The organism is Deltaproteobacteria bacterium, assembly GCA_005879795.1.
GTDB lineage: Bacteria > Desulfobacterota > Binatia > DP-6 > DP-6 > DP-6.
In genome coordinates, this window is the sequence record VBKJ01000135.1 from 1 (window position 1) to 56,459 (window position 56,459).

At 73.0% G+C, this 56,459-nt stretch carries 52 protein-coding genes, 1 tRNA gene and 1 pseudogene (1 of these 54 running past the window's edge); 26 read left to right on the top strand and 28 right to left on the bottom strand.

What is annotated here, in order from left to right:
* From E6J59_09265 to E6J59_09275, 3 genes are all read right to left on the bottom strand, one after another.
* A partial coding sequence (locus E6J59_09265; protein TMB20159.1) for a response regulator occupies window positions 1–445 on the bottom strand: 445 nt, incomplete at its 3' end.
* On the bottom strand, window positions 442–2,487 hold the full coding sequence (locus E6J59_09270) for a hypothetical protein (protein ID TMB20160.1): 2,046 nt from the start codon (window positions 2,485–2,487) through the stop codon (window positions 442–444). The genes E6J59_09265 and E6J59_09270, both read right to left, overlap by 4 nt.
* Window positions 2,484–4,574 (bottom strand): hypothetical protein, encoded by a 2,091-nt coding sequence (locus E6J59_09275; protein ID TMB20161.1) that lies wholly within the window; start codon window positions 4,572–4,574, stop codon window positions 2,484–2,486. Before E6J59_09275 ends, E6J59_09270 begins: the two co-directional genes overlap by 4 nt.
* Window positions 4,575–4,879: 305 nt before the next feature.
* Here E6J59_09275 and E6J59_09280 point away from each other — a divergent pair, with 305 nt between their 5' ends.
* The 3 genes from E6J59_09280 (at window position 4,880) to E6J59_09290 (ending at window position 8,299) form a co-directional block, all read left to right on the top strand.
* Window positions 4,880–5,848, top strand: a complete 969-nt coding sequence (locus E6J59_09280; protein TMB20162.1) for a diiron oxygenase — start codon at window positions 4,880–4,882, stop codon at window positions 5,846–5,848.
* A gap of 4 nt (window positions 5,849–5,852) precedes the next feature.
* Window positions 5,853–7,265, top strand: a complete 1,413-nt coding sequence (locus E6J59_09285; protein TMB20163.1) for a cytochrome P450 — start codon at window positions 5,853–5,855, stop codon at window positions 7,263–7,265.
* A 131-nt stretch (window positions 7,266–7,396) separates the two neighbouring features.
* Window positions 7,397–8,299 (top strand): SDR family NAD(P)-dependent oxidoreductase, encoded by a 903-nt coding sequence (locus E6J59_09290; GenBank protein ID TMB20164.1) that lies wholly within the window; start codon window positions 7,397–7,399, stop codon window positions 8,297–8,299.
* Here E6J59_09290 and bioD read toward each other — a convergent pair.
* Genes bioD through bioF form a run of 3 tightly spaced genes read right to left on the bottom strand, consistent with a single transcriptional unit; the run spans window position 8,296 to window position 11,547 of the window.
* Entirely contained in the window at window positions 8,296–8,952 is a 657-nt protein-coding gene (bioD, locus tag E6J59_09295; GenBank protein TMB20165.1) for a dethiobiotin synthase, read from the bottom strand. The genes E6J59_09290 and bioD overlap by 4 nt on opposite strands.
* 25 nt (window positions 8,953–8,977) lie before the next feature.
* The gene (gene bioA, locus E6J59_09300; GenBank protein TMB20166.1) at window positions 8,978–10,333 is read right to left on the bottom strand and encodes an adenosylmethionine--8-amino-7-oxononanoate transaminase; all 1,356 of its coding nucleotides are present in this window, start codon (window positions 10,331–10,333) and stop codon (window positions 8,978–8,980) included.
* Window positions 10,330–11,547, bottom strand: coding sequence for an 8-amino-7-oxononanoate synthase (gene bioF, locus E6J59_09305; GenBank protein ID TMB20167.1), 1,218 nt, complete (start codon window positions 11,545–11,547; stop codon window positions 10,330–10,332). Before bioF ends, bioA begins: the two co-directional genes overlap by 4 nt.
* On the opposite strand from bioF, the gene radA reads away from it, so the two are divergent.
* Together radA and E6J59_09315 are read left to right on the top strand one after the other, a co-directional pair.
* Window positions 11,546–12,916, top strand: coding sequence for a DNA repair protein RadA (gene radA, locus E6J59_09310; protein ID TMB20168.1), 1,371 nt, complete (start codon window positions 11,546–11,548; stop codon window positions 12,914–12,916). The genes bioF and radA overlap by 2 nt on opposite strands.
* Window positions 12,913–14,790 carry an amino acid permease gene (locus tag E6J59_09315; GenBank protein TMB20169.1) on the top strand — a complete coding sequence of 626 codons (1,878 nt, stop codon included), beginning with the start codon at window positions 12,913–12,915 and terminating at the stop codon, window positions 14,788–14,790. The genes radA and E6J59_09315 overlap by 4 nt, the downstream gene beginning before the upstream one ends.
* A 5-nt stretch (window positions 14,791–14,795) precedes the next feature.
* Here E6J59_09315 and E6J59_09320 read toward each other — a convergent pair whose 3' ends face one another.
* From E6J59_09320 to E6J59_09350, 7 genes are all read right to left on the bottom strand, one after another.
* Window positions 14,796–15,404, bottom strand: coding sequence for an ABC transporter substrate-binding protein (locus E6J59_09320; GenBank protein TMB20170.1), 609 nt, complete (start codon window positions 15,402–15,404; stop codon window positions 14,796–14,798).
* Window positions 15,401–16,150 (bottom strand): VacJ family lipoprotein, encoded by a 750-nt coding sequence (locus tag E6J59_09325; protein ID TMB20171.1) that lies wholly within the window; start codon window positions 16,148–16,150, stop codon window positions 15,401–15,403. Before E6J59_09325 ends, E6J59_09320 begins: the two co-directional genes overlap by 4 nt.
* A gap of 11 nt (window positions 16,151–16,161) precedes the next feature.
* Window positions 16,162–16,623 (bottom strand): outer membrane lipid asymmetry maintenance protein MlaD, encoded by a 462-nt coding sequence (mlaD, locus tag E6J59_09330; GenBank protein TMB20172.1) that lies wholly within the window; start codon window positions 16,621–16,623, stop codon window positions 16,162–16,164.
* A 4-nt stretch (window positions 16,624–16,627) separates the two neighbouring features.
* Window positions 16,628–17,401, bottom strand: coding sequence for an ABC transporter permease (locus E6J59_09335; protein ID TMB20173.1), 774 nt, complete (start codon window positions 17,399–17,401; stop codon window positions 16,628–16,630).
* Window positions 17,398–18,159, bottom strand: coding sequence for an ATP-binding cassette domain-containing protein (locus E6J59_09340; GenBank protein ID TMB20174.1), 762 nt, complete (start codon window positions 18,157–18,159; stop codon window positions 17,398–17,400). Before E6J59_09340 ends, E6J59_09335 begins: the two co-directional genes overlap by 4 nt.
* 491 nt (window positions 18,160–18,650) lie before the next feature.
* Complete coding sequence (locus E6J59_09345) at window positions 18,651–19,604, bottom strand: DUF1624 domain-containing protein (GenBank protein TMB20175.1); 954 nt, start codon at window positions 19,602–19,604, stop codon at window positions 18,651–18,653.
* Window position 19,605: 1 nt separating this feature from the next.
* Entirely contained in the window at window positions 19,606–20,679 is a 1,074-nt protein-coding gene (locus E6J59_09350) for a PIG-L family deacetylase (GenBank protein ID TMB20176.1), read from the bottom strand.
* On the opposite strand from E6J59_09350, the gene E6J59_09355 reads away from it, so the two are divergent.
* The 6 genes from E6J59_09355 to E6J59_09380 all read left to right on the top strand — a co-directional run bounded on the left by E6J59_09355 (window position 20,676) and on the right by E6J59_09380 (window position 27,061).
* A complete protein-coding gene (locus E6J59_09355; protein TMB20177.1) occupies window positions 20,676–21,152 on the top strand; it encodes a MarR family transcriptional regulator in 477 nt (158 codons plus the stop codon). The genes E6J59_09350 and E6J59_09355 overlap by 4 nt on opposite strands.
* The gene (locus tag E6J59_09360) at window positions 21,136–22,962 is read left to right on the top strand and encodes a chloride channel protein (protein TMB20178.1); all 1,827 of its coding nucleotides are present in this window, start codon (window positions 21,136–21,138) and stop codon (window positions 22,960–22,962) included. The genes E6J59_09355 and E6J59_09360 overlap by 17 nt, the downstream gene beginning before the upstream one ends.
* A 167-nt stretch (window positions 22,963–23,129) precedes the next feature.
* Window positions 23,130–23,504, top strand: a complete 375-nt coding sequence (locus tag E6J59_09365; protein ID TMB20219.1) for a response regulator — start codon at window positions 23,130–23,132, stop codon at window positions 23,502–23,504.
* Between the two features lie 64 nt (window positions 23,505–23,568).
* Window positions 23,569–24,126: a hypothetical protein gene (locus tag E6J59_09370; protein ID TMB20179.1), complete on the top strand. Its 558-nt coding sequence runs from the start codon at window positions 23,569–23,571 to the stop codon at window positions 24,124–24,126.
* A gap of 59 nt (window positions 24,127–24,185) precedes the next feature.
* Window positions 24,186–25,709 (top strand): HAMP domain-containing protein, encoded by a 1,524-nt coding sequence (locus tag E6J59_09375; protein ID TMB20180.1) that lies wholly within the window; start codon window positions 24,186–24,188, stop codon window positions 25,707–25,709.
* Window positions 25,709–27,061 (top strand): sigma-54-dependent Fis family transcriptional regulator, encoded by a 1,353-nt coding sequence (locus tag E6J59_09380; protein ID TMB20181.1) that lies wholly within the window; start codon window positions 25,709–25,711, stop codon window positions 27,059–27,061. Before E6J59_09375 ends, E6J59_09380 begins: the two co-directional genes overlap by 1 nt.
* A gap of 458 nt (window positions 27,062–27,519) precedes the next feature.
* On the opposite strand, the gene E6J59_09385 is transcribed toward E6J59_09380, so the two are convergent.
* Window positions 27,520–28,350, bottom strand: a complete 831-nt coding sequence (locus E6J59_09385; GenBank protein TMB20182.1) for an alpha/beta fold hydrolase — start codon at window positions 28,348–28,350, stop codon at window positions 27,520–27,522.
* Window positions 28,319–30,223 carry a hypothetical protein gene (locus tag E6J59_09390; GenBank protein TMB20183.1) on the bottom strand — a complete coding sequence of 635 codons (1,905 nt, stop codon included), beginning with the start codon at window positions 30,221–30,223 and terminating at the stop codon, window positions 28,319–28,321. Before E6J59_09390 ends, E6J59_09385 begins: the two co-directional genes overlap by 32 nt.
* A 158-nt stretch (window positions 30,224–30,381) precedes the next feature.
* Here E6J59_09390 and E6J59_09395 point away from each other — a divergent pair, with 158 nt between their 5' ends.
* The 5 genes from E6J59_09395 (at window position 30,382) to rodA (ending at window position 35,904) form a co-directional block, all read left to right on the top strand.
* The gene (locus E6J59_09395; GenBank protein ID TMB20184.1) at window positions 30,382–31,416 is read left to right on the top strand and encodes a rod shape-determining protein; all 1,035 of its coding nucleotides are present in this window, start codon (window positions 30,382–30,384) and stop codon (window positions 31,414–31,416) included.
* 96 nt (window positions 31,417–31,512) lie between these two features.
* Window positions 31,513–32,445: a rod shape-determining protein MreC gene (gene mreC / locus E6J59_09400; protein ID TMB20185.1), complete on the top strand. Its 933-nt coding sequence runs from the start codon at window positions 31,513–31,515 to the stop codon at window positions 32,443–32,445.
* Window position 32,446: 1 nt separating this feature from the next.
* On the top strand, window positions 32,447–32,938 hold the full coding sequence (gene mreD / locus E6J59_09405; protein TMB20186.1) for a rod shape-determining protein MreD: 492 nt from the start codon (window positions 32,447–32,449) through the stop codon (window positions 32,936–32,938).
* Window positions 32,835–34,838, top strand: a complete 2,004-nt coding sequence (mrdA, locus tag E6J59_09410; protein TMB20187.1) for a penicillin-binding protein 2 — start codon at window positions 32,835–32,837, stop codon at window positions 34,836–34,838. The genes mreD and mrdA overlap by 104 nt, the downstream gene beginning before the upstream one ends.
* Window positions 34,804–35,904, top strand: coding sequence for a rod shape-determining protein RodA (rodA, locus tag E6J59_09415; protein ID TMB20188.1), 1,101 nt, complete (start codon window positions 34,804–34,806; stop codon window positions 35,902–35,904). Before mrdA ends, rodA begins: the two co-directional genes overlap by 35 nt.
* Window positions 35,905–35,973: 69 nt before the next feature.
* Here rodA and trxA read toward each other — a convergent pair whose 3' ends face one another.
* From trxA to E6J59_09460, 9 genes and pseudogenes are all read right to left on the bottom strand, one after another.
* Window positions 35,974–36,300, bottom strand: a complete 327-nt coding sequence (trxA, locus tag E6J59_09420) for a thioredoxin (GenBank protein TMB20189.1) — start codon at window positions 36,298–36,300, stop codon at window positions 35,974–35,976.
* Between the two features lie 55 nt (window positions 36,301–36,355).
* A complete protein-coding gene (locus tag E6J59_09425) occupies window positions 36,356–36,931 on the bottom strand; it encodes a carboxypeptidase regulatory-like domain-containing protein (GenBank protein TMB20190.1) in 576 nt (191 codons plus the stop codon).
* A gap of 200 nt (window positions 36,932–37,131) precedes the next feature.
* Window positions 37,132–37,230, bottom strand: a pseudogene (locus tag E6J59_09430) (RNA-binding protein).
* A gap of 85 nt (window positions 37,231–37,315) precedes the next feature.
* Window positions 37,316–37,600 carry a hypothetical protein gene (locus tag E6J59_09435; GenBank protein TMB20191.1) on the bottom strand — a complete coding sequence of 95 codons (285 nt, stop codon included), beginning with the start codon at window positions 37,598–37,600 and terminating at the stop codon, window positions 37,316–37,318.
* Window positions 37,601–37,951: 351 nt separating this feature from the next.
* Window positions 37,952–38,209, bottom strand: a complete 258-nt coding sequence (locus E6J59_09440) for a hypothetical protein (protein TMB20192.1) — start codon at window positions 38,207–38,209, stop codon at window positions 37,952–37,954.
* 26 nt (window positions 38,210–38,235) lie between these two features.
* Window positions 38,236–40,110 carry a hypothetical protein gene (locus E6J59_09445; GenBank protein ID TMB20193.1) on the bottom strand — a complete coding sequence of 625 codons (1,875 nt, stop codon included), beginning with the start codon at window positions 40,108–40,110 and terminating at the stop codon, window positions 38,236–38,238.
* A 347-nt stretch (window positions 40,111–40,457) separates the two neighbouring features.
* Window positions 40,458–43,226, bottom strand: coding sequence for a glycosyl hydrolase (locus E6J59_09450; GenBank protein TMB20194.1), 2,769 nt, complete (start codon window positions 43,224–43,226; stop codon window positions 40,458–40,460).
* A 744-nt stretch (window positions 43,227–43,970) separates the two neighbouring features.
* Window positions 43,971–44,054, bottom strand: a tRNA-Leu gene (locus E6J59_09455).
* Window positions 44,055–44,143: 89 nt separating this feature from the next.
* The gene (locus E6J59_09460) at window positions 44,144–44,848 is read right to left on the bottom strand and encodes a HEAT repeat domain-containing protein (protein ID TMB20195.1); all 705 of its coding nucleotides are present in this window, start codon (window positions 44,846–44,848) and stop codon (window positions 44,144–44,146) included.
* A gap of 120 nt (window positions 44,849–44,968) precedes the next feature.
* Between E6J59_09460 and E6J59_09465 the strand changes: the two genes are divergently transcribed.
* Entirely contained in the window at window positions 44,969–45,751 is a 783-nt protein-coding gene (locus tag E6J59_09465; GenBank protein ID TMB20196.1) for a J domain-containing protein, read from the top strand.
* A gap of 40 nt (window positions 45,752–45,791) precedes the next feature.
* On the opposite strand, the gene E6J59_09470 is transcribed toward E6J59_09465, so the two are convergent.
* Entirely contained in the window at window positions 45,792–46,427 is a 636-nt protein-coding gene (locus tag E6J59_09470; GenBank protein TMB20197.1) for a DUF309 domain-containing protein, read from the bottom strand.
* Between E6J59_09470 and E6J59_09475 the strand changes: the two genes are divergently transcribed.
* Window positions 46,009–47,340 (top strand): acyl-CoA thioesterase, encoded by a 1,332-nt coding sequence (locus E6J59_09475; protein ID TMB20198.1) that lies wholly within the window; start codon window positions 46,009–46,011, stop codon window positions 47,338–47,340. The two genes, E6J59_09470 and E6J59_09475, sit on opposite strands and share 419 nt — an antisense overlap.
* A 3-nt stretch (window positions 47,341–47,343) precedes the next feature.
* Window positions 47,344–48,111, top strand: coding sequence for an SDR family oxidoreductase (locus E6J59_09480; GenBank protein TMB20199.1), 768 nt, complete (start codon window positions 47,344–47,346; stop codon window positions 48,109–48,111).
* Between the two features lie 36 nt (window positions 48,112–48,147).
* Here E6J59_09480 and E6J59_09485 read toward each other — a convergent pair whose 3' ends face one another.
* Both E6J59_09485 and E6J59_09490 read right to left on the bottom strand, forming a co-directional pair.
* On the bottom strand, window positions 48,148–48,678 hold the full coding sequence (locus tag E6J59_09485; GenBank protein ID TMB20200.1) for a PadR family transcriptional regulator: 531 nt from the start codon (window positions 48,676–48,678) through the stop codon (window positions 48,148–48,150).
* 200 nt (window positions 48,679–48,878) lie between these two features.
* A complete protein-coding gene (locus E6J59_09490; GenBank protein ID TMB20201.1) occupies window positions 48,879–49,112 on the bottom strand; it encodes a hypothetical protein in 234 nt (77 codons plus the stop codon).
* A gap of 78 nt (window positions 49,113–49,190) precedes the next feature.
* On the opposite strand from E6J59_09490, the gene E6J59_09495 reads away from it, so the two are divergent.
* The 7 genes from E6J59_09495 (at window position 49,191) to E6J59_09525 (ending at window position 56,203) form a co-directional block, all read left to right on the top strand.
* Window positions 49,191–49,982, top strand: a complete 792-nt coding sequence (locus tag E6J59_09495) for a GNAT family N-acetyltransferase (GenBank protein ID TMB20202.1) — start codon at window positions 49,191–49,193, stop codon at window positions 49,980–49,982.
* A complete protein-coding gene (locus E6J59_09500; protein ID TMB20203.1) occupies window positions 49,979–51,262 on the top strand; it encodes an MFS transporter in 1,284 nt (427 codons plus the stop codon). Before E6J59_09495 ends, E6J59_09500 begins: the two co-directional genes overlap by 4 nt.
* A 2-nt stretch (window positions 51,263–51,264) precedes the next feature.
* Entirely contained in the window at window positions 51,265–51,651 is a 387-nt protein-coding gene (locus E6J59_09505; protein ID TMB20204.1) for a phage holin family protein, read from the top strand.
* A complete protein-coding gene (locus tag E6J59_09510; protein ID TMB20205.1) occupies window positions 51,651–52,823 on the top strand; it encodes an acyl-CoA dehydrogenase in 1,173 nt (390 codons plus the stop codon). The genes E6J59_09505 and E6J59_09510 overlap by 1 nt, the downstream gene beginning before the upstream one ends.
* Window positions 52,824–52,825: 2 nt before the next feature.
* The gene (locus E6J59_09515; GenBank protein TMB20206.1) at window positions 52,826–53,962 is read left to right on the top strand and encodes an acyl-CoA dehydrogenase; all 1,137 of its coding nucleotides are present in this window, start codon (window positions 52,826–52,828) and stop codon (window positions 53,960–53,962) included.
* 15 nt (window positions 53,963–53,977) lie between these two features.
* On the top strand, window positions 53,978–54,913 hold the full coding sequence (locus E6J59_09520) for an LLM class flavin-dependent oxidoreductase (protein ID TMB20207.1): 936 nt from the start codon (window positions 53,978–53,980) through the stop codon (window positions 54,911–54,913).
* A 90-nt stretch (window positions 54,914–55,003) separates the two neighbouring features.
* A complete protein-coding gene (locus E6J59_09525; GenBank protein TMB20208.1) occupies window positions 55,004–56,203 on the top strand; it encodes a hypothetical protein in 1,200 nt (399 codons plus the stop codon).
* Window positions 56,204–56,228: 25 nt separating this feature from the next.
* Here the strand turns inward: E6J59_09525 and E6J59_09530 are convergent, their stop codons facing one another.
* Window positions 56,229–56,459 carry the final stretch of a hypothetical protein gene (locus tag E6J59_09530; GenBank protein TMB20209.1) on the bottom strand. It continues 675 nt past the right edge of the window, so 231 of the gene's 906 nt are visible here — the last part of the coding sequence; its start codon lies off the right edge, out of view — the gene reads right to left on this strand; its stop codon occupies window positions 56,229–56,231.

Below are 56,459 nucleotides of genomic sequence, written 5' to 3' on the forward strand. Positions count from 1 at the left end.
CCGGGCTCTTGCCGATCAGGCTCCCGAAGCGATACGCGCCCGCGACCTGCTCCTGCAGGAGCCGGAGAGAGCGCCGCACCTCCATGCCGTCGAGCAGGCGCTCGACGACCAGCTCGAGCTCGTCGTTGTCGAAGGGCTTGGGGATGTAGTCGGCGGCGCCCAGCTTCATCGCCTCGACGGCGATCTTCTCCGAGCCGAAGGCGGTGATCATGATGACCGCCGTCTCCGGCGCGTGCTCGCGCACCCAGCGCAGCACGTCCATGCCGCTCACGCCCTGCAGGCTGAGGTCGGTGATGACGAGGTGGTAGCCCGGCTCCGCGAGCCGCCGGAGGGCCTCCTCGCCCGAGAGCACGGCATCGACCTCGTGCCCGCGCGCGCCGAGCAGGCGCTGGATGGCGATGCCGATCGCGCGCTCGTCGTCCACGACCAGGATGCGGCCCCTCATGGCGCCTCCGCGAGCGGCAGGGTGACGCGGACGGTCAGACCCGCGCCCGCCGCGGGGCTGGCGACGATCGTCCCGCCGTGGGCCTCGACCGCATGGCGCGCGATCGCGAGACCGAGGCCCGTCCCGCTCTGCTTGGTGGAGAAGAAGGGCTCGAAGAGGCGCGGCAGCGCGTCGGCGGGGACGCCGGGGCCGTTGTCCGTGACCAAGAGGCTCGCGCCCCCCTCCCCGTTGCGGACGGCGACCGTGACCCGTCGCGGCGAGGGGGACGTCGCCAGCGCATCGCGCGCGTTCTCGAGCAGGTTGACGAGCACCTCGCGGAGCTTGTCCCGGTCGGCGCGCGCGACCACGCCGGGCGGCGCCTCCAGGGCGGCGGCGATCCCGGCGGCCTCGAGCCGGGGGCGGAGCGCGCCGAGCGTGGCGCGGGCCAGCTCGCCCAGATCGACCGGCTCGAGGCGGAGCTCGTCGCGGCGCGCGAAGCGGAGCAGCTGCCCCATCTGCCGCTCGACGCGCTCGAGCTCCTCGAGGATGAGGCGGTGCTCGGCGACCCACGGTAGCCCGGGCTCCCGCGCGAGCTGCTGCGCCAGGCTGCGCGCGGCGGCGACGGGGTTGCGGATCTCGTGCGCGATGCGCGCCGCCAGCTCGCCGATGGCGGCGAGCTTCTCGGCGTGGGCGAGCGCGCGCTCCACCGCGACCGTGCGCGCGAGCAGGTCCGCGCCGTCGAGCAGGAGGGCGAGCTGCGCCACGAAGGCGCAGAACCCCTCCACGTCCTCCTCGTGGAAGAGGCCGCCGAGCATGCCGGTGTTCATGAAGAGCCACCCCCAGCGGCGGCGCGGGCTCAGGATCGGCGCGGCGCCCAGCGTGACGTGGGCCCGCACGAGCGCCTCGCGCAGGGCGAGCGGGAGCGCGCGCAGCTCGATGCTGCCGAAGCTGCGCGCGGGGAGCGCGTCGGCGGCGGCGCCGCGCGGCCAGACGCGGACCAGCGGCGCCAGCTCGAAATCGCCGTGGGCGATCGCTTCGCCGTCGTCCAGGATGATGGCGGTACCGGCCACGCGCCGCACGCGCACCAGCTCGGCGAGCGCACGCCGGCAGCACTCGCGCGTCCCGAGCTCGGGCGACAGCGTGTGGAGGAAGCTCTGGAGCGCCGCCTGCTGCTGGCGGCTGCGGTGCAGGACGAGGCGGTTGGTCGCGGCCCGCAGCCAGGCCTGCCCCGGCATGAACACCAGGGCGAGGGCCAGGGCGGCCGCGCAGTGAAGGAGGGGCAGGTCACGCGCGTCGAGGTGCGCCGCGAGCGCCGTGTGCGCGACGAGCACGCCGCCGGCCGCCGCGAGCAGCGTGGCCGTGACGAGCACGTCGGGGATGACGACGCCGAGCAGGCGCAGCGCGACGGGCGCCGCGATGGCGAGCGCGATGCCCGCGTCGAGCAGGACGAGCCCGAACGGCATCTGGCCCGCCGCCGCCAGCGCGAGGAACGCCGCCACCGTGCCGAGGAGGCCCCACCCGACCAGCGCGACGTCGGGCTGGCGCATCTCGATCGCACCCTCGGGCCCCCAGGCGCCCGGCCGCGCGGTTCTCCATCCCTCCCACAGGCAGAGCAGGCCGAGCGGGAGCGCGCAGAACCGGGCGAGCGTTTCGGTAGGGGAAACGGCCGGCTCCGGGAGCGCGTGCGCGAGCGTGAGCGCGAGGCCTGCGCTCGCCGCAAAGCCGTAATTGGCGGCGAGCCAGGCCCGCCCCGGCGGACGCTCCGGGACCGGCATGAGCCGGATGGCATGCCGGCCGAGCGCGAGGCTCCCGACCAGGGAGAGATCGCGCGCCAGCCCGAGGCCGAGGGCGAGGGTGGACGGGCCGCCGGCGGGAAGGAGCGCCACCGCCACGTGGCTCGCGAGGTGGAGCGCGATGGCGCTGGTCGCGAGCCGAAAGACGTCGAACGTGGGGCTGTGCGGCCGCCCCGTTCGGAGATAGGCCCACAGCTGGCGCGCGATGATCGCCCACACCAGCGCGGGCACGAGATAGAGGGTCGCGGGGAGGAGCCCCGACGCCGTCACCGGGCGCCCTCCTCGGCGAGCGGCAGCTCGACGCTCACGACGAGCCCGCGCTCGCCCCCCGCGCGCACCGCGATCCGGCCTCCGTGGGCCTCGACCGTGCGCCGCGCGATCGCGAGCCCGAGGCCGGTGCCGCTCGGCTTCGTCGAGAAGAACGGCTCGAAGAGATGCGGCAGCGCGTCCGCCGGCACGCCCGGGCCGCTGTCGCGCACCTCGAGCGCGGCGGCGCCGTGCCCGTTGGCGACCGCGACCGAGAGCGTGCGGGGCCCGCCCGCCTCGGCGGTCATGGCGTCGAGCGCGTTCTCCAGCAGGTTGACCAGCACCTGGCGGAGCTTCTCGCGGTCGGCGCGCGCGGTGACGCCGTCCGCCAGCTCCAGCTCGAGCGCTACGCCGCTCCCCTCGAGGCGGGGGCGGAACGCCTCCAGCGTCGCCCGGGCCAGCTCGCCCAGATCGACCGCCTCGAGGCGGAGGTCCTCGCGGCGCGCGAAGCGGAGGAGCGCGGCGACCTGCCGCTCGACGCGCTCGAGCTCGCCCAGGATGAGGCGGTGCTCGGTGGCGAAGGGGGAGGCGGGCTCACGCGCGAGCTGCTGGGCGAGGCTCCGGGCGGCGGTCACGGGGTTGCGGATCTCGTGCGCGATGCGCGCCGCCAGCTCGCCGATCGCCGCGAGCTTCTCGGCGTGGGCGAGCGACCGCTCGACCGCGACGGTGCGCGCGAGCAGCTCGGCCGCGTCGAGCACCAGGCCGAGCTGATCGGCGACCGCGTCGATCGCCTGGTCGTCCTCGTCGCTGAAGCTGGCGCGCAGCAGATCGGTGCGGACCAGCACGTGGCCCCAGAGACGGCGCGGGCTCGCCACCGGGACGATCGCAATCACGTTCGCCTCGAAGAGTGCCTCGAGGAGCGGCAGGGGCAGGTCGCGAAAGCGGCTCTTCCCGATCGCGTGCTGTGGGAGCGCGTCCGCCCAGCGCCGCCACGCCGCCGCGAGCGGCTCGAGCGCTAAGGCGCCGTGGGTGACGGCTTCGCCGCTCGGGAGCAGGAAGGCGGCTCCCCGGAGCTGCAGGGCCCGCGCCACCTCCGCCAGCGTCCGCCGGCAGCACTCGAGCACGCCCAGCTCGGGCGAGAGCGTGCGCAGGAAGGAATGGACCTCCGGCCAGCGCTGCCGGCGGCGGCGGAAGACGAGGCGGTCGATCGCGGCGCGCAGCCACCCCTGCAGGGGCACGAGGACGAGGACCACGCCGAGGACGGCGCCCAAGTCGAGCAGGCGGCGGAGCTCCGCGTCCGCGACCCGCGCGCCGAGCGCGTGCACGCCGAGGACGAGCCCGGCCGTGGCGGCGATCATGGCGGCGGTGGTGACGAAGCCGCGCAGCGTGTCGGCGAGGTCGCGCACCACGAACGGCACCGCGATCAGGAGGCCGGTGCCCGCGTGCAGCAGCACGTTGGCGGCGACGGCCGGCGAGGCGCTGCCCTCGCCGGCGAGCAGCCGCCCGGTCGCTCCCGCGAGCCGGTCGACGGCGAGCGTGGCCGCCAGGGCCGCGAATCCGAGGCCGAGCGCGATCACATCGGCGGAGCTGTACTCGTCCAACCGCCCCGGCTGCCACGCGCCGCAACGCGCGAGCCGCCGGACGTCCCACACCGTGAGCGCCCCCATCGCGAACAGGTAGGCCGCGAAGGCAACGAACGCGGTGCCCCCCGGAAGCGCGACCGTGTCGAGGTCGGCGAGCACGAACACGCTCCCGGCCACCGCCGCCGCTCCGTAGTTGACGGCAAGCCAGGCAGGCCGCGGCGAGTCGGCTCGCACCGGCCAGGCTCGGGCGAAGTGTCGGCCCACCGCGAGCAGCGCGGCGGCACCGAGGTCGCTCGCCGCGAGGAGGAGGACGCGCGTGGAGCGGCTCGGCGCGAGGACGAGCAGCGTCCAGAGGACGTAGTGGAGGGCGAAGAGGGAGCCCAGGCTGAACAGGATGACGAAGACGCGGCTCCCGGGCCGGCGCTTGTGGAGGAAGCCCCAGATGTCACGCGCGAACACCGCCCACAGCAGCGCCGGGACGAAGAGCACGGCGGCGGCGAGGAGGCGGAAGGTGGGCGGATCGCTCATGGCGACGACCTGCGTCCTACGGCAAGTCCGGTGCCAGAGGACGCCCGCTCGGCACCCGCCGCCGGGCGCGGCTCCCGAGCCGACCCCTCGCACGACTGCCTAACGGCATATGCATCGAGCCGCCCAACCGCTTATACACCACCGGCCTCCCCCGGGGGGACCAGGGCGGCGCCCTGCGCGCCATGCGCCTCGTGCAGCACCGGATCTGCGGGCCTGCGCGGGGAGCGCGGAAATTCCGACGCATACCAGCCGATCCGCCCCTGGCACGGTCCGTGAAGGTCGCGACGGACACGAGAGGAGGGCTCATGGAAGGGACCATCACGCTCGGACCGGGCTGGGCGCTGCCGGAGGAGGAGCGGATCGCCGCCACCTACCAGCACCTGCTCCGGCGGCTCAGTCACCAGTCGGTGGTGAAGCACTTCGACGCCTACGCCGACATCGACTGGGACGCCGACGAGCACCGCATCGACCCCGAGGATCCGCGCTGGGAGCTCGGCTCTGACGACGTCCTGGGCGCGACGGCGTGGTACCGGGCGCAGCCGCAGGCGACGCGGGCGCGCCTCGGGCTCCACCTGGTCGCCACCAAGATGAAGATCGGGACGCAGTTCGAGAACGTGCTCCAGCGTGGCCTCCTCGAGTTCGCCTGGACGCTGCCGAACGGCGCGCCGGAGTTCCGCTACGTCTACCACGAGGTGATCGAGGAGGGGCAGCACTCGCTCATGTTCCAGGAGTTCGTGAACCGGACGGGCTTCGACGTGCCCGGGCTCGGCTTCTGGGACCGCCTCGGGGCGCGGCGGGTGATCGCCGCCGCGCGGCGCTTCCCCGCGCTCTTCTTCGTCTTCGTGCTGGGCGGCGAGGATCCGATCGACCACGTGCAGCGGACGGCGCTGCGCAGCGGACAGCCGATCCATCCCCTCCTCCGGCGCATCATGCAGATCCACGTGACCGAGGAGGCGCGCCACCTCTGCTTCGCGCGCCACTATCTCCGCGCCGCGGTGCCGCGCCTGGGAGCAGCCGCGCGGGCACGCCTCGCCCTCCAGGCGCCGCTCGTCCTCGGCCAGATGGCGCAGGCGATGCTACGCCCGTCGGCGGACGTGGTGCGCACCCACGGCATCCCCGTCGACGTGATCGCCGAGGCGTACACGCGAAACCCGCGCCACCGGGAGAACACGCTCGCGGCGCTCGCGAAGCTCCGTGATCTGTGCTGCGAAGTGGGCATCGTCACACCGTGGTCCGTGCGGCTCTGGCGCGCGGCCGGCATCTGGGCGGACTAGCGCGATGGCGACCCCGGCCGCCGCGCTCGAGCTGGAGCGCGCCCAGCCGGGCGCCCTGCCGCCCGGCCCGCGCCTGCCGGCCCTCGTCCAGTTCCTGCACCTGGGCTTCCGCCCGATCGCGTTCCTCGAGGAGTGCGCCCGGCGTTACGGCACGCCGTTCACGCTCCGGGTTCCCGCGCGGCCGCCGCTGGCGATGTTCAGCGACCCCGAGGCGATCCGGGAGATCTTCACCGGGGATCCCGAGACGCTGCGCGCGGGCGAGGCGAACAACCTGCTCGAGCCCATGCTCGGGCAGCACTCGCTCCTCCTGCTCGATGGTCCGCGCCACCTCCGCCAGCGCCGCCTCATGCTGCCGCCGTTCCACGGCGAGCGCATGCAGGCCTACGGGCGCGTCATGCGTGAGATCGCCGACCGCTCGATCGACGCCTGGCCCGTCGGCCGGCCCTTCCCGATCCACGACCGGATGCAGGCGATCACGCTCGACGTGATCCTGCGCACCGTCTTCGGGCTCGACGAGGGCGCGCTGCTCGACCGCCTGCGCGAGCGCCTCCGCCGCCTGATGGCCTTCGTCTCCGGGACCGTCGGCGTGCTCCTGCTCATCCCGTGGCTCCAGCGCGACCTGGGTCCCTTCACGCCGGGCGGCCGCTTCGTCCGCCTCGCGCGCGAGATCGACGACCTCCTGTTCGCGGAGATCGCGCGTCGCCGGGCGGAGGGCGCGGCGGGACGCGAGGACATCCTCTCCATGCTGATTGCGGCGCGCGACGAGGACGGCAAGCCGATGAGCGACCGGGAGCTGCGCGACGAGATGATCACGCTGCTGCTCGCCGGTCACGAGACGACGGCCACCTCGCTCGCGTGGGCCTTCCATCGCCTGCTCGGGCGGTCGGACGTGCTCTCGAAGCTGCGCGCCGAGCTGCGCGGGGTCGCCGATGATGGGCCCGCCCTGCCCGAGCACGTCGGCCGGCTCGAGTACCTCGACGCGGTCGTCAAGGAGACGGCCCGCCTGAGCCCCGTGATCCCCCAGGTCAGCCGCCGCCTGCAGGTGCCGATGCGCATCGGCGGCTGCGACCTGCCCGCGGGGATGGTCGCGTCGCCCTGCATCTACCTGACCCACCGCCGGCCCGATCTGTGGCCCGATCCCGCGCGCTTCGACCCCGAGCGGTTCATCGGCGTCCGCCCGAACCCGTACGCGTTCTTCCCCTTCGGGGGCGGCGTGCGCCGCTGCATCGGGGCGGCGTTCGCGACCTACGAGATGAAGATCGTGCTGGCGGAGGTCCTGTCGCGCGTCGAGCTCCGCGCCGCGCCGGGCCACACCGTCCGCACCGTGCGCCGCACCGTCACCCTCGCGCCGTCGGGCGGGATGCCGGTGGTGGTGGATCGCGTGGCGCCGGCCCGGGCGCAGACGCAACCAGGATAGCCACACTCGCTGCCGCCCATGCGCACGGTCCTTTCGTACCTGGATCCGGACCGGTGAAGGAATCGGCGAGCCGCCGAGCCTAGCAGGCCCGGGGGAAAGGTCATGAAAACCAACAGTCCGAAGGAGATGTAATGCGGCTCAGCGGGACGCGTGTGCTACTAACGGGAGCCTCGACGGGGATCGGGCGTCAGCTGGGGCGCGCGTTGGCCCAGCGAGGAGCGGTGCTGGCCGTGGCGGCGCGCCGGCGCGCGTTGCTCGACGAACTTGCAGCCGATATCGCCGCGGTCGGGGGTCACGAGCCGGTCCGGCTCGGCGTCGACCTCGCGCGCCGCGGGTCGGCGGCCGAACTAGCGGCCGCGGCGCGGACTGAGCTCGGGCGAGTCGAGGTCTTGATCAACAACGCCGGCTCGAACTTGCACGGCTGTCCGAGCGCGGTCGGGGATCGAGACGAGGCTCGCGAGCTTTTCGAGCTCAATTTCTGGAGCCCGCTCGCACTGATACGCGAGATCGTGCCCGAGATGCGCCAGCGAGGCGCGGGAATGGTCGTCAACGTCACCTCGCTGGCGGTCGTCGCGCCGTTCCCAGCGGTCGGCCACTACTGCTCCTCAAAAGCCGCGCTGAGCCTCGCAACGGAGTCGCTGCGCCTTGAGCTGCGCGGCACGGGCGTGGACGTTCTCGAGGTGCTCCTCGGCCCGATCGAGACCAACGGTTCGAGGGAAAACCGGATGATCGAGGGCGCCGAGAAGTGGCTCGACTCGGCCAAGGCCGGCAGGCCCGAGAAGGCGGCGATTGCGATCGCGCGGGCCATCGAAAGGGGGCGCCGGCGGCTGATCTACCCCCGGCGGATGAGCCCCTCCTATCACTTGCCGCTGCTTGGTCGTCTCTACGCCAGCACGGTCGCCCGGGGCTTTGAGCCCGAGCGCGTCGTGGTACGTCGGACCGGCTGGCGAGCAGAGGACGCCGGCGCCGCGACGGATCTCGCTGCGGGTCCAGCCGTCGGCGCTGCGGTTGCGAGCGCCAGAGGGAGTTCTTAGAGAAGTGCCGCCACGTCGAGGGCTCTCGCGGCATCCGCTGGCGCCGGGCCGTGGCCGAGGACGCCGAGGCACCGGAGCCCCGTGAGCGCCGCGATCGTCTCGGCGTTCGTCGCGGCCGACGCGTCCGTCTCGGCCGCCGGCTGCGAGAGCACGAAGCCGCGCACGACGAGCGCCGCCGTCGCCGCGACGCGCGCCGTGAGCGCGCAGTGGTTCACGGTGCCGAGGCGGTTGGCGCCGACGATCAGGAGCGGCAGCCCGGCCCGCGCCGCCAGCTCGGCCCAGGTCGTGCGCGCGTCGAGCGGGACGAGGAGCCCCCCGGCGCCCTCGACCAGGAGCACGTCGGCGTCTTGGCGGCGCCGCGCGACCAGCGTGAGCAGCCGCGCCACGTCGATGGTCACGCCTTCCAGCCGGGCCGCGACGGCGGGCGCGAGCGGTGCGCGTAGGCGGTACGGGCAGATGTCGCCGAGCGGCGCGGGGTCGGCGGCTGCGGCGCGGAGCGCGAGGGCGTCGGCGGGTTCGCCCTCGACGCCGGTCTCGACCGGCTTCATCACCGCGACGCGCCGGCCGCGCTGGCGGAGCGCGGTCGCGAGCGCGCAGGCGACGAAGGTCTTGCCGACGCCCGTGTCGGTGCCGGTGATGAGGAGGGCGCTCACCCGCGCGTCGCCTCCCGAGGGCGCGTCACGCGCCCGTGACCTCTTCGATCGCCTCGCGCGCCACGTCGACCAGCAGTTCCAGCTCGGCGGGCGCGATCGCGAGCGGGGGCATGAGGACGATCACGTTGCCGAGGGGGCGGAGGAGCACGCCGCGGGCGCGCGCCGCGCGCACCACGCACTGGCCGATGCGCGCGGCGGGCGGGTAGGGGACACGTCCCGCGCGCTCGGCGACCAGCTCGATGCCGACCATGACGCCCTGCTGGCGCACGTCGCCCACGTGCGCCAGCGGCGCGATGTCGGCCGCGAGCCGTTCGCGGAGCCGCGCGATCTTGGGGCCCAGGCGCTCGAGGGTGCGCTCTTCATGGAAGAGCCGCAGGCTCGCGAGGGCGACGGCGCAGCCGAGCGGGTTCCCGGTGTAGGTGTGGCCATGGAAGAAGGCGCGGAACTCCTCGTAGGGGCCGAGGAAGGCCGCGAACACCTCCTCGGTCGCGAGCGTCGCTGCCAGCGGCAGGTAGCCGCCGCTGATGCCCTTCGCCAGGCACATCAGGTCGGGCGTGATGCCGGCATGCTCGCAGGCGAACATCCGTCCCGTGCGCCCGAAGCCGGTCGCCACCTCGTCGGCAATGAGGAGCGTGCCGTGGCGGTGGGCGAGCTCGTGAAGCGTCTTCAGATACGCCGGCGGGTGGACCCACATCCCCGCCGCGCCCTGCACCAGCGGTTCGACGACGACGCCGGCGAGGATCGGGCCGTGTGCGGCGAGCGTCCGCTCGGCCTCGTCGAGCGCGGCGGCGAGCGCCGCCTCCGTGTCCAAGCCGCGCTGCCAGCGAAAGACGTGCGGCGGCGTGAGCCGCACCGCGGGCGCGACGGCGCCGGCCACGAAGCGATGGAACGTCTCCGAGTAGCCGACGCCGACGGCGCCGAGCGTGTCGCCGTGGTAGGCCTCGACCAGGGAGGCGAAGCGCGTGCGTCCGCGCTCGCCGCGCAGCTGGTGGTACTGGAGTGCCAGGCGGAGCGCCGCCTCGACCGCGGTGGCGCCCGCGTCCGAGTAGAAGACGCGGGCGAGCCCGGGCGGCGCGACCTCGATCAGCGCGCGGGCGAGCTCGATCGAGGGCACGTTGGCGAGCCCGAGCAGCGTCGAGTGCGCGACGCGCGCGAGCTGGTCGCGGAGCGCTGCATCGAGCGCCGGGTGCCGGTGACCGTGCACGTTGCACCAGAGCGAGGAGACGCCGTCCAGGTAGCGCTGCCCGCGCGTGTCGACGAGCGTACAGCCCTCGGCCTCGGCGATCACCAGCGGCTCCTCGGCGAGCCAGTCCGCCATCTGCGTGAAGGGGTGCCAGAGGTAGCGCCGGTCCCAGGCGGCGAGCGTCGAGCCGTCGGTCATCGCCCGAGGCCCGTCGCGCGCGCCGCGTCGGCGAAGGCCGCGAGCGCGCGCTCGAGCTGCGCCGTCGTGTGCGTCGCCATCGGTGTGACGCGGAGCCGCGCCGTCCCCGGCGGCACGGTGGGCGGGCGGATCGCGAGCGCGTGCACGCCGCGCGCGAGGAGCGCGTCGGCAAATGCCAGCGCGGCCCGGTTGTCGCCCACCACGAGCGGCACGATATGCGTGTCGCCGCGCGCGTCGAGGCCGAGGGTGCGCAACCCGTCGCGCAGCCACGCGACCTTGCGCACGAGCGCCGCGCGCCGCTCCGGCTCCGCCGCCACCACCGCCAGCGCCGCGCCGGCCGCCGCCACCGCCGCCGGCGCGAGCCCGGTCGTGTAGATGAAGGCGCGCGCGCGGTTCACGAGCACTTCGACCAGCGCGCGCGCCCCGGCGATGTAGGCGCCGGCGCCGCCGAGCGCCTTGCCGAGCGTCCCCATGTGGACGGTTACGCGCGCGCCCACGCCCTCGGCCGCGGCGAGGCCGGCGCCGCCGGGACCGAGCACACCCGTCGCGTGGGCCTCGTCTACCATGAGCCAGCTGTGGTATTCCTCGGCGAGCGCGGCCAGCGCCCGGAGCGGTGCCCGGTCGCCGTCCATGGAGAAGACCGAGTCGCTCACGATGAGCCGGCGGCCGCCGCGTGGGGTGGCGGCGAGCTCGGCCTCAAGGGCCTGCACGTCGCGGTGGGGATAGACGTGGACGCTGGCCCGCGAGAGCCGGCATCCGTCGACGATACTCGCGTGGTTGAGGGCATCGCTGTAGACGTGGTCGCCGCGGCCGACGAGCGCCGTGATCGCGCCCACGTTCGCCTGGTAGCCGGAGGGGAAGAGGAGCGCCGCCTCGGTGCCCTTGAGCGCCGCGAGCTTCGCTTCGACCTCGGCGTGCAGCTCGAGGTGCCCGGCGATCAGGCGCGAGGCGCCCGTGCCGCAGCCCCAGTGCTCGATCGCCGCACATGCCGCCGCCTTCACGGCCGGGTGGGTGGCGAGCCCGAGGTAGTTGTTGGAGGAGAGGAGGAGGACGCGGCGTCCGTCGAGCATCACCTCGGCGTCGGAGGCGCTCGCGAGCGGGCGCAGGCGGCGGCGGAGGCCCGCGTCCTCGAGCGCCGCGAGCTCCGCGTCGAGGACTCGCACGCGGCGGTCATGCCGGGCACGGTCGCCCTTGTCAATCTCGAGCGGCCTCATGGTTGACAAGGCGGGGCGCTCGGCCTTCGTGTGCCAGCAGTGCGGCCATGCGGCCCCGCGCTGGCTCGGGCAGTGCCCGGGTTGCGGCGCGTGGAGCACGATGGTCGAGGAGGCGCTCCCCGAGCCACGCGCCCGCGGCGCCCGCGCCGGCGCGCCGAGCGGCCAGAAGGCGCGGCCGCTCGCCGCCGTCACCGCCGGCGCGGCGCTCCGCCGTACGACCGGTCTCGCGGAGCTGGACCGCGTCCTGGGCGGCGGGCTCGTCGCGGGCTCGGTCGTGCTGGTGGGTGGCGACCCGGGGATCGGAAAATCGACGCTCGCCCTTCAGGCGTGCGGTGCGCTCGCGCGCCAGGGGCTGCCCGTCCTCTACGTCGCGGGCGAGGAGTCGCCGGAGCAGGTGCGGCTGCGCGCCGACCGCCTCGGCATGGCCGAGGCGGGCGTGCTCGTCGTCGCCGAGACGGTGGCGGAGAGCGTGGCAGAGCTGATCGGCGAGACGCGGCCCGCGGCGGTCGTCGTCGACTCGATCCAGACCCTCCACACGAGCGCGCTCGGCTCCGCGCCCGGCAGCGTGGGGCAGGTGCGCGAGTCGGCGGCGCTGCTGGTCGCGCGCGCGAAGGCGAGCGGCGTCGCCTGCTTTCTCATCGGCCACGTGACCAAGGAGGGCACGCTCGCCGGCCCGCGGGTGCTCGAGCACCTGGTCGACACCGTCCTCTACTTCGAGGGCGACGGCGCGCATGCGCTGCGGGTGCTGCGCGCCGTCAAGAACCGGTTCGGCTCGACCAACGAGGTGGCGGTGTTCGAGATGGGGGAGGGCGGGCTCGAGGAGGTCCCGAACCCCTCCGCCGCCTTCCTCGCCGAGCGGCCGGCCGGCGCCCCGGGCTCGGCGGTGCTCGCGACGCTCGAGGGGAGCCGCCCCCTGCTGGTCGAGATCCAGGCGCTCGTGTCGCAGTCGGGGCTCGCCCTGCCGCGCCGGACCGCCATCGGCCTCGACCCGGGCCGCGTGGCGCTCCTCCTCGCCGTGCTCGAGAAGCGCATGCAGCTCCCGCTCCACGCCGAGGACGTGTTCCTGAACGTGGCGGGCGGACTCCGCGTCGACGAGCCGGCGGCCGACCTGGCCGTGGTCGCGGCGGTCGCCTCCTCCGCCCGCGGCCGCGCGCTGGTCGCCGACGTGGCGGTGTGGGGCGAGGTCGGGCTCACCGGCGAGGTGCGCGCCGTCGGGCGCTCGGAGGCGCGCCTCCGCGAGGCCGCGCGGCAGGGCTTTCGGCGCTGCGTGCTCCCGGCCTCGAACGCGCGCGGCCTCGCGGTCGACGGGACGCGGGCCGAGGGTGTCGCCGCGCTCGACCAGCTCTTCGAGGTGCTCGGCCTCGCATGACGTTCCTCGCCCTCTTCTGGCTGAACGTCGGGCTGCTCGCGCTCTTCGCCGTCCTCGTCCAACGCGAGGGGCTCCTCGGCTTCGCGAAGGGCGGCAAGTGGTACCTCACCTGGTTCGCCACCGGCCTCATCACGCTGATGGACGAGCTCACCTCGATCTTCTACGTGCCGGCGGAAGCCCACCGCTTCATCGGGACCCGGGCGATCTTCTTCATCGCCATCACCTCGCTCCTCATGCGGGTGCTCTCGACCCGCATGGTCGAGATCGCCCAGATCCTCGAGCTGCACGACCTCCGGGGCGGCGGAGTCTACTCGTTCTCCTACTTCGTGCTCGGCCCGGTCGCCTCGTTCGTGGCGGTCGCATCGATCATGGTCGACTACATCCTGACCGCCTGCATCTCGACGGTGAGCGCGGTCTACAACGGGACCGCCTTCCTCCCCATGGGGCCCGCCGCGCAGTACGTGCTCATCTTCGCGGCCGTCTGGGCGGTCGCGGGGCTCAACATCCTCGGCATCCGCGAGAACGCGCGCGTCACCTTCGGCATCTTCATCGTCGCCGCCATCGTGCTGCTCAATCTGATCGCCCTCGGCGTCCTGCACATCGACCCGCAGAGCCCGCACGTCATCTACGAGAGCGGGGCGAGTGTCGTGCGGGACGTCAGGCACCACGGCTTGCCGCACGCGATCGCCACCCTCACGACCGGGGTGGCGTTCTGCGTGCTCGCATACTCGGGCATCGAGTCGGTCATCCAGACCGCCGGGCTGGTGGAAAGCTGGCGCGACATCTCGAAGGCGTACTGGTTCCTGGCGCTCACGGTGGGGATCGTCACCCCCCTCATCTCGGCGCTCGCCCTCTCGGCCCCGGTCGACTTCGCCGCGCACGAGGAGGACCTCATCACCCACTGGGCGGCGGTCGTCGGCAACGTGCCCTTCGGGGTGCTGGTCGGCGTCCTGGGGAGCGTCATCCTCATCATGGCGGTGAACACCGCCTACGTGGCCTCGAGCGAGCTCCTCGAGCGGGTCGCGCACCGCTACAACCTGAACTGGCTGGTCGCGACCAACCGCCGGGCGTCGCTCTACCGCATCCACATCCTGAACGGGCTCATGTACTCGGGCATCATCGTGCTCACCAAGGCATCGCAGGCGATCCTCGCCGACATGTACGCGATCGGGCTGCTCGCGAGCTTCTGCATCAACATCGGCTGCCTGCTGATCTACCGCTACTTCCAGGGGACGAAGGAGATCCGCGACTACCACACCTCGCGCACGGGCACGCTCGCGCTCGAGGCGATCCTGGTCGCCTGCTTCGTCTATCTCGCCCTGCACAAGCCCTACGGCGTGGCGCTCTGGGGGAGCGTGGTGGCGGTGCTCCTCTGCCTCGGCATTCCGCTCTCGCGCCGCTACGGCCCCGAGGCGAAGGAGGTCCGCCGCAGCGACTACCCGATGGAGATGCTGCTCGCGCTCGGCGAGACCGACGGGCCGCTCGACGTCTACTTCCGCCGCCCCGGCGAGGTGGACATCGTGACGGGCTCGCCGAATGCCGCCTTCGTGACGTTCTTCTCGCCGCGCCAGCCGATCCCCCAGAAGCTCGCGCCCAACCACTATCGCTTCCCGATCCAGGGCGGGAGTGTGTACCGGAGCATCCGGGCGATCCTCGCGCTCCTCGTCGAGGAGCTCGAGGGGCGCGAGGTCCACGTGCACTTCGGCTGGCCGACGTCGTCGTGGCTCGATCGCATGGCGGTCGGCGTCTTCGTGGCGAGCCTCATGCGGCTCCCGAAGGCGTTCCCCAGGCTCACCTTCTCGATGGACTACAGCGCCCGGGCTGACCGGCCGGCGGACGCGGCGGCCCCGGGCGAGCGCGTCGCCGGCAGCTAGGCGTCTCAGGACTTGAGCGGCTCGCCCTTCGCGTTCTTCTCGCGCAGGACGTCGAGGAGCTTCGCCGGCCCGCCGCTGCTCATGATGTCCTGGAACTGGGAGCGGAAGTTCGCGACCAGGCTCACGCGCTCGATGACGACGTCGATGATGCGCCAGGCGTCGTTCTCCTGGCGCAGCCGGTAGTCGACCAGCACGTCGGCGTTGCCGCCGCCGCGCAGGATCTTCGTCTTCACCGTCCAGTCGCCGTGCCCCTCGTCGCGCTCGCCCACCACGTCGACCTTCTCGTTGCTGTAGCTCTCGATGCTGCGCCCGTAGGTGAGCGAAAGGTGCGCCTTGAAGAGCCGCAGGAACTCCGCCTGCTGGTCGGCGGAGAGCCGGCCCCAGTTCCGCGCCAGCACGAGGTGCGACATGGTGTCGAAGTCGATGTTGGCGCCGGCCAGGTCCTCGATGCGGTGGCGCTTCTCCTCGCTCGAGAGGCCTTTGTTGCCGAGCACGTCGATGGCGGCCTGGGTCATCTTCTCGACGATGGCGCGGGGGCTGTCGCCCGCGCGCGCCACGGCGGCGAGGCACGAGGCCAGGGCGACGACGGCGAGAGTGCGATGGCGGATGCTCACGGCTTCTCCTCCAGGTCGAACTCGGGATGGTACAGCTCCTCGCTCTCCTCCGCGCTCGTCTCCGCGAGGTCGCGCACCAGGGCGCGGCGGCGCTGGAGATAGGCGTTGCGCACGAAGACGTAGTAGTCGAACGCCGAGGCCTTCGCATCCTCGACCTGCTTGAGCACGAAGGAGCGCGCGTTCACCGTGTCGGCCACCTGCGCGCCCCACAGGATCGCCTCGTCGATGAAGAAGGGCGTCACGCTGAGCGCGTAGTCGACCGCGAAGCCCGCCGCGTCGCGCGGGTCGGAGGGCCCGAGCAGCGGCAGCACGAGGTAGGCTCCCGGCGGCACCCCCCACACACCGAGCGTCTGGCCGAAGTCCTCGTCGTGCTTCACGAGCCCCCATCCCGAGGCGGGATCGAAGAGGCCGAGCACGCCGACGGTGGTGTTGACCCCGAAGCGCCCGACGTCGGAGGCGCCGTCCTTCACCTTGCCCTGCAGGAGGTCGTTCACGGTGACGATCGGGAAGCGGAGGTTGCCGAAGAAGTTCGAGACCGACGTTCGCACGCAGTGCGGCGACACCTTCTCCCAGCCCCTCGCGACCGGCGCGAGCACGTAGACGTCGACCTTGTCGTTGAACCAGAATATCTTCCGGTTCACGCACTCGAGCGGGTCGCGCTCGGTGCCGACGTCCTCCGCGGCGCTCGCCCGGCGGACGGCGGCGGCCCACGACAGGACGAGCACGGCGGCGAGGAGGGGACCCATCCGCCCCGGCCTCACTGGCTCTTCCCCCGATCGGCGCCGTAGATCAGCTTGCCGATCACCCGTTCCAGGACGACGGCGGACTCGGTCATCGTGATCTGGTCTCCCGGTTGCAGCAGCTTGTCGTTGCCGCCGACCTGGAGGGAGACGTAGCGATCCCCGAGCAGGCCCGCGGTCATGATCGAGGCGGTGGTGTCGATCGGCAGCTTGAGCGCCGCGTCGACGTCGACCCGGACGTGCGCGCGGTAGCTCTGGTCGAGGGTGATCGAGGCCACCTGGCCGACCTTCACACCCGCGATGACCACCTGGGCGCGCGGCTTGAGGCCCCCGGTCTCGTCGAAGTCGGCGTAGAGCGCCATGTGCCTGGGGCCGCCGTAGGAGACCCTGCCCACGCTGAGCGAGAGGTAGGCGACGGCGCCGAGGCCCGCGAGGACGAAGAGACCGACCAGGAGATCACGCACGGGCGCACGGCTCATCCGTTCACACCCCCCACAGCGCGGTGATGAAGTAGTCGAAGATCAGCACGCTGACCGACGCGACCACCACCGTCGAGGTGGTCGCGGCGCCGACGCCGGCCGAGGTGGGGACCGCGGTGTGACCCCGGTACGTGGCGATGAGGCCGACCAGCACGCCGAAGATGAGGGCCTTCAGCAGGCTGCCGAGCACGTCGTCGCGAAAGTCGACCGCCGACCGGAGGCTCGACATGTAGCTCCCCGGGTCCACACCCATGAGCCCCACGCCCACCAGGTAGCCGCCGAAGAGCCCGCACACGATGAAGAGCGCGGAGAGGAGCGGCATGGCGGCCGTCATGGCGAGCGCGCGCGGAGTCGCCACCAGGTCGATCGGGTCGACGGACATCATGCGCAGCGCGTCGAGCTGCTCGGTGGCGACCATGGTGCCGATCTCGGCGGTGGTGGCCGAGCCGGCGCGGCCGGTGGCCAGCAGCGCGGTCAGCACCGGGCCGAGCTCACGGATGAGCGAGAGGCCCACCACCGCGCCCAGCGACTGCTCGGCGCCGAAGCGCACCAGGGTGGTGTAGCCCTGGAGGCTCAGCACCATGCCCACGGCGAGCCCGCACACGCAGATGATGACCAGCGAGAGCACGCCCAGCTTGAAGAGCTCGTCGACGAACAGGCGCGCACGCACGGGCGGGGAGAGCGCCGCGCGTCCGATCTGCGCCCCGAAGCGGGCGAGTCGGCCCAGGTCGGCGACGAAGCGGACCGCCGCCCAGCCGAGGTCGCGGATCGCGTTCACGCGCGGGCCCCGCCCGGCGCGCCGTCCTCGTCGAGGAAGCCCGCCACGCGGCGGTCGGTCGTGCGCCGGAGCTCCGCGGGCGAGCCCTCGACGGCCCGGTCGGGCAGCAGCAGGACGACGTGATCGGCGATGCGCATGGTCGACGCGATGTGGTGCGAGACGATCAGCATGGTCGCCTGGAGCCGGTGGTTCACGTCCACGAGGAGCGTCTCGATGAGCCGCACGGACGCCGGATCGAGGCCCGAGAAGGGCTCGTCGCAGAGGAGGATCACCGGCTTCATGATGATCGCCCGGGCGAGCGACGCGCGCTTCACCATGCCGCCCGAGAGCTGGTTGGGCAAGAGCTCTTCGATACCGGCGAGCCCCACGGCGGCGAGGGCCTCGCGCACCGCGGCCGCGATCTCGGGCTCAGTCATCGCGGTGTGCTCGCGCAGGGGGAAGGCCAGGTTGTCGAACAGCGTCAGCGAGTCGAGCAGCGCGCCGTCCTGGAACATCATGCCGAGCTTCCGGCGCACGGCGTACATCTGCCGCTCCGAGCGGTGGGTGATCTCGTCGCCGTCCACCACGATGCGGCCTGCCTGGGCACGCACCAGGCCGCCGATCAGCCGGAGCAACGTGCTCTTGCCCGAGCCGCTGCCGCCGAGGATGACCGATACCCGGCCGCGCGGGAAGCGGCACGAGAGGTCGCGGAACACCACGCGCTGCCCGAAGGCCATGCGCACGCCGCTGAACTCGACCTGAGCATTGGACGGGCTCACGCGGGCGCAGGGTGCTCCCTTTCCGACATAGGGCTCGGCTTCCTTGTTATCCGTTTGGGAGCCCAGGCAAGGCTCGTGCCGCAGGGAATTGGGGGGAAATACTATTGTGACAGGGGCAGTGCAAGCAAAAGTCGACTCACACTTTACTCACAGGGTGAGTGTCGTCGGCCCGCGACGCCAGAGGCGGAACACCCGCACCGGGTGCGCTGCACACGGTCCCGAAGAGCAGCCTGCGCCGCCCGAGAGGACGTTCTCGTGGCCGCACGCCTGATTCGACATTGGGAACCGAATCCCGACCGCCGACCAGCGTTGCGAGAGCAAGTTGCGCGATCTTCGCGACTTCGGATTCGAGACGGTGAGTTCGTGGATCGGGCCGTCAGCGGGACCAGGGAGAGGCGTCGTTCGCTCGACCGCTTGCTGAGCGGTGACCGGGTCGACGTGCTCGTGTCAGTGAAGGGGGCTGCCGCGCCGCATGAACGCCGTCCCCCCGGTCAGATGGGGATGCGGATGCCCCGCCGCGCGAGGATGATGGTCAGCGCGCTCAGCGCCGCCAGCGCGGCCAGCACGGCCGCCATGCCGCGGAAGAGGGGCAGGCGCTGCCACGCCGGGAAGACCAGCCATGCCGGGTAGTAGACGAGCACGTACTGCAGCACCCACGCGGTGAGCGCGTTGGCGCCGACGGCGAGGAGCCAGGCGGGGAAGCCCACGCCCGCGCCCTCGAGTCCGGCGGTGGCGAGCAGGAGCGCGGCGGAGGCGGCGGTCGCGACGGCGACGAAGCTCGAGGTGCCGACCGTCTTGTTGAAGGGGACGCCGGCCAGCTGGGCGACCACGGTCCAGCCCAGGCCGGTGACGGCGACGGCGGTCGCGCGTCCGATCAGCCGGCGCGGCGGGGCGCCGCCCACGAGCCCGCGGCCAACCAGCAGCCCGGCCAGCGTGAGCGGCGCGAAGGCCAGGGCGGCGAGCGGGTTGTGATGCACCTCGCCGGGCGCCCCGCGAAAGAAGAGGGCGAGGAGCCCGAGCGCGAGCGCGGCCACGACGCCGTCCGGCAGCTGCGCGACGCCGGTGGCCACCACGCCCCCCAGGGCGAGCGTCTGCAGCACGCCCCACTTCGGCCTCGCGGTGAGCGTCCCGACCGAGTCGAGCACGATGCCGAGGCCGGCCAGGAGCGCGAAGCGCCACACGGCCGTGAAGCGTGCGGCGCCGGGCGCGAGTCCGCGCGCCGTGCGCTTGTGCAGGAAGAGGACGAGCGACACGCCGATCAGGAACTGGAAGACCGGCGCGGGGAAGTCGAAGGCTCGCAGCACGTCGCCCTCGTTGTGCTGCAGGACCTCGGGCACGCGGCGCAGGAAGACGTTCATCATGTTGGCGAACAGCATGCCGAGCACCGCGAGCGCGCGGCAGACGTCGACGAAGGCGAGCCGGGGAGCGGCGCCCTCGCCCGCCACCTCAGTGCACCTCGGCGATGCGGTCGAGCAGGCCCGACTTGACCCGCCCGTAGAGCTCGTTCGGCCGACAGAAGCGGCGGAGCAGGTCGCCCAGCATCGGGAGCTGGCTCCGGTACTCGCCGAGCGCCCCCTCCTTGGCGGCCAGCTCGGCGGGCACGAGGTCGGTCTCCGTCCACAGCGTGTCGGGGATGTTCTGACGGGAGGGCGGCGCGAGGCGGTCGCGGTCGGTGCCGGCGCTCGGCCACACGGGGTTGTGCACCAGGTAGGTGAGGACGAGCACGTGCTCCGGGAGCACGTGTGCGGCCTGGAGCGCGTCGAGCGCGTCGATCACGAAGTAGCTCGCGGTCGCATGGTCGAGGTGCGCGTCGTAGGGGTGCGGGATCACCACCACCGTCGGCCGGAAGGTGCGCAGCTCGCGGGCGACGAGCGAGGCCAGGTCCTGCCCGTCGTACTCGGCGCCGTCGGGCGCGGGAGGGCTGTCCTCCTTGGTGTAGGGCGAGGTGTAGGGGTTGGTGCGCGACCAGTGATCGCGCCAGAGCTGAGCGAGGCCGCCGTCGGGGAATCCGAGGAAGACGAGGTCGCGGCGGTGGAGCCCCAGGTGACGGGCGGCGGCAACCGCCTCGCGCCGCCGGAGCTCCCCGAACTCGAGGTAGTCGGTGTCGCGCGGCTTCTGCTCGTGGAAGTCCTGCGCCACCGCCTGCGGGTAGCCGTCGCCGTTGGTGACGAACACGATGCGCACCGGGGCGCCGCGGCGCGCGAGGCGGAGGATCAGGCCGCCGGCGCCGATCGTCTCGTCGTCGGGGTGCGGGGCGATGACGAGCACGCGCGCACCCGGGGGGACGACGAGCGGCGCACGCCGCGGGCGGGTGCCGGCCGGGACGGCCCCCAGGGCCGCGGCGGCGGCGAGGAGGACGCCCAGGAGCGACGCGAAGCCCGGGTGGGCCCGCGGGAGACGGCTCGGGGTCTGCAAGCGTTCGGGGACGACGTCCTCGAATCTACGCTGCACGCGCGGCGCGGGCAAGCGCACGTGGCGGCTCCCGGGCTGGCTGGGAATCCATATCGCAACACGATATATATCGACCGACCGTGGTCGCTCGCGACGTCACGCTGGCGGAGTACCGGGCGCTGGCCGAGTTCCGCCAGACGCTGCGGCGCTTCTACACCTTCAGCGCCGAGGCGGCGCGCGCGGCCGGGCTCCAGCCACAGCAGCACCAGCTCCTGCTCGCGCTCCGCGGCCTGCCCGGCGGCGCCGAGGCGACGATCGGCATGCTCGCCGAGGGGCTCGGCATCCGGCACCACAGCGCCGTCGAGCTGGTCGATCGCATGGAGGCGCGCGGCCTGGTCAGGCGAGCGCGCGGCGCGCGCGACCGCCGCCGGGTCCTGGTGCGACTCGCCCCGCACGGGCGGGCGCTCCTGCTGCGGCTGACGCTCGCCCATCGCGCCGAGCTGCGCTCGATCGGCCCCGCGCTGGTGCGTGCACTCGGCCGGCTCGTCCGCCCGCCCGCGCCGGCGCGGCGGTCTGGAGGTCGCCATGCGGGCCGGCGCTGAGCCGGGGGCGGCCGCCCCCGGCGACTTCACCACCACCTGGCGCGTCGTCCCGATGGCGCTCGCCGGAGTCGGGATCGGCGTCCTGGCGGCCTACGTCGCGCTCGCGCTCCTGCGCCTGATCGGGCTCTTCACGAACCTCTTCTTCTTCCAGCGCTGGGACACTGCGCTCGTCTCGCCGGCGGGCAACCGGCTCGGCCCGCTCGTCGTCCTCGTGCCGGTGGTGGGCGCGCTCCTGGTCGGGCTCATGGCGCGCTACGGCTCCGAACGCATCCGCGGCCACGGCATCCCCGAGGCGATCGAGTCGATCCTGATCGGCGGCAGCCGGGTCCAACCGCGGCTCGCCCTGCTCAAACCCCTCTCGGCCGCGATCTCGATCGGCAGCGGCGGTCCGTTCGGCGCCGAGGGGCCGATCATCATGACCGGGGGCGCCTTCGGCTCCCTGGTGGCGCAGTTCTTCGAGCTGACCGCCGCGGAGCGGAAGACGCTCCTCGTGGCCGGCGCGGCGGCGGGTATGTCGGCCACCTTCGCCTCGCCGGTGGCCGCAGTGCTGCTCGCGGTCGAGCTCCTTCTCTTCGAGTGGAAGCCGCGCAGCATGGTCCCGGTGGGCCTCGCCAGCGCCACCGCCGCCGCGGCGCGACGCTACATCATCGGGCTCGGGCCGCTCTTTCCGACCCCGCCGCACCCGCTCTTCATCGGCCCCGGGGGTCTGGTCGGCTGCGTGGTGACCGGGCTCGCCGCGGGCGCGCTCTCGGCGCTCCTGACGCTCGCCGTCTATGGTGCCGAGGACGCCTTCCGCCTGCTCCCCATTCACTGGATGTGGTGGCCGGCGCTGGGCGGGCTGGTCGTCGGCCTGGGCGGGCTGGTCTTCCCTCAGGCGCTCGGGGTGGGCTACGACACGATCGGGGCACTCCTCCAGGGCGAGCTGCCGCGCCGTGCTCTGATCGGCATCCTGCTCGTCAAGTCGATCATCTGGAGCGTGTCGCTCGGCTCCGGCACCTCGGGCGGCGTGCTCGCTCCCCTCCTCCTCGTGGGCGGCGCGCTGGGCGGGCTCGAGGCCGCGTTCCTGCCGTCGGAGGGGGCGGGCTTCTGGCCGCTCGTCAGCATGGGCGCCATGCTCGGCGGCACCATGCGCTCGCCCTTCACGGGCGTCGTCTTCGCCGTCGAGCTGACGCACGACGTGAGCGTGCTCCTCCCCCTCCTGCTCGCGGTCACCATCGCGCACGCCACGACCGTGCTCGCGCTCCGGCGCTCCATCCTGACCGAGAAGGTGGCGCGGCGCGGCTACCACCTGACCCGCGAGTACGCGGTCGACCCGCTCGAGATCCTCTTCGTGCGCGAGGTGATGCGGCCCGGCGTCGCCGTGCTGCCCGCGGAGCTGCCGCTCGCGGGGCTCGAGCGCTGGCTCGAGGCCGACGGGCGCACGCGGCGGGAGCGCCTCTACCCGGTGGTCGACGCCGAGCGCCGTTTGCTCGGCGTGGTGCGCTGGGGCGACCTCCCGGAGCTCCTGCGCGAGCAAGGCGCCGCGGCCGGCCGCCTCCTCGCCGAGGTGGTGCGCCGCGAGGCGGTGGTCGCCCACCCCGACGACCCGCTGCGCGTGGTCGCCTACCGGATGGCCGAGACCGGGCTCACGCGCTTCCCGGTGGTCGAGCGGGGCGAGGGACGGCGGCTGGTCGGCATCATCGCGTTACGCGATCTCCTCGAAGCGCGGATGCGGATCCTGGAGGCCGAGCACCGGCGCGAGCGCGTGCTGCCCCTGCGTCTGGTCTTCCCCTGGAGCAAGCGCCGGCGGCCGAGCGATGCCGCCGCGTGAGACCGCGCGCCGCCCCAGGGGTGTGGCGAAGCGCCCCGCCCGGCCGCGCGCGGGCCCGTCTTCTCGGCGCCGCGTGCCTGACTCCGCCCGGAACGGCCCATGCAAGCGGCCCGGTCGTGATGCCCGCCCCGGCCCCCGGCGCCCCGCCCCGCCGCCAGCCGCTCGTATTGCTCGCCGAGGACGACGCCGAGTTCCGCCACCTGCTCGCCACGGTGCTGGCGGAGGAAGGCTACGAGGTGGTCGAGGCCGGGGATGGGCTCGCCCTCCTCGCCTCCATTGAGGACACCCTGACCGTCCGGCGCGAGCGCCCCGAGGCTTTCCTGGTGGTGACCGACGTCCGCATGCCGGGCCTCACCGGCCTCGACGTCCTCGCCATCCTGCGCTGCGCGAACCGGGTCACCCCCGTCATCCTGATCACCGCCTTCGGCGACGAGGCGACGCACGCCGAGGGGCGCGAGCTGGGCGCGGTGGCCGTGTTCGACAAGCCCTTCAACGTCGACGCGCTGAGGGCCACGGTGCTGGAGACGATCCCACCGCGGTGAGCGCGGCGGGGCCCTCCGCCCGCCAACTCTTGATGAATGGCCGCGAGCCAGGCACGACACTGGCGTGGAGGACTTCCTCGCCCGCTACGGCCTGCTCGCCGTCTTCGCGGCGGCCGCCATCGAGGGCGACGCCAGCGTGGTGCTGGCCGGCGTCGTGGCCCACCTGGGCTTCTTCTCGCTGCCGCGCGCGGTGCAGGCGGCCTCGCTCGGCGGCCTGGTCGGCGACTCGGCGTGGTACGCGCTCGGGCGGCTGAACGCCGCGGCCGTGCGCCAGAGCCGCCTCTATCTCCGCGCCGCGCCCCTCATCGAGCGGCTGGTCGCGCGCCTCGGCGCGCGCGAGATCGTCATCTCCCGGTTCGTCTACGGCACGCGCATCGCGAGCATGTTCTACTGGGGGGTGCACGGGCTGCCATACGGGCGCTTCGCGCTCTTCGACCTCGTCGGCTGCGTGCTCTCGGCGAGCGCGCTCGCCGGCCTGGGCTTCGTCCTCAGCACGAGCGCCGTGGCGCTGGTCGGCCGGGTCAGGCGGGCCGAGCTCTGGCTGCTCGCCGTGCTGGGGACGAGCCTGACCGTCCTCGCCGTCGTCCGGCACGTGGTGCGGCGAGTGGCGCGCGAACGGTGAGAGCCTGGGCAGGGAACCCGCTCGCCCAGCCGGCGGGTTTCGGGTAGCGTTGGCGAGCCGTGCACCGTACGCTGCGCCTGCAGCTGATCGCGATCGTGGTGGCCACCGTCGCCACCGTGCTGGCCGCCTCCCAGTGGCTCGACACCCGCCTCTCGGAGAGCGCCCTCGAACACGACCTCGAGGAGCGTGCGGTTCTCTACCTGCGTACGGTCGAGTCACTCTGGGGGCGCACCGGTGCCGAGGCGCTGCGCCGCAAGCTCCAGACGCTGGTCGACGGCGACCGCGAGCTCACCGCGGTGGACGTGCTCCGGCAGCGGGCGGGCCGCTTCGAGCTCGCGCTCACCACCCGGCCGGCGGGCGAGAGCGCACCGCTCGAGCTCGATGCCGCGCAGCAGGCCGCGCTCCTGGCCGAGGGGGTCCTGCGCACCGCGACCGCGACCGAGGGCCGTGAGGGCGCGGAGATCTGGCGCATGGCCGGCCCGCTCGTGCGCGACGGTGCGCTGGCGGGCGCGGTGCAGGTGGAGTTCTCCCTCCTCGAGGTCGCACGCCTCGAGCGCCGGCTGCGCAGCATCGGGGGCATATTCCTGGTGTCCTCGATCGGGCTCATCTCGTTTCTCCTGGCGCTCTTCCTCGAGCGGCGGGTGGGGCACCCGGTGGCGGCGCTCGTCGGCGGCATGCGCCGCGCCGAGGCGGGCGAGCTCGAGGCGCGCGTCAGCGTGCCGGGGGGCGGGGAGTTCGCCTTCCTGGCGGGGAGCTTCAATCGCATGCTGGCGCGGCTCGAGGACCTGACCGCCGGGCTCGAGTCGCGGGTGCGCCAGGCGACGCGCGAGCTGGCCGACGCGAACCGCGAGCTCAAGGAGGCGAACGAGAAGCTCTGGAGCGCGCAGCTCGAGGTCGGCCGCAGCGAGCGGCTGGCCGCCCTCGGGCAGATGGCCGCCACCATCGCCCACGAGCTGGGCACGCCGCTCAACTCGGTGCTCGGCTACACCCAGCTTCTCCTGCGCGAGGACCTGCCGGCCGAACACGCGAACAAGCTCGCGGTGATCGAGTCGCAGGTGCAGCGCATGATCGAGACCATCCGCAGCGTGCTCGGCCGCACCCGCGATCGCGAGATCGGCCGTGGTCCGGTGGCGCTCGCGCCGCTGGTCACCGAGGCGCTCGCGCTGGTCGCGACCCGCCTCGCGGGCCGCGCGCTCGTGCTGCGCAGCGAGGTCCCGCCCGACCTCCCGCCAGTGCCGGGCGACGTGGCCGCGCTGCGCCAGGTGCTCATCAACCTCCTCGCCAACGCCATCGACGCCACCGAGCCGCCGGGTACGATCGTGGTCGGCGCCGGCGTGCTCTCCCCGAACGGCCGCGGGCCGCACCTGGAGATCACGGTCCGCGACAGCGGCCACGGCATGCCGGAGGACGAGATCCGGCGCGTCTTCGAGCCCTTTTACACCACCAAGGCGCCCGGGCGCGGCACCGGCCTCGGGCTCGCCATCGTGGACCACGTCGTGCGCGCGCACGGCGGCCAGGTCGTGGTCGAGTCGAGCCCGGGCCGGGGCACGACGATGCACGTGCGCCTGCCGCTGGAGGCCTGATGCCGCGCCTCCTCGTGGTCGACGACGACGCCGTCACCTGCCGGCTCCTGGCCGACGTCTTCCAGCGCGACGGCTACACCGTGATCGGCGAGACCGATCCGGAGCGGGCGCTCACGCGGGTCGCGGACGAGCCGGTCGATCTCGCCATCCTCGACGTGCAGATGCCGGAGATGGACGGCCTCGCCCTCCTGCGCGGGCTGCGCGCGCGGCTGCCCGACCTTCCCGTCGTCATCATGACCGCCTTCGGCTCGATCGACTCGGCGGTGCAGGCGATCGCCTCGGGCGCCGTCGACTACGTGAGCAAGCCGATGGACGTGGAGGAGATCCGCGCGACGGTGCGGAAGGCGCTCGGGCGCACGGCGGAAGCGCAAGCGACGCTCCCGGTGGCGGGCGAGCAGCTGGGCGGGGTGGTGGGCCGCTCGCCCGCCATGGTCGAGGTGTACAAGACGATCGCGCGCGTCGCGTCCGCGCGCAGCACGGTGCTCATTCTCGGCGAGAGCGGCACGGGCAAGGAGCTCGTCGCGCGCGCCATCCACGAGAACGGCCCGCGCCGCAAGCGGCCGTTCGTGGCCGTCGACTGCGGCGGCCTCACCGAGACCCTGCTCGAGAGCGAGCTCTTCGGGCACGTGCGCGGCGCCTTCACCGGCGCGGTCGGTGACGCGCCCGGGCTCTTCGCCGAGGCCGATGGCGGCACGATCTTCCTGGACGAGATCGGCGACGTGTCGCCGGCGCTCCAGGCGAAGCTCCTGCGCGTGCTCCAGGAGCATCAGATCCGGCCGGTGGGCGGCTCGGCGTGGCGGGCGGTCGACGTGCGCGTCATCGCCGCGACCAACCGTGATCTGGCAGGCGCGGTCGAGGAGGGGCGCTTCCGCGAGGACCTCTACTATCGCTTGAAGGTGGTGACGCTCCAGCTCCCGCCGCTGCGCGAGCGGCGCGAGGACATCCCGCTGCTCGTCGATCACCTGGTGCGGCGCGCGGCGCACGAGTGCCGCAAGACGGTGTCCGGGGTCTCCGAGCAGGCGCTCGCGTTGCTGCGCACCTACGGCTGGCCCGGCAACGTGCGCGAGTTGGCGCACGTGCTCGAGCGCGGCGTGGCGCTCGCGCAGCACGAGGTGCTGACCGCCGAGGACCTGCCCGACGAGCTCAGGCGGTCGGCACCCGGCCCGGCGCGCGCGACGCTGGAGGACCGCCCCACGCTGGCGGAGTTGAAGCGCCGCTACGTGCACCGCGTCTTCGAGGAGAGCGGAGGCAACGTGAGCCGGGCCGCGCAGGTGCTCGGCGTCGACCGCCGCTCCCTCTACCGCATGCTGCAGCGCTACGGGGTGTCGCCGCGGGGCGGCGAGCCGGGGTAGCCGAGACCGATTGCCACACCGCCGGGGCAGGCGGTCCCGCTCCCGCGGGCGATCCGGCCGCAATCGCGCCATTCGCCGTTGGCACTCCGCTTGCTCGCCCGGGCATGAGCCGTTTCCACGCTGTCGCCGTTCCCGCTTCGCCGGTCATGACCCGCGAGGTGGTGGACCCGCGGCGGGCCCGTTGCGGATCTCGGAGTGAAGACGTCGGCGGTCCCGTCCGTCCAAGGGCGTGGATGAGGACATGGCGGGAGCGCTGGCGCTGGTTCGGTCTCGCGCAGGAATGACTCCCGCGTCCTGCGCGTGTGTGGCGCGGAGCGGGCCTCGGCTCATCCCCCCATGGGCCACCCGCTCCGCGTCGTCTTCTCTCCCGGCGGGGCGGGCGTGAGCCGGCCCGCGCCGTCCTTCGAACGGCATCGAGTCGAGGGTCCGCGACGTCGGCGGCGAGCGCGGCGTCGCCGTCAGCATCGAGCGGGACAGGGCGGTGCAGCCGCTGCCTCGACCCGGCCGAGGAAGTCGGCCGCGAGACGCGCCACCTCGTCGCGGTCGTAGTCGAGCGTCACCACGTGCCAGCTCCGCTCGAGCACGTGGCTCTCGATGACGCGCGAGCCGAGGCTCCGGCGCGCCAGCTCGAGGTTGGCGAGCGGCACGCTGTGGTCGTGGCGCCCGTGGAGGAGGAGTGCCGGCTGCGTGACGCGTCCGATCTCGCCTCGCACGAGGGCCTGGAGGCGCAGCACCTCGAGCACCGCGGCGAGCGGCATGGCGCGGTAGCTCCGGCTCGCGGCGCGCACGGCGGGATCCGCGATGTCCGGCCCGCCGGGCTTGGGGATCGTGGCCCAGCGGCGCGCGATCCACGGGATGCGCGCGAGCAGCGGCAGCCAGCGCGCGCCCGCGCCGCCCAGCTTTAGGGGCGTGCCGCAGAGGACGAGGGCCGAGACCTCCGAGGGGCGCGTCGCCGCGAGGTGGAGCGCCAGGAGCGCGCCAAGCGACATGCCGGCGACCGCGAGCGCGGGCACGTCGCGGCGGAGGCGGTCGGCGCCCTCGGCGACGGACGCGAACCACTCCGCCCAGCGGGTGGCGGCCAGGTCGGCGACCCGGGTCCCGTGGCCGGCCAGGCGTACGGCGCGGACCGGGAAGCCCCGCGCGGCCAGCGCCTCGCCGAGCGGGCGCATCTCGTCGGGCGTGGCGGTGAAGCCGTGGATCAGGAGGCAGCCGAGGGGCCGGGAGCCCGCGAGCGCGAAGCCCTCGGCCGCGGGCGCGCTACCCGGGGGCGAGCAGATCGTTATGCACATCGAGCGCGCCCTCGCGCTGGGCGCGCCCCTTCAGGTGATCCACGTACGCCGTCCACACGGCCGCGTGCTTCTGCTTGAGGAGCGTCTCGCGCAGCTTGTCCCTGGCGCCCTCGAAGCCCGCCATGTCGGCGGGCGTGCGGGCGCGCAGCGCGGCCACGATCGCGTCGCCGCCCGTCGTGTACGCTCTGGGCGCGAGCGGAGCCTCGGCGGTGAGCGCGAAGGCGTCGGCGGTCAGCTCCGGGACCGAGCCGATCTTCGGGATCGGCTCCCTGCGCTCGAACGGTCCGCTCTCCTCGACCTGGACGCCGGCCTCGGCGGCGGCCTGGTCGAGACCGATCTCCCTGGCGCGGGCGAGGAGCTTCTCGGCGCGCTCCCTGGCGGCCGCCTCGCTGCGCTCGCGGCGGGCGTCGGCCGCCACGCGCTCGCGCACGTCGTCGAGCGGCGGCGTGTGCGCCTCGCTGTACCCGAAGGGCATGAGCAGGTAGATCGCACCCGGGACCTCGATCAGGTCGCTCGCCTCGCCCTCGCGCAACGCGAAGGCGGACTCGACGAACCTCGGCACGTGCCCCAGGCCCGGCACCTCGGGTCCGTTCGTGAAGGGCGGCGTCTCCTCGATCGTGCGGCCGGCGAGCGCCTCGGCGAAGGGCGTGCCGCGGGCGACCTTGCGGCGGTCCCCTTCCGCCTGCTTGCGCGCCAGCTCGAGGGCGCGCTCCTGCTTCAAGCCGTCCACGAGTTCGTCGTGCACGGCCTCGAGCGGCTTCACGCCCCCGGGCCGATGCTCCTCGATCTTGATCACGTGAAAGCCGAAGGACGTCTCGACGACCCCGCTCACGCCGCCCGCCGGGAGGGCGAAAGCCGCCTCCTCGAACGGGGGCGCCATGCGGCCGCGCGGGAAGAGGCCCAGGTCGCCGCCGTTCGCCGCCGAGCCGGAATCCTCCGAACTCGCCTTGGCGAGCGCGGCGAAGTCGGCGCCCGCCTTCACCTTGGCGAGCAGGTCCTCGGCCTTCTTCCGCGCCGCGGCCTTGGCGTCCGGGCTCGAGTCACCGTCGGCCTTCACCAGGATGTGGCGGGCGCGCACCTGCTCGGGCTCGGTGAACTTGTCCTCCTTGTGGAGCGCGTAGTACTCGGCGACCTCGCCGTCCTTCACCTCGACCTCGGACAGGAAGTCGGCCGGCCGGTAGGCGACGTAGCGGGCCCGCACACGCGCCGGGACGCGATAGCGGTCGGCGTGCTCGTCGAGGTATTTCTGCAGCTCCGCGTCGGAGAGCGTGATCGTCCCGGCGAGGTCGGCCGCCCGGCTGCGCACGAAGGCGAGGTTCGCCTTCTCGTGATCGAAGCGGTAGCGCTCCTCGAGCTCGCCGTCGCTCACCCCGACGCCGTCGGTGACGATCGCCACCAGACGCTGCTGCTGGAGGTCTTGGCGCACGGCATCCGCGAACTCGCCCGGGACCCGTTCGCTGCGCTTGATGAGATCGACGCGGCTCGGGTCGTAGCGACCGTTCTCCTGCAGCTCGGGCATCTGGGGCATGGCGTCGACTACGTCGTGGTCGGTGACCGCGATTCCCAGACGCGCCGCCTCGTGGCGCAGGAGCGCCCGCTCGATCAGCAGGTCGAGCGCCTGGCCGCGCAGGTTCAGGCTGTGCAGGAGATTCACCGAGCTGCCGCGCAGCAGCTGCTCGTACCGCCGGGTGAGCGCCTCGGTGGCCTGCTCGAGGTCGCGGCGGCTGATCACCTGGCCGCGCACGACGGCGACGTCCTGCCGGCGCTCGCCGCCGATCGCGCCGACCCCCCAGAGGATGAACAGGGCGGCCAGGACGCCGTAGAGGATCTTGATGGCGGTGGAGGTCGAGTACTTACGCAGAAAGCGAAGCATTCGCGCGCGTCTTCGCCGCGAAGCTAGCCGAGGACCTCCGGGTTTGCAAACCGGCGCCGCGGTTCAAGTTTCCGTTGCCGCGTGCCGATGTTTCTGGTAGCAGCTTGGCCAGCGCCAAACGACGAGCCGGCGGAAAAGACAGGGCGGGGCGCCGCACGATGATTCTCGACTCCATCCTCGGGCTCTTCTCGAACGATCTCGCGATCGACCTCGGGACGGCGAACACCCTCGTCTACGTGAAGGGGCAGGGCATCCTGCTGAACGAGCCGTCGGTGGTGGCCGTGCAGCCCGACTCGCGCGGCGGGCGCAAGGTGCTGGCGGTCGGCGCCGAGGCAAAGAAGATGCTGGGGCGCACGCCGGGCAACATCCAGGCCATCCGCCCGCTGAAGGACGGGGTGATCGCCGACTTCGAGGTGACCGAGGCGATGCTGCGCAAGTTCATCGAGAAGATCCACAACCGCAAACGCCTGGTCCGCCCGCGCATCATCATCTGTGTGCCCTTCGGCATCACCGAGGTGGAGAAGCGGGCCGTGCGCGAGTCGGCCGAGAGCGCGGGGGCCCGAGAAGTATACCTGGTCGAGGAGCCGATGGCGGCGGCGATCGGCGCCGGGCTCCCCATCACCGAGCCCACCGGCAACATGATCGTCGACATCGGCGGCGGGACGACCGAGGTCGCGGTGATCTCGCTCTCGGGCATCGTGTTCTCGAAGTCGGTGCGCGTCGGCGGCGACAAAATGGACGAGGCGATCGTCCAGTACGTGAAGCGTAAGTACAACCTGCTGATCGGCGAGCGCACCGCGGAGCTGATCAAGATCACGATCGGCTCGGCATATCCGGGCAGCGAGCTCCAGATGATGGAGATCAAGGGCCGCGACCTGGTCGCGGGGGTGCCGAAGACGGTCGAGATCACCGACGAGGAGATCCGCGACTCGCTGCTCGAGCCGATCAACCAGATCGTCGAAGCGGTGCGCGTCGGCCTCGAGCGCACCCCGCCCGAGCTCGCCTCGGACATCGTCGACAAGGGCATCGTGCTGGCGGGTGGAGGCTCGCTGCTGCGCAACCTCGACACCCTGCTCCGCGAGGAGACGGGCCTGCCGGTCATGCTGGCCGACGATCCGCTGACCGCCGTGGTCATGGGGGCAGGCAAGGTCCTCGATGAGCTCTCGCTCCTCAAAGACGTCGCGATCTCGTAACGCGGCGCGAGAAACGCGCGCCGCGCGCAATCACCCAACCGACCCCCACCATGGAGGGAGGCTGAGCGCGAGAGCGCTCAAGCCAGCCGACGGGGTCTGGGGCGCGCGGCGGAGCCGCGCGGGCGTTGGACGCGGAGCGCCCGGAGGGCGCGAGCACCGGACGGGCCCCCGGTAACGTTGGACTACATCCGTCGCAACGGCGTCGTGCTCACCGTGGCGCTCTGCCTCGTCGTCGGGGCAGCGCTGGTCGTGCGCAGCGGCCGCACCGCGGGCCGCGCCGACCCGCTCGGACGCGCCTTCCTCGAGCTGATGGCGCCGCTCGAGCGCGCCGCTTCCGCCCTCGGCCGCGCCATCTCCGGGAGCTGGCGCGGCGTGGCCGACCTGGTGCGCGCGCGGGGCGAGAACGCCGCGCTGCGCGAGCGGGTGCGGCGCCTCGAGCAGGAGCTCGATCGGCTCTCGGAGGTGGAGCTCGAGAACGCGCGCCTCCGCCCGCTCCTCGACTTCCGGCAGACGCTGCAGGGGGAGCTCCTCGCCGCGCGCGTCATCGGACGGGACGCGACCGGGCTGGCGCGCACGCTCACCATCGACCGCGGCGAGAGCGCGGGGCTGGCGCGGGGGGCGGCGGTGCTCGTGCCCGAGGGCATCGTCGGGCAGGTGTTCCTCGTGAGCCGGCATGCAGCTCGCGTCCTGCTCGTCACCGACCACAACAGCGGGGTGGATGCGCTCGTGCAGCGCACGCGTGCCCGTGGCATCGTACAGGGGACGGTGGACGCGGGCTGCGTGCTCAACTACGTGAAGCGCACCGAGGACGTACAGGTGGGGGACACGCTCGTCACCTCCGGGCTCGACGGCATCTTCCCGAAAGGCCTGCCCATCGGGCGCGTGACGACCATCGACAAGCGGGGGCAGGGCCTCTTCCAGTCGGCCGAGGTCACGCCCGACCTGGATCCCGAGCGGCTCGAGGAGGTGCTCGTGACGCGCGGTCCGGTCACGCCCGTCGAGCCCGCGCCGGCGGCGCCGGGGAAGTAGGGTGCGGACCGGAGTCGCGCTGGCGCTCGCGGCGGTCGTCGCCATGCTCATCCAGACTACGATCTTCCCGTCGCTCCCGGGCCTGCCGGTCGTGCCCGACCTGATCCTCGTCCTGGCGGTGTACCTGGGCGCGGCACACCACACGGTCGGAGGTGCGGCCGGCGCGTTCCTGCTCGGCTACTTCCTCGACACCTTCTCGGGCACCCTGCTCGGGCAGAACGCCTTCGCGCTCTCCGCCGTGTACTTGAGCGTGCGGTTCTTCGCCCGCCACCTCTGGTTCGAGCGGGGGCTCCCCGTCATGGCGCTCGCCTTCTACGGGAGCCTGGTGCACAGCGCGGCGGTGGTGGCGGCCGCCACGCTGGCAGCGACGCCCAACCCCGTCGGGCACCATGCGCTGCGCACCGGGTTCGCCTGCGCGGCCCTGGCGGCCCTGGTCGCTCCGGCGGTGTTCGCCGCGCTGGCGTGGGAGAAGCGCCTCCTGGGTCTCGCCTGAGATGTCGACCCGCGCCGTTCACGTCGTCTCGCGCGAGGTGCCGCCCGAGTTCCAGCTCCGCATGGCGGTGGCGGTCGGCGTCGTGTTCGTCGCCTTCGCGCTGGTCGGGCTTCGCCTGTGGTACCTCCAGGTCGAGCGCGGCACGCAGATGCGCGTGTTCGCGGACCAGAACCGCATCCGGCTGGTGCGGGTGCCGGCGGCGCGGGGCGTGGTGTACGACCGCCACGGGGAGATCCTGGTCGACAACCGCCCGTCGTTCGACGTCGTCTTCGTCCCCGAGGACGCCCGCGAGCGCCGCCGCCAGGTGTTGAAGACCCTCGCGGGGTACCTGGGCGACGAGGAGACCGCGCTCCACCAGGCGATGCGCGCGCCCGGAAAGGAGCGCGAGCGCTTCCAGGGCGTCGTGCTGCGGCGCGACGTCGACTGGCAGGGGGTGGTGGCGCTCGAGACGCACCAGCTCGACCTGCCCGGCGTCTCGCTGCAGGTGGCGCCGAAGCGCTACTATCCGTTCGGGCCGCTGGCCGCGCACCTCCTCGGTTACGTCGGCGAGGTGAGCAAGGGCGAGCTGGCAGGGGGCGACGGCGACGGTTACGTCCCCGGCGACCTGGTCGGCAAGGCTGGCCTCGAGAAGGCCTTCGATGCGGATCTGCGCGGCAAAGCCGGGGGGCAGCAGGTGGAGGTGGACGCGCTCGGGCGCCGCGTCCGCGTGCTCGAGGAGGTCTCGGACCTGCCCGGCGGCACGCTCACGCTGACCCTCGACCGCGATCTGCAGGAAGCCGCCGACCGTGCCCTGGGCGAGGCCGACGGCGCGATCGTCGCGCTCGATCCACGCACCGGCGAGCTGCTCGCGATGGTCTCGCACCCGTCCTTCGACCCCAACGTGTTCGCGCGCGGCATCCGCGGTGCGGAATGGCACGCGCTGGTCGAGGACAGGAAGCACCCGCTCAACAACCGCGCCGTCCAGGGGGTGTTCCCGCCCGGCTCGACCTTCAAGGTCGCGGTCGCGGCCGGCGCGCTCGAGGAGGGCGCGGTGACCCCCTTCACCGGCGTGACGTGCACGGGCGGCATCCCGTTCGGCCACCATTTCTTCCACTGCTGGAAGAAGGGGGGGCACGGCGCCGTGAACCTGCACAAGGCCATCGTCGAGTCGTGCGACGTGTTCTTCTACCAGGCGGGGCGCCGGCTCGGCGTCGACGGGATCGCGGAGTACGCGCATCGCCTCGGGCTCGGCCTCCCCACTGGCATCGCCCTCCCGCACGAGCAGAGCGGGACGATCCCCGACACGGCGTGGAAGCGGCGGCGCTTCGACCAGCCCTGGTTCGAGGGCGAGACGCTCTCGGTGGCGATCGGCCAGGGCTACGTGACCGTCACGCCGCTCCAGATGGCGAACCTGGCGGCGACCATCGCCAACGGCGGCACCCGCCGCCGGCCCTTCTACGTGAAGCGCGCTGTCGGCGCGGAGGGGAGGGTGCTCGAGGTCGAGCCCGAGGTGCTCGGCGAGGCGCATCTCAAGAAGAGCACGCTCGCGCAGGTGCGCGAGGGGATGCGCGACGTGGTGATGACCGAGGGCGGCACGGGCAAGAAGGCGCGCGTGCCCGGCGTCGTGGTGGCGGGGAAGACCGGCACCTCGCAGGTGGTGAAGATGGGCGAGGACCGCGCGCGCGCGAACCGCGGCGCCGAGGTGATGCGCGACCACGCCTGGTTCATCGCCTACGCGCCCCTCGACGCGCCGGAGATCGCCATCGCCTGCATCATCGAGCACGCGGGCGGCGGGGGCGGCGCCTTCGCCGCGCCCGTCGTGCAGCAGGTGCTGGCCCACTACTTCGACCGCAACCAGGGGCCCATGCCTCCGACCCAGCAAGCCAATGCGGTTCGACCGCCGACTGATCACGCACTTTGAGTGGCTGCTGCCGCTCCTCGCGCTCGCGGTGAGCGGCCTCGGCGCCATGACGGTCTACAGCGCGACCCACGCGCCGGGGACGAGGGGGCTCTCGCCGCTCGCCCTGCGCCAGCTCCTCTGGCTCGCGGCCGGCTGCCTCGCGATGCTCGCCGCGCTCGTCTTCGACTATCACCGTCTCGAGCGCAGCGCCTTCGTCATCTACCTGCTCGTGCTGCTCGCCGTGCTCGCCGTACCGGCGTTCGGCCGCATGGGCGGCGGCTCGCGGCGCTGGATCCCGCTCGGTCCGGTGTCGATCCAGCCCTCGGAGTTCATGAAGCTCGGGCTCGTGCTGGTGCTGGCGCGGCACTTCGCGCGCACGTACGAGCGCGGCCTCGGGCTGCGCGCGGCCATCGTGCCGATGCTCGCGACCGCCGTGCCGGCGGCGGCGATCCTCGCGCAGCCCGACCTGGGCACGGTCGCCATCCTGGGCATCGTGTCGCTCACCATGCTGATGCTGGGCGGCATCCGTCTGCGCTGGTTCGTCCTGCTCGGCGTGGTGGTCGCGGTCGCGGCGCCGCTCGGGTGGCCGCACCTGAAGGTCTATCAGCAGAAGCGAATCCTCACCTTCCTGCATCCCGAGATGGATCCGCTCGGCGCCGGCTATCACGTCCTGCAGTCGAAGATCGCGGTCGGCTCGGGGATGACGTGGGGCAAGGGGTTCCTGCGCGGCACGCAGAACCATCTCAACTTCCTCCCCGAGCAGCACACGGACTTCATCTTCTCGGTGTTCGCGGAGGAGTGGGGCTTCGTCGGCGCGCTCGTGCTGATCGCGCTCTACGTCGCGCTCGTGCTGCGCGGGATCGTGATCGCCACCCGCGCGCGCGACCGCTTCGGCGTTCTCCTGGTCCTCGGTCTCACCGCCACCGTCTTCTGGCAGGCGGTCATCAACGTGGGCATGACCACCGGCCTCCTCCCCGTCGTCGGCATCCCCCTCCCGTTCTTCAGCTACGGCGGCTCCTCCCTCCTCTGCCTCCTCGTCGGCGTCGGCCTCACCATGAACGTCTCGATGCGCCGCTACTTCTTCTGAGGGGAGAGGGGTGGGGCGAGCGCGCAGCGCGGGCGGCCCCGCCGCTCGCGCCACCGGCGCACGCCCGCGCTACGCCACGACCGAGCTGATCGCCTTGACGAGCTGCGCCTTCGGGACGGCGCCGACGATCTGCTCCTTCACCTGCCCGCTGTGGAAGACGATCAGGTTCGGGATGCCCCGCACGCCGTAGCGCGCCGGCGTCTTCGGGTTGTCGTCGACGTTCATCTTCATGACCTTCAGCTTCCCGGCGTACTCGCGCGCGATCTCCTCGACCACGGGCGCGATGGCGCGGCAGGGCGCGCACCAGGGAGCCCAGAAATCGATGAGCACGGGCGTGGGGCTCGCGAGCACTTCGCGATCGAACGAGTCGTCAGCAACCGGTAGCACGTCGGCCATTCGTCCTCCTTACCAGCGCGCACGATAGCAAACGGGTCGGGGTGACGGAAGGACGTCAGCCGGTCTGGTGATGGAAGGGACCGAAGCGCACGACGCTCGTCTTGCCGGCCTTCACCTCGACCCGCCGCTCGACCGTGTCGAAGCCGCGCGCGCGCACCGCGAGCGTGTGCTCGCCGTACGGGACCGCGAGCCAGCGCCGGTCGAGGTTCTCGGCCGTCAGCCAGAAGCGCCCGTCGAGATCCACCGCGGCGCCGTCGGGCACGCCCTGGAGCTGCACGAGGCCGTAGCTGCCGCGCTCGGTCTCCTCGCGCGACGGCGGCGCGCTCTCCGCGCGCGCCTCGCCTTCCGCTTCCGGGGGCGGCTCGCTCCAGCCCTCGACGTCCGGCGGGGGGTACACCGGATAGGGCAGGTAGTAGGGGTAGTCGTACGGGAAGAAGAACGGGTCGAAGAAGAAGCCGCCGTCGATGAAGACGCGGGAGCCGGGGTGCGAGTGGAAGAACGGGCGGTGTCCGACGAAGGGCCCATGATGGAAAGACGGCCCATGATGGAAAGACCCCCGCGCGTGCGCGTCCGTGCTCCCGGCGAGGCCGAGCGCGAGGCCGAGCGCGGCGACGGCCAGCGGGCGCTTCACCGCCGCTCCTCGCCTCCCCGCGGCGGTGGGGGCGGCGCCTCGACGCCGCCCTTGGCGCCGTAGCTGACCGTGCGGCTGAACACTTCGAGCGGCGCCACGAGGATGTAGTAGACGCCGTATCGTACCACCAGCCCCGCCGCGTAGAAGGGCGCGTAGATCACGCGCATGACCGGCGAGAGGGGCGGGGGCGGCGCGACCCGCGGCGGAGGAGGGTAATAGTAGCGCGGCGGGGGAGGAACGGGCCGGGCGACCGGCGGAGGTGGCGGCGGATAGGGCGGCGCGGGCTCCGGGTCGGCGGCCAGCAGGCCGCTCGGCACGACGAGCAGCAGGGCGAGCGCGCCGGCCACGCTGCGACGCCTGAGCGATGCCTGGGCGCCCGTCATGTCACCTGAGGTGCGGCGGCACCCACACCCGGTAGGGCCGTCCCCACGGGTCGTAGCGCCATTCCCACTGGCCGGGCACCCATCCCGGCGGGGGGACCTCGTAGGCGGGGTACGGTACCGCGTACGGATAGTAGTAGGGATAGGGGTAGGCCGGGAAGCCGACGGCGCCGCCGACGAAGACATGGACACGGGCGCTGGCCGGCCGTGCGGAGCCCAGGAGGAGCACGCCCAGCAGGGCGGCCGCCATCACGCCCGCGCGCCGCCAGCAGTTCCTCCCGGCTGTCACGCGCGGCCGCAACACGCGGGCGGCATCGGAGTTACGCGGGCGGCCTGCCGAGGAGGGGAGTCGAACCCCTCGAGAGTGAATTCCGTCAGGGCAACCGTCAGGAAGGGGCGTCATCGGGCACGAATTGTGCCCACCGGGCACAATTTGCAAGACGCCGGGGGGAGAGGGGAACACCCTTGTGTACGAGTCGCGCGACGCCCTTCGCGCGCCACACGCTCGGCGCCGGATGAGCGGCCTCGAGGCCGGCGACCCAAGCGCGGGGGCACGGGGGATGCCGAGCTCCTCGGAGGACGCACGCCTCGGTCGCCCGCGCCGTGCCGGACTCGGGGGACTCCCGCCCGCCGTGCCGGCCTACTGCTCGAGCTCGTCCCGGAACGCGCCGCTCGGCGAGCACTCGGGACGCGTGAGGTCGACGGACGCGGCCGGGAGCGTCGGCGGCGTCGGGAAGCTCACCTTCTTGAACTTGAACAGGCGGAGCAGCGGGTCGGCGTTCGCGTCGCGCTTGGTGAGCGCGGGCAGATCGAAGCGCGTCTCGCGAGCGCGATGGCGAGCAGGGCGATGTTGCGCATGAGCACGCTTACCACGGCTCGCTACGCGCCCGTCAAACATATCTTCAGACGGTATCGAGCCCGGCCTCACTCCCCGATGTGCGAGGCGGCGGCCCAGTCCTTCATGAGCTTCACGTCGGGCCTGAGGAGGAAACCGGTCCTGATCGCCCGCCTGGCCGCCTTGTCGTACGCGACGACGAAGGCGCGGTGGTTCGGGTAGAGCGACGCCAGAGTCGTCGCGTCGAAGGGCGTGGTGGTGCCGAACAGCCGGCAGAAGAGCGAGCCGCTCTGCTCGCCGGTGAACGTGGCGATCGGCACGTCGACCTGCGGCGTGCGGATGCCGCCGCGGGCGTTGCCGTGGCTGTCGCGCATGATCGCGACGGGCGGGCCGGCCGCGACGGCCAACCGCGGCGCCGAGCGGGGCGGCCGCCCGGTCCGCACCCAGCGGTTCAAGGCCGCGAAGGCGGCATTCACGACGAAATGATGCGGTCCGGAGTTGATCGGGCTGCCGCACATGATGAGGCCGGGGATGGGCGACGCGGTGATCAGGAGATCGACGATGCCGGGCGAGTTGCCGAGATCCCCCGGGCCCGTGACGAGCGTGTACGTGTCCGCGTGCGCCGTCCCGGCCACTTCCCAGAGGCGAAAGTGCCGGCTGTCGTCCTGCCGAGCCGAGAAGTATGCGAGGAACGTCAGGTCCGTCTCCGTCTCGAGCGCGAGCACCGGCACGTCGACGTCGCTCCGGATCGCCGCCGCGCCCGGCGCCGGGATCGCCGGCTGCGGCGCCTCGGACAGCGGAGTGCCGAAGGCCCCACGGCTGTGCACCAGGTAGCCGTCGTAGACGTGCGCGATCGGATGAATCGCGTCGATGTAGTCGACCAGCCGGAAGGCCGACTGCGAATCGCCGGAGGCGATCAGTCTCTTCACCTTGAGCCCGCCGAGGGGGCTCGGGCCCGCCGGCTGTCGGATCGCCTGCCCCGCCTGCGAGAAGATGTCGTACGAGAAGCTGTCTCCCGGGTGGTTCAGCGAGCCGTACCGCGCCGGATTCACCGCCTTGAGCGGCAGGCTCACGACGCCGACCAGGGCGGTACCGCCTTCTACGCCGACGCGCTGCGCGGAGACGCCCATCCACGCGAAGCCGTCACGGATGAGCTCGGTGTGGGCCGTCGTCCAGTCGACCGCGGTGTCGAGACCGCCGCTCACGTTGAGCCACTCGACGACGACCGTGCCGTTGAACTTCTTCGGGCTCGTCGGCCGGTAGACGAGGATGCGCGTCTTGTAGGGCGTCATCTCGCCGGGCGCCACCGTCCACTTGCCGTCGGTGCCGAGCGGCCCGACGTTCGTGTAGGCGCTCGCCGTGCCGGATATGAAGAACTCTTCCGCCATGTGTCCGACCTGGGAGAGGTCGAACCCCGTCCCGAAGACGAACGGGACCCCGGGGCCGGTGATCGGCCCTTCGATCGTCGGGCTCGGCACCGCCGCCGACGCGCGCGGTATGACTGCCGAGCAGTGGAGCAGGGCGGTGAGCGCCAGAACGACCACGCCGAGCCGGGTTCGATTCACGTGAGCGGACGTGCGCGACATCGACGATCCTCCTCGGTCGTTCTCGATGGTGCTTTCGACGGGGCCCTCTCGCCGTGAGTACGACGGGTTGGCCGCTGCGGAGACGAAGCCCTTCGCTTCGAGTCGGTCGAGTGTCGCGTAGATCGCACCGAAGGAGTAGTCGCGCCGCGTGCGGTCCTTGATGGCGCGGTGGATCGTGACGCCGTAGGCGTCGCCGTGGGTCTGGAGAACCGCGGCGAGAACGATCTGCTCGAAGCCGCTCAGATAGTCGCGTGCCATGAGCAATCTCTGCACTGTAGGGAAAGAGAGATCAAGGCGGTTCGGCAGGGTCGGGTAGGTCAGGGGGGTAGCTCGAGGGGCTGCTCCCTCGCGCTGGGCGCCAGCCGGGATGCGTCTCATCCGGCTGGCAGCCAGGCCAGTGCTGGTCGCCACCGCCCGCGCCGAGCCGCGGGTTTACCGCAGCCCCGACCGCGGCGTTCCGCCGGGCGCTCTCGGCCGCGGCCCGTCATCGCGTGCAAATCGGACCGAGGCCAGAAGACTTCGAGAGCGCGGTTCGCGAGGCGCTGCCCCTCGCGCACAGCCCGGCGGCGCGCCACCTGCCGGGCTTCCTGCCGGCACGGCGGGACTGAGCGAGCCCGCTTTGTGCGGTGTCCGGAATGTGCAGGGAACGGCCCGGCATGAGCCGCGGTCGAGCCGGCCCCGTTCGAAGCCCGACCCCCCGCGGTCTCGGAAGCGCCGTCGGCCGCCTACGGCGAGACCGCGAAAGCGCCCGCCAGCGGCAGGTCGCGCGACGACGGCCCGACCTCGACCGTGTACGCGATCGGCTCGACGACGAGTGCGCCTGCGCCCGCGTCCCAGTACGCGAGGTCTGGTGCCCGCACCTCGAACGGGACCGTGCGGGTCTCGCCGGGCTCGAGGTGGACCCGGGCGAACGCCTTGAGATCACGCACCGCACGGTCGACGCGCGAGCCCCTGTAGCCGACGTAGAGCTGCGCAACCTCGTCGCCTGCGACGGGGCCCGTGTTCGTCACGTCGGCGGTCACGCGCACGCGGCCCCACGGTGAGGCGGTCGCAGGTGTGATCGCGAGGTTCGAATAGCGGAACGTCGTGTAGGCGAGCCCGAAGCCGAAGGGGAAGAGCGGGGCGGTGTCGTTCCGGTCGAGGTAACGGTAGCCGTGGAAGTAGCCGTACTGGACCGCGGGGCTCGTGTCGTCGAACGGCGGGAGGTCGCTCTCCGCGCGCGGGAAGGTGACCGGCAGCTTGCCGGACGGATTCACGTCGCCGAAGAGCACCTCGGCGATCGCCGTCCCGCCGGCCTCGCCGGGATACCAGGCCATCAGCACGGCGGCCACCTGGTCGAGCCAGGGCATCAGGAGTGCCCCGCTCCCCTCGAGGACGACGAGGGTTCGAGGGTTCGCTGCCGCCACTGCCGCGACGAGCGCATCCTGGTCGCGCGGCAGGGCCAGCGACGGGCGGTCGCCGATCGTGATCAGTCCCTCGCCCTCGTCCTGGAACGTGAGCCCGACGACGACCACGGCCGCGTCCGCCGCCGCGATCAGCGCCAGATCGGCGGGGGAGGGTGAGCTCGTGTCGACGTAGGCGACCGTCACGCCGCCGGCGCGCGCGCGGATGCCGGCGAGCGGCGACACGGCAGAGGCGGGAACGACGAGGCTGCTCCCGTGGTCCCCGAGGTCCGCCATCGCGGCGAGCGGCCCGACGACCACGAGCGAGCGCGCGCGCGCCGCGTCGAGGGGCAGCGCCCCGGCTTCGTTGCGGAGCAGCACGATCGACTCGCGGGCCGCCTGGAGGGCGAGCGCCACGTGTGCGGGGGTCTCGACCTGGGTCGGGTCCACCTTCGGCGGGTCGGAATCCAGGCGGAAGCAGAGCTGTACGCGCAGGGTGCGACGCACGGCATCGTCGATCGTCGTCAGGCGCACCTGGCCGGCCGTCACGGCATCGGCGAGCGGCTTGCCGAAGTAGCTGGGGGCCGGCATCTCGACGTCGAGCCCCGCCTCCACCGCGGGCACCGTGCTGCGCGTTCCGAGGACCCAATCGGACTCGACGAAACCCTGGAAGCCCCAGTCGCCGTCGAGCACCTCGCGCAGCAGGTGGGTGTTCTCGCTGCAGTGCGCGCCGTTCACCTGGTTGTATGCCGCCATGACGGCGCCCGCGTGCCCCTCCTGCACGGCACGGCGGAAGTGTGGGAGAAAGACCTCGCGTAGGGACCGCTCGTCGACCGCGACGTCGACGGTGAAGCGGGTATCCTCGATGCTATTGAGCGCGTAGTGCTTGGGGTTCGCGATCACGTGGCGCTGTGCACCGCGCACGAATGCGACCCCCATGCGGCCCAGGTGGACGGTGTCCTCGCCGTAGGTCTCCTGCGCCCGCCCCCAGCGCGGGTGGCGCAGGATGTTCACGACGGGCGCAAGGATCATGCTCCCGCCCTTCGCGCGGGTCTCGACGCCGATCGCCTCGCCGACGCGCTCCTCGAGCGCCTCGTCCCACGTCGCGCCCCTCGCCATGCCGACCGGGAAGCACGTCGCGTTCCCGCTGACGGCGCTCACGCCGCGCGCCCCGTCGAGCATCCCGATGCCGGGGATGCGCAGGCGCGCAACCGCCGTGATGCGACCTGCGAGACCCGGGGTGAAGAGGCTGACGCCGTGCATCTGATCGAGCTTCTCGGCGAGGGTCATGCGGGCGAGGAGTCGATCGATGCGACGCTCGACCGTCGCGCCCGTATCGCCGCAGAAGCCCGGGTTGGGGCGCTCGGCCGCGAGCGCGTCGTCGGCGGCCGCGCCGGCCACGCGGAGAAGGCACTGCGCGAGCGTGCCGCCGTCCGCCGGCGCGTCGCACGGGACGCCGAAGTGGGCCGCGCCGAGCGCCGCGCCCCCGCAGCGGGCGGCAATGCGGGCCGCCGCCCGGCTCCCGAGCCGCGCGAGCCGGGCGGCGAGCGGCGGGTATTCGGCACAATCGCTCCCGGCCGCGAGGGCGCGCGGCGGATGCCGGTGGCATGCCGTGAGGAGGTGAACGCGGCCGAGGAGCACCTCGCGCGTGCGGCCCGTCGCCTCGAGCTGGCACGCCCGTGCTGCCTCGGGCAGTGCGGCGGGCGCGGCGTCGGAGACGGCCAGCACCGCGTCTGCGTCGGCATCGTGGGTGCCGACGAGGCAGCCAGCGACCGCGTCCGGGGTGCGGGCGTCGGCGCAGTCCCCACCCAGGTGGAGCGCCGCCGCGGCCTCGACCGAGCACGCGCGGCCGAGGCGGCGGCGCGCGGCCCGCGCCGCGGCCGCCCGGCGCCGCGCAATCGCTGGGTCGGCGAGGCAGTCGGTGCTCGCGGCCCGCGCCCCGGTCGCCACCGCGCGCGCACACGCGGCAAGCAGCCCCGTCGAGCGAGCGAGCAGGCGCGGTCCCACCCTGGCGAGCGCCCGCTCGCACCGCCGTTCGGCGGGTCCAGTGGCGCGCGCGGCGCCGGTCGCGAGCAGGATGACGAGGAGTCCCGCCGCCCCGCACGTAGGCATGGCGCGACTCGCGCGCGGCCCGACGACAGTTCGCTCGAGCGTCACGGCAGCGTGCGGCTCTCGCTCGTCGTCGGCCCTCCGAGATCTCCGGCACCGAACGACGCCGGTCGGAACGCGAAGGCATCGTCCGTGATCGTCTTCGGCTGGACCGCGGTGGCCGCGAGCGACAAGGGCTCCCTCCGATTACGTCTGCCTACCCCAATGAGATCCCCTACCTCAAGGGAAATGCCACCAGTGCGGTGCGACCGGGCCAGGGCCACCCGTGGCGACGTGGTCAGTCGGCGTACCCGAGCGCAAGCAGTCTGTGGCGCTGCTCACCGTCGTCGCGTCGTCCATCCGCCCCCCTCCATGACCGCCAACCCAGGCGGTTCGCGCGCCAGCGTCATCGCTCGACACGCTCATCTGGGAAATGGCTAAAGCGTGTGGCCGACGAGGTCAGTGTGCCGTTCCCGGAAGACATCCACTTCCAAGGTGAGCCGGAGCAGAAGTAGCCCGCGCAGTGAGGGAGACGGTCCGGGGACTACCCTGCGGCATGCCCGCCCTCCGTGCGACGTGAGGTTCCCCGATGGACGCGACCATGACAAATCCGAGAGGCCCGCGTCGCTGTGAACGCGCTGGAGGCTGCTCTCTCAAGGCCGGTGCCGCAAGAGCATCAGCGGGCGGTGCAGGCGCTCAGCCTTGCCATAGAGCCCGAGGCTGAGCCGACACGGGTGTTCGCATGATCGTAAGTGGCTGGATCCTGACTGCCGAGGAGGGGAGTCGAACCCCTACACCCTCGCGGGCGGAGGATTTTGAGTCCTCTGCGTCTGCCAGTTCCGCCACCTCGGCGCGCGCGCCAGCGTAGCCGCTTCGCGCGGCACCCGCCAGCACGGGACCATCGAGGCGCTGCCGAGCGCCCGGCGCACCGCGCCTGACGGCTACGGCTTGGCGGGCGCACCCCCCTGGTCCCGGCGGTCGACCGCCAGCGCGCGCGGCACCACCGCGGGTGCGGGGCGCGCGCGGATCTTGCGGGCGGCTTCCGCTGCCAGGCTGCGCAAGAGCGGGTCCTGCGCGTCCCTGGCCAGGACCTCGAGCGACGGCAGGGCGGCCGGATCACCGATGTCGCCGAGCGCGAAGATCGCATTGCCGCGCACCGCGGGGTCGACGTCGCGCGAGAGGAAATCCATGATCGGTCCGGTCGCGCGCGTGTCGCCGATCCTGCCCAGGCTGGCGAGGATGCGTTGCTTGGTGCCGAGGTCGGTGTCGCGCATGAAGAGCTGCTGGACGAGAAGCGGAGTCGCGTCCTTGGCCTTGATGTGGCCGAGCGTGTCGATCGCCTTGATGCGCACGCGCATATCGGGGTCACTCGCCGCCGCGACCAGGTATTCGGTCGCCTTCGGATCGTCGAGCTGCCCCAGGGTGCGGATCGCGTCGAGGCGCTCCTCGACGTCCTCGCTCTTCAGCTTGCGCGCGCTGTCACTCAGCTTCTGGCTGTTCTCCGGCTTGCGGTAGCGGTCGCGGAGGTGGCCCCGGGGAGAGTCCTCCTGACCGAAGGGCACGATGGCGTCCTGCGCGAACGCGAGCGCCGGGAGAAGGACGGTGGCGAGTGCGAGCCGGGCGCTCGGCCGCGCGCGGGGCGACATCGCGCGGAGTCTCGCGCAGGCCGGCGCGGATTGCAACCGACCGCGGACCACGCGCAGAAAAATGGCTTCCGCCCGCCGGAGGTTCTTGCTAGAAGCGGCGCGCACCGAAGGCACGGGGCGATGGGACGAGCGACGACCAGCCGGCGGGCGACCCTGGACGGCCTCGCGCGCATCCTCGATGCGGGGGCGCCCGAGGAGCTCTTCACCGGGCCGCAGGAAGAGGCGCACTTGCTATACGGGCTCCTCGTCGATGCGGCCCGGGGGCGCAGGTCGGCGCACTACTGGGAGATCTGCCGCACGGCCCGCCGCCGGGGCGTCGTGCCCGAGTACGTCGCGGATCGCGCCGCGGTCCTGCTCGCCACCATCGAGGACCGGCGGCGGACGGACCTCTACCGCATCCTCGGCGTGCCCGCGCTGTCCTCCGGGGAGACCATCCGCGAGCACTGGCTCGAGCTCGCCAAGCGGCTTCATCCGGACGTGGGCGGCGACGGCGCGCGGTTCCGCCGGGCGCAGCAGGCCTATGAGGTCCTGCGCGACCCCGCGCGCCGCGCCGAGTACGAGCGCTTCTGGCTGCGTGCGCTCGGCCCGTTCGAACGCGTGGCGCCGCGCGAGGACCTCCCGCCGCTGGAGGTGATGGGGGCGACGGTTCTGCCCGTGCGGCGTCCGCCGGTCGAGGAGCCGCTGCACGCGGCGCCGCCCTCGGTCACGGAGCCCGCCCTGGCGCCGGTCGCAGGGGCCGACGTGACCGGCGTCCTCGCGCGCATCACGGCGCTCCTCGCCCCGATCGGCGCTGCCGATCTGGAACGCCTGCGGGGCGAGGTGGCGCGCGCGATCACCGACCTCGAGACCGTGCGCGACGAGCTCCGCGCGCTGGCGAGCCTCAAGCTGGCGCTCGACGCGTAGCAGCGCAGCGACGGCGGCTGCGGCCCCCGGACGTGCGCTCCTACTCCGCCGCGAGCGCAAGACGCGGCGGCTCCTCCGCCGGCGTCTCGCGGCGCGCGAGCGCCGCCTCCCAGGGCGCCGTCGCGGCGAGGAGACGCGCCACGTCGAGCACCGGCAGCGTCGTCGTGGGCACGCTCGCGAGGCGGCTCCGTCCCTCCGCGAGCAGGCTCCGTGCCCCGCGCGGGTTCCCGTGCGCGAGGTGATGGTAGGCGACCGCGATCTGGATCACGCCCTGGAGCGCCTGCCGCTCCGCACCGGCCGCGGTCTTCCACGCCGCCTCGAGCACCTCGTGCACCTCGAAGAAGAGCCGCTCGTTCCAGAGCGCGGCGGCGACGCGGCAGGCGCGCACGACGCCGGCGCCGGCGGGGCCCTGCCGAAAGGCGGCGGCGGCACGCAGCGCGCGGCTCGCGTGTGCGGCCACCGCTGCCGTGTGCGGCGCGTGCACGGGAAGGAGCGCGCGCCCGCCCGGGTCGATCAGGTGCACGGCCGCGAGGCGCGCTGCGGCAGCGGGCGGCGGCGCGGCGGTGGGCGCGGCGAGCCAGCCGAGCGCGGCGGTGGCCGCGTCGTCCTCGCAGGCGGCGAGCGCCAGCTCCGCGAGCGCGTTGCGCAGCGGGAGCGGAAAGCCGGGTGTGGCCACGCGCGTCTCTCCCCTGTTCTCGGCGTCCCTGGTGTGCTACCAGGCCGGCGTCGTGGGTCCTGTCTACACCGCGCACGTCACCGTCCGCCACGACGAGCTCGACCGCTTCGGGCGCCTCCACCCGGGCGTGTACCTCCGCTACCTGGCGCACGCCGCGGTCGAGGCGAGCGCGGCGGCCGGCTGCGACGGGGCCTGGTATGCGCGGGCGGGCGCGATGTGGCTCGTCCGCCGCTCGACGCTCGCGGTGGCGCGCCCCGCGCGGGCGGGCGAGCGCCTGGCGATCCGGACCTGGGTGGAGGACTTCCGGCGCGTGCGCTCGCACCGCCGCTATGCGGTGCAGGCCGCCGACGGCGCACCCGTCCTCGATGCGCTCACCGACTGGGTCTACGTCGACGTCGAGAGCGGGCGGCCGCGCCGCGTGCCGCGCGAGCTGGAGACCGCTTTCGGCTTCGAGGCTGGCAACGGGCGTGGACGCGACCCGTGGAGCGCGCCCGCGGCGCCGCCGGCGCCGGCGCAGGGCGCGCACCGCGTGCGTGCCTGCGAGGTGGACTCGATCGGGCACGTCAACAACGCCGTCTACCTCGACGTCGCGACCCAGGCGGTGCTGGATGCGATCGAGGACGCGGGCTGGTCGCTCGATCGCATGCTCGCGGCGGGCCATGTGCCGGTCCTCACGCGCGCCGACCTCGAATACCTCGAGGGCGCGCGCTACGGCGACCGGCTCGAGGTCGCGACCTGGTTCACGTGGGCGCCCGAGGCGCTCGACGCGCACCAGCGCATCGTGCGCGCGGGCGGCGAGCGCCCGCTCGTCCGGGTGAGCACCCGCTGGCGCTGGGTCGCCGCGGCGGGCGGCGAGCCCCTCGCGGTGCCGGACGGCGTGCGCGCCGCGCTCCGGCCGCTGTTCGCGGCCTGAAGAATGGCGGACACCACGGCGCTCGCGGGCCGCGTGGCCGTGGTCACCGGGGCGTCGTCCGGCATTGGCCGGGCGGTGGCGCACGAGCTGGCCGCCGCGGGTGTGCGCGTCGTGCTCGCCGCCCGTCGCGCCGGCCGGCTCGCGGAGGCGGTGGCGGCGATCCGCGCCGCCGGCGGCGGGGCGGAGGCCGTCGTCACGGACCTGCGCGACGAGGCGGCGGTCGAGCGGCTCGTCGAGGGCGCGGTCGCGCGCCACGGGCGCCTCGATGCGCTCGTCAACAATGCGGCCGTCGGCCACATCCGTCCCGTCGCCGAGGGGCGAACCGAGGAATGGCGCGCCGTCCTCGAGACCAACGTCCTCGGCACGCTGGTCGCGTGCCGCGCGGCGCTCCGTCACATGCTGCCGCGCGGCGCGGGCGACATCGTCAACATGACCTCGGCCTCGGCGCACGAGGCCTGGCCGTACCTGGCCGCCTACTCGGCCTCCAAGGCGGCCGTGCACACGCTCTCGCGCGCGCTCCGCGCCGAGGTGGCGGCGCAGGGCATCCGTGTGATGACGATCGAGATCCACAACGTGGCGACCGAGTTCGCATCCAACTTCGATCCGGCGCTCCTGCCGGCGGCGACGGAGCGCTGGAAGGAGCTCGGGCTCCTGAATCCCCACACTCCGCTGCTCGCGCCCGAGGACGTGGCCCGCGCGGTCGCCTTCCAGCTCGCTCAGCCCGCGCACGCGAGCGTCCACCACCTGACCCTCCGCTCGCGCGCGAACTAACCGTGGGACGGGGCACGCCCGTGCGTCGGCGCCCGGCTACGAGGCGCGCGCCAGCGGGGGCGCGCCGAGGAGCGCGCGGCAGCGGGCGAGCCAGCGCAGGTGCGCCTCCGCCTGGCCGAGCGCGGCCTCGTGCGCGAGCCGGCGGGTGACCGGCGCGTCGGGCCGAGCCGCCTCCTCGCGGACGAGCGAGAGGTAGCGGCGGTACTCGGTCTCCTGCCGCTCGAGCTGGGCGAGGACCGCGGCCGGCCCGCCACGCTCTGCCGCCAGCAGGCGGACGAAGATCTCGTCGCGCAGCGGCGCCGGCCAGCCCGGCCGCCGGGCGAGCCAGGCGCCGAGCGCCCGCTCGCCGCGGGGGGTCAGGCGGAAGACGCGGCGCGTGCGCGTGCCCACGTCCTCGTCGCGCCGGGCGACGAGCCTGCGCCGCTCGAGCTCGTGCAGGAGCTGATAGACTTGCCCGATGTTGGGATGCCAGAAAGGCCCGATCCGCCGGTTGAAGCGCTTCAAGAGCTCGTAGCCGTGCGCTTCACCTTCGCCGAGCAGCGCCAGCAGCGCGTACCTCAAGTGCATGCCCCTGCCCTCCCCGCCGGGGCGGGAAGCGAGCGGCGTGCCAGCGGCGGAAGCGCGTAGATCTCGTGTCCGCGGTGCGCGCCCGTCAGCCGAGGCTGACGGCCGCGCCCCCTCCGCGCGGCCGGTGCTGCGACCGGTCCGTGACCGGCCGTTCACACCCGCCGGGCCCGCTCGGCGCGGCTCGTCCTCGCGCGGTCGGCTCAGCGGGCCGGACCCGGCTCCTTCTCGTCGTCCAGCGTGGAGTCCTGCTCGCCCGCGTCGCTCGTGACGGTGCCCGGTGGGGGTGTGATGCCAACCGCCTGACTCCAGTCGATGTCGTCGTCGACCCCCTCCGCCGCCTTCTCGCGCCGGTCTCGCTTGCGAGCCTCCTTGGCCTCGTGCTTGGCCTTGCGCTGGAGCTCCTTGGCCCGCTTGTTCGAGCGGAATCGCGCCATGGGGATTCTTTACCAGGCGATTCTGCCTTCGTCCACGGCGCACTTGACTCGCCGGAGGGCGCGTGCGAGCGCGATCCCATGTCGCCGCCGGAGCGCGCCGAGTTGCTCGCGCTGATGGATGCCAACATGGTCGCCGTCTACGTGGCCGACACGCGCGCGACACCGGGGGGAGCGGTCGCGGAGACGCCTGGCCTCGTCATGTGCCGCACGCCGCACGGCACGGTCGCGACCAACATGGCGATCGTCACGGGCCGGACCGACGCTCCGAACCTGCGCGCAAGGGCGCTCGCCTTTTACGGGCCGACCGACAGCCCCTTCTCGGTGTGGACGCGCGAGCACGCCGACGCGGGGCTGGAGGCGGACCTCGGCGCGTCCGGCTTCCATCCCATCCATCGCGAGCCCGGCATGGCGTTGCTCCCGGGCGCCGGGCGTCCCCCGCCGCCGCCCCCCGGGGTCGCCATCCGTCCCGTGACCGACGACGCCGGCCGCGCGGACTACGCCCGTGTCATCGCCCGGGCCTTCGCGCTCTACGGCGCGCCCGAGGCCTCGACCACCGAGCACTTCGCCCGCCTTGCGGGCGTCGTGGGGCCGACGACGCAGGCCTACCTCGCCTACCGGGACGGGCGCGCGGTCGCGGGCGCCATCCTCTACATGGCGTACGGCGTGGGCGGCATCGGGTGGGTCGGCACCTTGCCCGAGGAGTTCGGGCGCGGCTACGGCCGGGCGGTCACCTGGGCGGCGATCACGGAGGGGCTGCGCCGCGGCGCGCGCTTCACGAACCTCCAGGCCTCGCCCATGGGCGAGCCGATGTACCGCCGCATGGGCTTCACGACCGCGACGCACTACCGCTGGTTCCTGGCCACGACGTGAAGACGCGCCCGGCGCGGATCTTCCACGGCTGGTGGATCGTTCTGGTGGCCTTCATCTGCCACGCCGTCAACACGGGCATGATCTTCTATGCCTGGGGTGTCTTCTTCACGCCGCTGGCCGCGGCCTTCGGCGGGCACGTGCCGGTGGCGAGCGGCTTCTCGGCGCTCCAGTTCGCCGCCGCCGGCTACTCGCTCCTCGTCGGCCGGGCCGTCGACCGGCACGGCGCGCGCCCGGTCGAGATCGTGGGCGCGCTCGTACTGGCGGCGGGCTTCCTCCTGCTCTCTCGTGCGCACTCGCTCGCCGCGCTCTATCTCTGCCTGGCCGGCCCGGTCGCGCTCGGCTCCACCTGCATCGGTCACCTGCCCAACAACTCCGCGGTGGCGCGCTGGTTCGTGCGCCGGCGCGGCCGGGCGCTCGGCATCGCGACCGCCGGCATCTCGGCGGGCGGGATCGTGTTCGCGCCGCTCGCCGAGCGCCTCGTCTCGGCCTTCGGCTGGCGGGCGGCGTTCGCCGTGCTCGGCGTGCTGGAGGCGGCGATCGTCCTCCCTCCCGTGATGCTCCTCATGCGCCGCGACCCCGCCGACCTGGGCCTCCTCCCCGACGGGCTCCCCGCCGCGGGCCACGCCTCGCCCGCCGACCTGGCGCTCGCAGAGCACGAGATCGAGCGCTCGGTCCGGCCGGAGGCGGCGGTCCGGCAGGCGAACTTCTGGCTGCTGGCGGCGGCGTTCAGCCTCACCATGGCGGGCCTCGCCTCGGTGCTGCTCTACCAGATGCCCTTGCTCGTGGACCGCGGGCTGCCCGAGTCGGTCGCCTCGCTCGTCCTCGGCGCGACCGCGGCCATGGGCGTGGTGGGGAAGCTCGGCTTCGGCGCGTTGCTCGACCGCTTCGACCAGCGGCGCGTGGCCGCCGTGTGCTTCTGCCTGCAGAGCGCCGGCGTCCTCCTCCTCTGGACGACGCGCAGCGAGCCGCTGCTCGCCTGCTACGTCGTCCTCTACGGCTACGCGATGGGCGGCAACGCGACGCTGCTCGCGAGCCTCAACGCGGCGGCCTTCGGCCGCCTCCACTACGGCGCGATCGCGGGCCGCATGAGCCCTCTCCTGGTCCTCGCGCAGGGGATCGGCGTGCCGGCGACGGGCTACCTCCGCGACCACACGGGGAGCTACGGGCCCGTGCTCGGGACGGTGCTCGCGGCGAGCCTCCTCGCCGCGGGCATCGTGCTCCGCGTACGCCTCCCGGGGCGCTTGCAGCCCGTAGCGGCTTCGCATACGAACCCGCGCTGACCATGCGCGGGCTCGTCATCCGCTGGCTGGTGAGTGCGACCGCCCTCTATCTCACGAGCCTGATCGTGCGCGGCATCGATATCCAGGGGGTCACGGCTCTCCTCTTCGCCGCCATCACGATCGGCGTGCTCAACGCCCTCGTGCGTCCCGTGATCCTGATCCTCACGCTGCCGCTCAACATCCTCACCCTGGGGCTGTTCACGCTGGTGGTGAACGCCGGCATGCTGTGGATGGCGTCCAAGGTGGTGATCGGGTTCAGCGTGCACGGTTTCTGGTCGGCGCTCGGCGGCTGGCTGCTCATGTCGTTCTTCACCTTCCTCATCAACCTCCTGATCGGCGAGACGGGGAAGATCGAGATCGTGCACGTGCGGCAGGTCGTCCGCTTCTGATGCGCTACGCGTACACGTCCGAGCAGCTCGCGTGGCGTGACGAGGTGCGCCGCTTCCTCGCGACGGCCGTCACGCCGGCGCTGGTCGCTGAGATGCGCCAGGCGGGCAACGAGGGGGACGGACCGCTGGCGCGCGCCTTTCACCAGCAGATGTTCGAGAAGGGCTGGTGGGCCATCGGCTGGCCGACGGAGTTCGGCGGCCTCGGCAAGTCCGCGGTCGAGCAGTACATCTTCATCGAGGAGATGATGGCGGCGGGCGCGCCCGCCATGCGGCTTGCGGTGAGCTCGGTGGCGCCCACCATCCTGCGCGTCGGCACGGAGGAGCAGAAGGCGCACTGGCTGCCGCCCATCCTCCGGGGCGAGATCGACTTCGCCGTCGCGTACTCGGAGCCCGACGCGGGGACGGACCTGGCGAATGTGAAGACCCGCGCCGTCCTCGACGGCGACGAGTGGGTCATCAACGGGCAGAAGATCTGGAACACCGGCGCGCATACCGCGAGCCACAACTGGGTCGCGGTCCGCACCGAGCCCGAGGCACCCAAGCACAAGGGCATCTCGATGATCATCGTGCCCATGGACCGCCCGGGCATCACCGTGCAGCCGCTCTGGACCTGGTCCGGCATACGCACCAACGCGGTCTTCTTCGAGGACGTGCGCGTGCCGCGCGATCACCTGGTGGGGGAGCGCGGCATGGGCTTCTACTACGCCATGATGGCGCTCGACTTCGAGCGCATCATGATCGGCTCGGTGGGGATGATCCGCCGCATGCTGGACGAGCTGATCGCCTTCGTGCGGCGCACGAAGCGGGACGGGCGCCCGCTCGGCTCCGTCCCGTGGGTGCGGCGCGCGCTCGCCGACCTCGAGATGCGCGTCGAGGTGGGCCGGCAGATCGGGCTCCTCAACGCCTGGCTCATCGACCAGGGCGAGGTGCCGACCAAGGAGGGCTCGATCGCCAAGGTCTACGTGAGCGAGCTGAACGCGCATCTCGCCTCGGTCGGCATGGAGATCCTCGGGCTGGCCGGCCAGCTGGCGCCCGACGACCCGGCTGCGCCGCTCGCGGGGCGCCTCCAGTGGCTCTACACGACCGCGCCGATGCAGCGCTTCGGGGGCGGCACCAACGAGATCCAGCGCGCCATCATCGCGCAGCGCGGGCTCGGGCTGCCGCGGAAGTAGGGATGCAGCTCGCGCCGACGGAAGAGCAGGAGGCGATCCGGCAGGCGGCGCGCCGCTTCCTCGCCGCCGAGATCACGCGCGAGCGGCGCCTCGCGTGGGACCGCACCCCCGAGGGGCACGACCCGGCATTCTGGGAGGCGGTCGCCCGCCTCGGCTGGTTCGGCTACGGGCTCCCCGCGGCCCACGGGGGGCAGGGGGCGTCGCTGCTCGATGTGGGGCTGCTCGTCGAGGAGCTCGGCCGCGCCGCCGCTCCCTTCGGCGTCTTCGCGGCGATCGCGGGCGGGCTCGCTCTCGCGGCGCTCGGCACGCCGGCGCAGAGGCGCGAGTGGCTGCCAGCCATCGCGCGCGGCGAGAAGCTGGTGACGCTCGCGGTCGCGGAGGAGAGCGCGAGCGCAGCCCCCGCCGCCTTCGCGACCGTCGTGCGCCGAGGCGGCCAGACCCTGCGCCTCGAGGGCGAGAAGCGCTACGTCCTCCAGGGCGTGACCGCCGCCGCCTTCCTGATCGCGGCGCGCGATGGGCGGGGCGTGTCGGCCGTCCTCGTCCCGGCCGACGCGCCGGGCGTGAGCGTCCGGCCGCAGAAGACCTTCGGCAAGGACCGGCAGAGCGCCGTGCGCTTCCGGGACGTGGCGCTGCCGCGGAGCGCGCTCGCGGGACGGCCCGGGGCCGCCTGGCCGCGTTTCGCCGCGCTGCGCGCGCGGCTCGCCGCCCTCCTCTGCGCCGACATGATCGGTGGCGCCGGCGCGGTCCTCGAGATGACGACCCGCTACGTGTGCGAGCGCGAGCAGTTCGGCGTGAAGCTCGGCACCTTCCAGGCCGTGCAGCAGATGGTGGCGGTGATGGCGATCGAGCTCGAGGGCGCGCGGCACGTGACCCGCCAGGCGCTCTGGCGCCTCGCCGAGGGCCTGCCGGCGGCGCGCGAGGTCGCGGTCGCGAAGGCGTGGACGGGTCGCGCCTACCGCGAGGCAACGCTCACCGCCCACCAGCTCCACGGCGGCGCGGGCTATGTGATCGAGCACGAGCTGCACCGCTACTCGGCGCGCGCCAAGGAGGCCGAGCTGCGCTTCGGCTCGACCGAGGAGTGGCTCGAGGCGCTCGCCGACGAGCTGCGGCTCGCGCGCGACGGCGCCCGCTCGCGATAGGAGGCTCTCAGCGCCATGCGCTTCGGCATCCACGCCGGCCCCCAGGACTGCTCGATCGCCGATCTCCGCCGTCTCTGGCGGATCGCCGACGAGCGCGGCTTTCACTGGTGCTCGGTCTGGGACCACCTCTTCTCGGTGTCCGACCTCTCCGACCCGGCGAAGCCTGCCTTCGAGGGTGTGGCGACCATGGCCGCGCTCGCCTCGGAGACGAAGCGAGTGCGGGTCGGCTGCCTGGTCTTCTGCGTCTGCTACCGACCCGTCGGTCTTCTCGCGAAGGCGGCGGTCACCATCGATCACCTGAGCGGCGGGCGCTGCGAGCTCGGCATCGGGGCGGGATGGAACGAGATCGAGGCGCGCGCCTTCGGCATCCCGTTCCCGTCGATCAAGGAACGGCTCGACCGGCTCGAGGAGACGGCGAAGACCCTGCGCGCCCTCTTCGACGGCGAGCGCGTCACGCTCGCGGGCCGGCAGCTCCATCTCGAGGACGCGCTCTGCGAGCCGCGGCCGCTGCAGCCGCGCCTGCGCCTCTGGATCGGCGGGCAGGGGGAGAAGCGTCTTCTCCGGCTCGTGGCGCGCCACGCCGACGGCTGGAACGTGCCCTTCCTCGCGCCGGAGATATTCGCACAGCGCAACGCGACACTCGACCGCTGGTGCGAGCGCGAGGGCCGCGACCCGCGCGCCATCACGCGCACCGTCAACCTGGGCCTGGCCCTCGGCCGGGACGTGGCTCAGGTCCGCCGGCAGGAGGAGAGCCTGCGTCTCATGTTCGGTCCGATGACGGATTTCGTGCGGCCGGGCATCCTGGTCGGCACGCCGCCTCAGGTGGTCGAGCGCGTCCGGGAGTACGCCGCCGCCGGGGCGGAATGGGTCATCCTGGCCCTCCGGGCCCCCTTCGACTGGGAGGGCCTCGACCTCTTCATTCAAAAAGTAATGCCGGAGTTCCCGGCCTGACCGTTCGGGCAGGCTTTTCGACGGCTCGGCCCGAAGGGTGTTGACCGCCCGGGTTGCCGGGCTACGATGTCACGCACCCAGGAGGGAGCCATGTCAAGCGTCCGCCGTCTTTCCCTCGTCCTGGCCCTCGCGACCGCAACCGCGCTCGCCGTGACGCCGCCGGCCCACGCGCGCCGTACCATGAAGCTCAAAGTCCCGCGCTTCGTGGTGCCGCCGCGCAGTGACCGCGAGGTGTGCACCTTCGTCCGCCTGCCGATGCGCAAGACCTTCGACCTGGGCGGCTCGGTCATCGCGAACGTCGGTATGAACTCGACCTTCACCAGCCATCACTTCCTCATCTGGGTGTACAACGGGACCGACCTGAACGCCTTCCCGCCCAAGGGCCAGCTGGTCGACAGCAAGGCCTGCCTCGACTTCGGTCCCACGGACACGAACCGGCGCACGTTGATCGGTGGCTCGCAGCAGCCGTTCCTCCAGGTGCGCCTGCCCGAAGGCCTGGGGCAGCAGATCGAGCCAACCGTGAGCGGCGATCAGCGGGCGGCCGGCATCATCCTGAACTCCCACTGGATCAACGGCTCGAACGCGCCGCAGCGCGCCGCGGTGAAGATCAAGCTGATGGCGGCACCGAAGCACTCGGTGCGCCAGTACGTGCTCCCGCTCTTCGACGTGGTCGCCAACGGGTTCATCGATGTACCGCCGGGCCAGAAGACGTCCGTGCACTGGGACTGGCGGCCCAAGGGGCTCGATTTCGGCGGCTCGCTCGGCGGCGGCGCCTTCCCGAAGGGCCCCGCCTGCGTCACCTCGCTCACCTCGCACATGCACAAGCGCGGCACGCTCTTCACCATCGAGTTCCTCGACGGCAGCACGGTGGTCGAGTGTGGACCACAAGGGACAACAACGTGTCTGACCGCCACGGACTACGCTGACCCGCCGCAGATCCCGTTCGACCCGCCGCTCCTCGTTAACGTGGGCCAGGGTCTGCGCTACACGTGCACGCACGCCAACGGCACGGACGGCCGCCCGATCAAGATGGGCTGCGAGGAGCAGCCCGGCGTGACCCCCGGCGTGTCCGCGGCGACCGCGCTCTTCTCCCACCGCGGCTTCACGGGTGCGGCCAAGCGCTGCGAGACCGACGCCGACTGCGCCGGCTTCGGTACGGGCAAGTGCGTCCCGGCGAACCTCGTCTTCGGCTTCACCTCCGACGACGACATGTGCATCATGCCCGGCGCGTGGTACCCCGCGAACGCGGCCGGCAACTGCGACCTGAGCGGCCTCCCCCTGCTGAACTAGGCTTGGCGGCCGGCGGGTGCGACGCTCACTGCCGCGGCGACCAGCCCGCGCAGCGCAGGAGCTTCGATTCCCAGCGGTCGCGGTAGCGCAGGCCCTCCTCCATCCAGCCACCGGGCTCGGCGGGCGGCTCGCCCCGGGTGAGCAGGCGCGAGAACTGGCTCCAGTCCTCGATCCTCTGGAGCAGGACGACCTCGTGGTGGCGGCCCGTGCCGGGCGCGACGGTCCAGCACGCCGCCACCGAGATCATGTGCGTGCG

What these genes read in the sequence shown, in the direction of transcription:
- E6J59_09275 (TMB20161.1), bottom strand. Translation starts at nt 4,574, where the DNA reads ATGAGCGATCCGCCCACCTTCCGCCTCCTCGCCGCCGCCGTGCTCTTC.
- E6J59_09280 (TMB20162.1), top strand. Translation starts at nt 4,880, where the DNA reads ATGGAAGGGACCATCACGCTCGGACCGGGCTGGGCGCTGCCGGAGGAG.
- E6J59_09285 (TMB20163.1), top strand. Translation starts at nt 5,853, where the DNA reads ATGGCGACCCCGGCCGCCGCGCTCGAGCTGGAGCGCGCCCAGCCGGGC.
- E6J59_09290 (TMB20164.1), top strand. Translation starts at nt 7,397, where the DNA reads ATGCGGCTCAGCGGGACGCGTGTGCTACTAACGGGAGCCTCGACGGGG.
- bioA (TMB20166.1), bottom strand. Translation starts at nt 10,333, where the DNA reads ATGACCGACGGCTCGACGCTCGCCGCCTGGGACCGGCGCTACCTCTGG.
- radA (TMB20168.1), top strand. Translation starts at nt 11,546, where the DNA reads ATGGTTGACAAGGCGGGGCGCTCGGCCTTCGTGTGCCAGCAGTGCGGC.
- bioF (TMB20167.1), bottom strand. Translation starts at nt 11,547, where the DNA reads ATGAGGCCGCTCGAGATTGACAAGGGCGACCGTGCCCGGCATGACCGC.
- E6J59_09315 (TMB20169.1), top strand. Translation starts at nt 12,913, where the DNA reads ATGACGTTCCTCGCCCTCTTCTGGCTGAACGTCGGGCTGCTCGCGCTC.
- E6J59_09325 (TMB20171.1), bottom strand. Translation starts at nt 16,150, where the DNA reads ATGGGTCCCCTCCTCGCCGCCGTGCTCGTCCTGTCGTGGGCCGCCGCC.
- mlaD (TMB20172.1), bottom strand. Translation starts at nt 16,623, where the DNA reads ATGAGCCGTGCGCCCGTGCGTGATCTCCTGGTCGGTCTCTTCGTCCTC.
- E6J59_09360 (TMB20178.1), top strand. Translation starts at nt 21,136, where the DNA reads ATGCGGGCCGGCGCTGAGCCGGGGGCGGCCGCCCCCGGCGACTTCACC.
- E6J59_09380 (TMB20181.1), top strand. Translation starts at nt 25,709, where the DNA reads ATGCCGCGCCTCCTCGTGGTCGACGACGACGCCGTCACCTGCCGGCTC.
- E6J59_09385 (TMB20182.1), bottom strand. Translation starts at nt 28,350, where the DNA reads ATGTGCATAACGATCTGCTCGCCCCCGGGTAGCGCGCCCGCGGCCGAG.
- E6J59_09390 (TMB20183.1), bottom strand. Translation starts at nt 30,223, where the DNA reads ATGCTTCGCTTTCTGCGTAAGTACTCGACCTCCACCGCCATCAAGATC.
- E6J59_09395 (TMB20184.1), top strand. Translation starts at nt 30,382, where the DNA reads ATGATTCTCGACTCCATCCTCGGGCTCTTCTCGAACGATCTCGCGATC.
- mrdA (TMB20187.1), top strand. Translation starts at nt 32,835, where the DNA reads ATGCGCTGCGCACCGGGTTCGCCTGCGCGGCCCTGGCGGCCCTGGTCG.
- rodA (TMB20188.1), top strand. Translation starts at nt 34,804, where the DNA reads ATGCGGTTCGACCGCCGACTGATCACGCACTTTGAGTGGCTGCTGCCG.
- trxA (TMB20189.1), bottom strand. Translation starts at nt 36,300, where the DNA reads ATGGCCGACGTGCTACCGGTTGCTGACGACTCGTTCGATCGCGAAGTG.
- E6J59_09440 (TMB20192.1), bottom strand. Translation starts at nt 38,209, where the DNA reads ATGTTTGACGGGCGCGTAGCGAGCCGTGGTAAGCGTGCTCATGCGCAA.
- E6J59_09445 (TMB20193.1), bottom strand. Translation starts at nt 40,110, where the DNA reads ATGAGACGCATCCCGGCTGGCGCCCAGCGCGAGGGAGCAGCCCCTCGA.
- E6J59_09450 (TMB20194.1), bottom strand. Translation starts at nt 43,226, where the DNA reads ATGCCTACGTGCGGGGCGGCGGGACTCCTCGTCATCCTGCTCGCGACC.
- E6J59_09460 (TMB20195.1), bottom strand. Translation starts at nt 44,848, where the DNA reads ATGTCGCCCCGCGCGCGGCCGAGCGCCCGGCTCGCACTCGCCACCGTC.
- E6J59_09465 (TMB20196.1), top strand. Translation starts at nt 44,969, where the DNA reads ATGGGACGAGCGACGACCAGCCGGCGGGCGACCCTGGACGGCCTCGCG.
- E6J59_09480 (TMB20199.1), top strand. Translation starts at nt 47,344, where the DNA reads ATGGCGGACACCACGGCGCTCGCGGGCCGCGTGGCCGTGGTCACCGGG.
- E6J59_09485 (TMB20200.1), bottom strand. Translation starts at nt 48,678, where the DNA reads ATGCACTTGAGGTACGCGCTGCTGGCGCTGCTCGGCGAAGGTGAAGCG.
- E6J59_09490 (TMB20201.1), bottom strand. Translation starts at nt 49,112, where the DNA reads ATGGCGCGATTCCGCTCGAACAAGCGGGCCAAGGAGCTCCAGCGCAAG.
- E6J59_09495 (TMB20202.1), top strand. Translation starts at nt 49,191, where the DNA reads ATGTCGCCGCCGGAGCGCGCCGAGTTGCTCGCGCTGATGGATGCCAAC.
- E6J59_09505 (TMB20204.1), top strand. Translation starts at nt 51,265, where the DNA reads ATGCGCGGGCTCGTCATCCGCTGGCTGGTGAGTGCGACCGCCCTCTAT.
- E6J59_09510 (TMB20205.1), top strand. Translation starts at nt 51,651, where the DNA reads ATGCGCTACGCGTACACGTCCGAGCAGCTCGCGTGGCGTGACGAGGTG.
- E6J59_09515 (TMB20206.1), top strand. Translation starts at nt 52,826, where the DNA reads ATGCAGCTCGCGCCGACGGAAGAGCAGGAGGCGATCCGGCAGGCGGCG.
- E6J59_09520 (TMB20207.1), top strand. Translation starts at nt 53,978, where the DNA reads ATGCGCTTCGGCATCCACGCCGGCCCCCAGGACTGCTCGATCGCCGAT.
- E6J59_09525 (TMB20208.1), top strand. Translation starts at nt 55,004, where the DNA reads ATGTCAAGCGTCCGCCGTCTTTCCCTCGTCCTGGCCCTCGCGACCGCA.